General features: G+C 71.8%; 56 protein-coding genes and 1 riboswitch (2 of these 57 only partly in view). Of the genes, 27 read left to right on the forward strand and 29 right to left on the reverse strand.

The features are described from left to right. A protein-coding gene (locus ACFYZ8_RS39915; protein ID WP_359036611.1) for an ABC transporter substrate-binding protein crosses the window boundary here: on the forward strand, nt 1-27 show its final stretch. The gene continues 921 nt to the left of window position 1, outside the view; only the last 27 of its 948 coding nucleotides appear in the window; its start codon lies off the left edge, out of view; it ends in the stop codon at nt 25-27. Between the two features lie 6 nt (nt 28-33). On the opposite strand, the gene ACFYZ8_RS39920 is transcribed toward ACFYZ8_RS39915, so the two are convergent. Genes ACFYZ8_RS39920 through ACFYZ8_RS39930 form a run of 3 tightly spaced genes read right to left on the reverse strand, consistent with a single transcriptional unit; the run spans nt 34 to nt 1,690 of the window. After that, nucleotides 34-756 (reverse strand): isocitrate lyase/phosphoenolpyruvate mutase family protein, encoded by a 723-nt coding sequence (locus ACFYZ8_RS39920; protein ID WP_388541092.1) that lies wholly within the window; start codon nt 754-756, stop codon nt 34-36. After that, nucleotides 753-1,196: a carboxymuconolactone decarboxylase family protein gene (locus ACFYZ8_RS39925; protein WP_388541095.1), complete on the reverse strand. Its 444-nt coding sequence runs from the start codon at nt 1,194-1,196 to the stop codon at nt 753-755. Before ACFYZ8_RS39925 ends, ACFYZ8_RS39920 begins: the two co-directional genes overlap by 4 nt. After that, nucleotides 1,193-1,690, reverse strand: a complete 498-nt coding sequence (locus ACFYZ8_RS39930; protein ID WP_388541096.1) for a carboxymuconolactone decarboxylase family protein — start codon at nt 1,688-1,690, stop codon at nt 1,193-1,195. The genes ACFYZ8_RS39925 and ACFYZ8_RS39930 overlap by 4 nt, the downstream gene beginning before the upstream one ends. A 46-nt stretch (nt 1,691-1,736) precedes the next feature. Here ACFYZ8_RS39930 and ACFYZ8_RS39935 point away from each other — a divergent pair, with 46 nt between their 5' ends. Together ACFYZ8_RS39935 and ACFYZ8_RS39940 are read left to right on the forward strand one after the other, a co-directional pair. Further along, nucleotides 1,737-3,128, forward strand: coding sequence for a PLP-dependent aminotransferase family protein (locus ACFYZ8_RS39935; protein ID WP_388541099.1), 1,392 nt, complete (start codon nt 1,737-1,739; stop codon nt 3,126-3,128). 73 nt (nt 3,129-3,201) lie between these two features. Continuing rightward, a complete protein-coding gene (locus ACFYZ8_RS39940) occupies nt 3,202-3,687 on the forward strand; it encodes a carboxymuconolactone decarboxylase family protein (protein ID WP_359036601.1) in 486 nt (161 codons plus the stop codon). Between the two features lie 52 nt (nt 3,688-3,739). Here the strand turns inward: ACFYZ8_RS39940 and ACFYZ8_RS39945 are convergent, their stop codons facing one another. From ACFYZ8_RS39945 to ACFYZ8_RS39975, 7 genes are all read right to left on the reverse strand, one after another. Continuing rightward, nucleotides 3,740-4,543, reverse strand: a complete 804-nt coding sequence (locus tag ACFYZ8_RS39945) for an aminotransferase class IV (RefSeq protein WP_388541102.1) — start codon at nt 4,541-4,543, stop codon at nt 3,740-3,742. Between the two features lie 13 nt (nt 4,544-4,556). Beyond that, nucleotides 4,557-5,726, reverse strand: a complete 1,170-nt coding sequence (locus ACFYZ8_RS39950; protein ID WP_388541105.1) for an FAD-dependent oxidoreductase — start codon at nt 5,724-5,726, stop codon at nt 4,557-4,559. After that, entirely contained in the window at nt 5,723-7,285 is a 1,563-nt protein-coding gene (locus ACFYZ8_RS39955; RefSeq protein WP_388541108.1) for a class I adenylate-forming enzyme family protein, read from the reverse strand. Before ACFYZ8_RS39955 ends, ACFYZ8_RS39950 begins: the two co-directional genes overlap by 4 nt. A 56-nt stretch (nt 7,286-7,341) precedes the next feature. Further along, nucleotides 7,342-8,871, reverse strand: coding sequence for an AMP-binding protein (locus ACFYZ8_RS39960; RefSeq protein ID WP_388541111.1), 1,530 nt, complete (start codon nt 8,869-8,871; stop codon nt 7,342-7,344). Then, nucleotides 8,868-11,132: an aminodeoxychorismate synthase component I gene (gene pabB / locus ACFYZ8_RS39965; RefSeq protein ID WP_388541112.1), complete on the reverse strand. Its 2,265-nt coding sequence runs from the start codon at nt 11,130-11,132 to the stop codon at nt 8,868-8,870. The genes ACFYZ8_RS39960 and pabB overlap by 4 nt, the downstream gene beginning before the upstream one ends. A 29-nt stretch (nt 11,133-11,161) precedes the next feature. Next, nucleotides 11,162-11,740 (reverse strand): antibiotic biosynthesis monooxygenase, encoded by a 579-nt coding sequence (locus ACFYZ8_RS39970; RefSeq protein ID WP_359036589.1) that lies wholly within the window; start codon nt 11,738-11,740, stop codon nt 11,162-11,164. A gap of 143 nt (nt 11,741-11,883) precedes the next feature. After that, entirely contained in the window at nt 11,884-12,747 is an 864-nt protein-coding gene (locus ACFYZ8_RS39975; RefSeq protein ID WP_388541262.1) for a hypothetical protein, read from the reverse strand. A gap of 261 nt (nt 12,748-13,008) precedes the next feature. Between ACFYZ8_RS39975 and ACFYZ8_RS39980 the strand changes: the two genes are divergently transcribed. Further along, nucleotides 13,009-13,860, forward strand: a complete 852-nt coding sequence (locus ACFYZ8_RS39980; protein WP_388541115.1) for an LLM class flavin-dependent oxidoreductase — start codon at nt 13,009-13,011, stop codon at nt 13,858-13,860. Nucleotides 13,861-13,971: 111 nt separating this feature from the next. Further along, nucleotides 13,972-14,061, forward strand: a riboswitch (ZMP/ZTP riboswitch). A 41-nt stretch (nt 14,062-14,102) separates the two neighbouring features. After that, on the forward strand, nt 14,103-15,554 hold the full coding sequence (locus tag ACFYZ8_RS39985) for a glycine hydroxymethyltransferase (protein ID WP_359036585.1): 1,452 nt from the start codon (nt 14,103-14,105) through the stop codon (nt 15,552-15,554). Nucleotides 15,555-15,592: 38 nt separating this feature from the next. Here ACFYZ8_RS39985 and ACFYZ8_RS39990 read toward each other — a convergent pair whose 3' ends face one another. Then, nucleotides 15,593-16,237, reverse strand: coding sequence for a hypothetical protein (locus ACFYZ8_RS39990; protein ID WP_388541265.1), 645 nt, complete (start codon nt 16,235-16,237; stop codon nt 15,593-15,595). 390 nt (nt 16,238-16,627) lie between these two features. On the opposite strand from ACFYZ8_RS39990, the gene trpS reads away from it, so the two are divergent. Next, nucleotides 16,628-17,641, forward strand: coding sequence for a tryptophan--tRNA ligase (gene trpS / locus ACFYZ8_RS39995; protein WP_359036583.1), 1,014 nt, complete (start codon nt 16,628-16,630; stop codon nt 17,639-17,641). A gap of 187 nt (nt 17,642-17,828) precedes the next feature. Then, entirely contained in the window at nt 17,829-18,413 is a 585-nt protein-coding gene (locus ACFYZ8_RS40000; protein WP_359036581.1) for a 2'-5' RNA ligase family protein, read from the forward strand. A gap of 49 nt (nt 18,414-18,462) precedes the next feature. Here the strand turns inward: ACFYZ8_RS40000 and ACFYZ8_RS40005 are convergent, their stop codons facing one another. Next, nucleotides 18,463-19,218 (reverse strand): decaprenylphospho-beta-D-erythro-pentofuranosid-2-ulose 2-reductase, encoded by a 756-nt coding sequence (locus ACFYZ8_RS40005; RefSeq protein ID WP_359036703.1) that lies wholly within the window; start codon nt 19,216-19,218, stop codon nt 18,463-18,465. A gap of 160 nt (nt 19,219-19,378) precedes the next feature. Here ACFYZ8_RS40005 and ACFYZ8_RS40010 point away from each other — a divergent pair, with 160 nt between their 5' ends. Beyond that, a complete protein-coding gene (locus ACFYZ8_RS40010; RefSeq protein WP_388541118.1) occupies nt 19,379-20,290 on the forward strand; it encodes a YihY/virulence factor BrkB family protein in 912 nt (303 codons plus the stop codon). Here ACFYZ8_RS40010 and ACFYZ8_RS40015 read toward each other — a convergent pair. After that, complete coding sequence (locus tag ACFYZ8_RS40015; RefSeq protein ID WP_359036577.1) at nt 20,235-21,542, reverse strand: D-alanyl-D-alanine carboxypeptidase; 1,308 nt, start codon at nt 21,540-21,542, stop codon at nt 20,235-20,237. The two genes, ACFYZ8_RS40010 and ACFYZ8_RS40015, sit on opposite strands and share 56 nt — an antisense overlap. A 91-nt stretch (nt 21,543-21,633) precedes the next feature. Between ACFYZ8_RS40015 and ACFYZ8_RS40020 the strand changes: the two genes are divergently transcribed. The 4 genes from ACFYZ8_RS40020 to ACFYZ8_RS40035 all read left to right on the forward strand — a co-directional run bounded on the left by ACFYZ8_RS40020 (nt 21,634) and on the right by ACFYZ8_RS40035 (nt 25,570). Next, a complete protein-coding gene (locus ACFYZ8_RS40020; protein ID WP_007384221.1) occupies nt 21,634-21,894 on the forward strand; it encodes an SCO4848 family membrane protein in 261 nt (86 codons plus the stop codon). Between the two features lie 6 nt (nt 21,895-21,900). Beyond that, on the forward strand, nt 21,901-23,298 hold the full coding sequence (locus ACFYZ8_RS40025) for a metallophosphoesterase (RefSeq protein WP_388541122.1): 1,398 nt from the start codon (nt 21,901-21,903) through the stop codon (nt 23,296-23,298). 194 nt (nt 23,299-23,492) lie between these two features. Then, nucleotides 23,493-25,049 (forward strand): ABC transporter substrate-binding protein, encoded by a 1,557-nt coding sequence (locus ACFYZ8_RS40030; protein ID WP_359036573.1) that lies wholly within the window; start codon nt 23,493-23,495, stop codon nt 25,047-25,049. Between the two features lie 122 nt (nt 25,050-25,171). Continuing rightward, the gene (locus tag ACFYZ8_RS40035; protein WP_359036571.1) at nt 25,172-25,570 is read left to right on the forward strand and encodes an ATP-binding protein; all 399 of its coding nucleotides are present in this window, start codon (nt 25,172-25,174) and stop codon (nt 25,568-25,570) included. Between the two features lie 13 nt (nt 25,571-25,583). On the opposite strand, the gene ACFYZ8_RS40040 is transcribed toward ACFYZ8_RS40035, so the two are convergent. Next, the gene (locus ACFYZ8_RS40040; protein ID WP_388541126.1) at nt 25,584-27,044 is read right to left on the reverse strand and encodes an ATP-binding protein; all 1,461 of its coding nucleotides are present in this window, start codon (nt 27,042-27,044) and stop codon (nt 25,584-25,586) included. Next, entirely contained in the window at nt 27,041-27,742 is a 702-nt protein-coding gene (locus ACFYZ8_RS40045; RefSeq protein WP_359036568.1) for a response regulator transcription factor, read from the reverse strand. The genes ACFYZ8_RS40040 and ACFYZ8_RS40045 overlap by 4 nt, the downstream gene beginning before the upstream one ends. Before the next feature lie 166 nt (nt 27,743-27,908). On the opposite strand from ACFYZ8_RS40045, the gene ACFYZ8_RS40050 reads away from it, so the two are divergent. Beyond that, a complete protein-coding gene (locus ACFYZ8_RS40050) occupies nt 27,909-30,320 on the forward strand; it encodes an MMPL family transporter (protein WP_388541268.1) in 2,412 nt (803 codons plus the stop codon). 5 nt (nt 30,321-30,325) lie between these two features. Here ACFYZ8_RS40050 and ACFYZ8_RS40055 read toward each other — a convergent pair whose 3' ends face one another. The 4 genes from ACFYZ8_RS40055 to ACFYZ8_RS40070 form a co-directional block, all read right to left on the reverse strand. Then, on the reverse strand, nt 30,326-31,063 hold the full coding sequence (locus tag ACFYZ8_RS40055) for a TetR family transcriptional regulator (RefSeq protein WP_359036567.1): 738 nt from the start codon (nt 31,061-31,063) through the stop codon (nt 30,326-30,328). A gap of 11 nt (nt 31,064-31,074) precedes the next feature. Beyond that, entirely contained in the window at nt 31,075-31,581 is a 507-nt protein-coding gene (locus tag ACFYZ8_RS40060) for a thiol-disulfide oxidoreductase DCC family protein (protein WP_388541129.1), read from the reverse strand. After that, complete coding sequence (locus ACFYZ8_RS40065; protein WP_359036562.1) at nt 31,578-31,973, reverse strand: hypothetical protein; 396 nt, start codon at nt 31,971-31,973, stop codon at nt 31,578-31,580. The genes ACFYZ8_RS40060 and ACFYZ8_RS40065 overlap by 4 nt, the downstream gene beginning before the upstream one ends. A 115-nt stretch (nt 31,974-32,088) precedes the next feature. Beyond that, nucleotides 32,089-32,499 carry a VOC family protein gene (locus tag ACFYZ8_RS40070; protein WP_359036560.1) on the reverse strand — a complete coding sequence of 137 codons (411 nt, stop codon included), beginning with the start codon at nt 32,497-32,499 and terminating at the stop codon, nt 32,089-32,091. A gap of 126 nt (nt 32,500-32,625) precedes the next feature. On the opposite strand from ACFYZ8_RS40070, the gene ACFYZ8_RS40075 reads away from it, so the two are divergent. Further along, entirely contained in the window at nt 32,626-33,060 is a 435-nt protein-coding gene (locus ACFYZ8_RS40075; protein ID WP_359036558.1) for a TM2 domain-containing protein, read from the forward strand. Between the two features lie 16 nt (nt 33,061-33,076). Continuing rightward, on the forward strand, nt 33,077-33,505 hold the full coding sequence (locus ACFYZ8_RS40080) for a DUF2752 domain-containing protein (protein ID WP_388541134.1): 429 nt from the start codon (nt 33,077-33,079) through the stop codon (nt 33,503-33,505). 29 nt (nt 33,506-33,534) lie between these two features. Here the strand turns inward: ACFYZ8_RS40080 and ACFYZ8_RS40085 are convergent, their stop codons facing one another. The 6 genes from ACFYZ8_RS40085 to ACFYZ8_RS40110 form a co-directional block, all read right to left on the reverse strand. Continuing rightward, entirely contained in the window at nt 33,535-34,314 is a 780-nt protein-coding gene (locus ACFYZ8_RS40085) for a hypothetical protein (protein ID WP_359036554.1), read from the reverse strand. Between the two features lie 147 nt (nt 34,315-34,461). Continuing rightward, a complete protein-coding gene (locus ACFYZ8_RS40090; RefSeq protein WP_359036552.1) occupies nt 34,462-35,241 on the reverse strand; it encodes a succinate dehydrogenase iron-sulfur subunit in 780 nt (259 codons plus the stop codon). Beyond that, nucleotides 35,241-36,995, reverse strand: coding sequence for a succinate dehydrogenase flavoprotein subunit (gene sdhA, locus ACFYZ8_RS40095; protein WP_359036550.1), 1,755 nt, complete (start codon nt 36,993-36,995; stop codon nt 35,241-35,243). The genes ACFYZ8_RS40090 and sdhA overlap by 1 nt, the downstream gene beginning before the upstream one ends. A gap of 19 nt (nt 36,996-37,014) precedes the next feature. Continuing rightward, the gene (locus tag ACFYZ8_RS40100; RefSeq protein WP_359036548.1) at nt 37,015-37,497 is read right to left on the reverse strand and encodes a succinate dehydrogenase hydrophobic membrane anchor subunit; all 483 of its coding nucleotides are present in this window, start codon (nt 37,495-37,497) and stop codon (nt 37,015-37,017) included. Nucleotides 37,498-37,502: 5 nt separating this feature from the next. Then, nucleotides 37,503-37,883, reverse strand: a complete 381-nt coding sequence (gene sdhC / locus ACFYZ8_RS40105; RefSeq protein WP_359036546.1) for a succinate dehydrogenase, cytochrome b556 subunit — start codon at nt 37,881-37,883, stop codon at nt 37,503-37,505. Between the two features lie 255 nt (nt 37,884-38,138). Next, complete coding sequence (locus ACFYZ8_RS40110) at nt 38,139-38,651, reverse strand: 2-oxo-4-hydroxy-4-carboxy-5-ureidoimidazoline decarboxylase (RefSeq protein ID WP_359036544.1); 513 nt, start codon at nt 38,649-38,651, stop codon at nt 38,139-38,141. Between the two features lie 155 nt (nt 38,652-38,806). Between ACFYZ8_RS40110 and ACFYZ8_RS40115 the strand changes: the two genes are divergently transcribed. From ACFYZ8_RS40115 to ACFYZ8_RS40130, 4 genes are all read left to right on the forward strand, one after another. Continuing rightward, nucleotides 38,807-40,468 carry a family 20 glycosylhydrolase gene (locus ACFYZ8_RS40115; RefSeq protein WP_388541140.1) on the forward strand — a complete coding sequence of 554 codons (1,662 nt, stop codon included), beginning with the start codon at nt 38,807-38,809 and terminating at the stop codon, nt 40,466-40,468. Between the two features lie 140 nt (nt 40,469-40,608). Next, nucleotides 40,609-41,361: a DUF4328 domain-containing protein gene (locus tag ACFYZ8_RS40120; RefSeq protein ID WP_388541142.1), complete on the forward strand. Its 753-nt coding sequence runs from the start codon at nt 40,609-40,611 to the stop codon at nt 41,359-41,361. Between the two features lie 87 nt (nt 41,362-41,448). Beyond that, complete coding sequence (locus tag ACFYZ8_RS40125) at nt 41,449-41,952, forward strand: hypothetical protein (protein ID WP_388541145.1); 504 nt, start codon at nt 41,449-41,451, stop codon at nt 41,950-41,952. Between the two features lie 76 nt (nt 41,953-42,028). Next, nucleotides 42,029-42,622 (forward strand): hypothetical protein, encoded by a 594-nt coding sequence (locus tag ACFYZ8_RS40130; protein ID WP_388541148.1) that lies wholly within the window; start codon nt 42,029-42,031, stop codon nt 42,620-42,622. Nucleotides 42,623-42,665: 43 nt separating this feature from the next. On the opposite strand, the gene ACFYZ8_RS40135 is transcribed toward ACFYZ8_RS40130, so the two are convergent. After that, complete coding sequence (locus ACFYZ8_RS40135; protein WP_388541150.1) at nt 42,666-43,127, reverse strand: DUF1877 domain-containing protein; 462 nt, start codon at nt 43,125-43,127, stop codon at nt 42,666-42,668. 200 nt (nt 43,128-43,327) lie between these two features. On the opposite strand from ACFYZ8_RS40135, the gene ACFYZ8_RS40140 reads away from it, so the two are divergent. Together ACFYZ8_RS40140 and ACFYZ8_RS40145 are read left to right on the forward strand one after the other, a co-directional pair. Continuing rightward, nucleotides 43,328-43,756, forward strand: a complete 429-nt coding sequence (locus tag ACFYZ8_RS40140) for a hypothetical protein (protein ID WP_388541271.1) — start codon at nt 43,328-43,330, stop codon at nt 43,754-43,756. 85 nt (nt 43,757-43,841) lie between these two features. Continuing rightward, nucleotides 43,842-45,314 (forward strand): MFS transporter, encoded by a 1,473-nt coding sequence (locus ACFYZ8_RS40145; RefSeq protein WP_388541153.1) that lies wholly within the window; start codon nt 43,842-43,844, stop codon nt 45,312-45,314. A gap of 4 nt (nt 45,315-45,318) precedes the next feature. Here the strand turns inward: ACFYZ8_RS40145 and ACFYZ8_RS40150 are convergent, their stop codons facing one another. Next, complete coding sequence (locus ACFYZ8_RS40150) at nt 45,319-47,439, reverse strand: peptidoglycan recognition protein (RefSeq protein ID WP_388541156.1); 2,121 nt, start codon at nt 47,437-47,439, stop codon at nt 45,319-45,321. Between the two features lie 269 nt (nt 47,440-47,708). Between ACFYZ8_RS40150 and ACFYZ8_RS40155 the strand changes: the two genes are divergently transcribed. The 4 genes from ACFYZ8_RS40155 (at nt 47,709) to ACFYZ8_RS40170 (ending at nt 51,305) form a co-directional block, all read left to right on the forward strand. Continuing rightward, on the forward strand, nt 47,709-48,326 hold the full coding sequence (locus ACFYZ8_RS40155) for an RNA polymerase sigma factor (RefSeq protein WP_359036527.1): 618 nt from the start codon (nt 47,709-47,711) through the stop codon (nt 48,324-48,326). After that, on the forward strand, nt 48,323-49,204 hold the full coding sequence (locus ACFYZ8_RS40160; RefSeq protein ID WP_388541159.1) for a hypothetical protein: 882 nt from the start codon (nt 48,323-48,325) through the stop codon (nt 49,202-49,204). Before ACFYZ8_RS40155 ends, ACFYZ8_RS40160 begins: the two co-directional genes overlap by 4 nt. Before the next feature lie 323 nt (nt 49,205-49,527). Further along, a complete protein-coding gene (locus ACFYZ8_RS40165; protein WP_359036523.1) occupies nt 49,528-50,190 on the forward strand; it encodes an RNA polymerase sigma factor in 663 nt (220 codons plus the stop codon). Next, nucleotides 50,190-51,305 carry a hypothetical protein gene (locus ACFYZ8_RS40170; protein ID WP_388541162.1) on the forward strand — a complete coding sequence of 372 codons (1,116 nt, stop codon included), beginning with the start codon at nt 50,190-50,192 and terminating at the stop codon, nt 51,303-51,305. Before ACFYZ8_RS40165 ends, ACFYZ8_RS40170 begins: the two co-directional genes overlap by 1 nt. Nucleotides 51,306-51,560: 255 nt before the next feature. Here the strand turns inward: ACFYZ8_RS40170 and ACFYZ8_RS40175 are convergent, their stop codons facing one another. Continuing rightward, nucleotides 51,561-52,379 carry a L,D-transpeptidase family protein gene (locus ACFYZ8_RS40175; RefSeq protein ID WP_359036520.1) on the reverse strand — a complete coding sequence of 273 codons (819 nt, stop codon included), beginning with the start codon at nt 52,377-52,379 and terminating at the stop codon, nt 51,561-51,563. A gap of 123 nt (nt 52,380-52,502) precedes the next feature. Between ACFYZ8_RS40175 and ACFYZ8_RS40180 the strand changes: the two genes are divergently transcribed. Continuing rightward, complete coding sequence (locus ACFYZ8_RS40180; protein ID WP_388541165.1) at nt 52,503-54,083, forward strand: methylmalonyl-CoA mutase; 1,581 nt, start codon at nt 52,503-52,505, stop codon at nt 54,081-54,083. A gap of 24 nt (nt 54,084-54,107) precedes the next feature. On the opposite strand, the gene ACFYZ8_RS40185 is transcribed toward ACFYZ8_RS40180, so the two are convergent. Beyond that, the gene (locus ACFYZ8_RS40185) at nt 54,108-55,508 is read right to left on the reverse strand and encodes an FAD-dependent oxidoreductase (RefSeq protein WP_388541168.1); all 1,401 of its coding nucleotides are present in this window, start codon (nt 55,506-55,508) and stop codon (nt 54,108-54,110) included. A 71-nt stretch (nt 55,509-55,579) separates the two neighbouring features. Between ACFYZ8_RS40185 and ACFYZ8_RS40190 the strand changes: the two genes are divergently transcribed. Then, nucleotides 55,580-55,873 carry the 5' end (the start) of a TetR/AcrR family transcriptional regulator gene (locus ACFYZ8_RS40190; RefSeq protein ID WP_388541171.1) on the forward strand. The gene runs 360 nt beyond the window's last position, so 294 of the gene's 654 nt are visible here — the first part of the coding sequence; it begins with the start codon at nt 55,580-55,582; its stop codon lies beyond the right edge, outside the window.

Raw genomic sequence — 55,873 nt, forward strand, 5'->3', positions numbered from 1 at the left:
TCCACCTGGAAGGCGTGGCTGTCCTGAACACCGCTAGGCGCGGAGGCTCTTGGCGGCCTCCCGCAGCTGCCGGGCCGCCCTCCGCTGGAGTCCCGGCCCGAACGTGACGCGAGTGGCCCCGAGTTCACCGAGTTCGGTGGGCGAGGGGCCCTCGCCGTCCAGCCGCCCGAACACGTTGAGCGGCCCCTGGATCCCGGACCGCAGCAACGGCAGGACGTCCACCGGGGCGCCGATCGGATAGATACAGTCGGCGCCCGCGGCGACGTACAGCGCGGCCCGCTCGATGGCCTGCTCGGGATCGCCGTGGCCGTAGGCGAACGTGTCCACCCGGGCGTTGACGAACAGCTGGTCCCCGGCGGCGTACCGCACCTCGGCGAGCCACTCGGCGTGCTCGCGCGGGTCCTTGAGGACCCCGTGCTCGGAGTCCTCCAGGTTGCAGCCCACGGCCCCCGCCTCCAGCAGCCGCTCCACCAGCTCCTTCGGCGCCAGCCCGTACCCGCCCTCGACGTCCGCCGACACAGGGATGTCCACCGCCTTCGCGATGCGCGCCACCGCGGCGAACATCTCGTCGGCAGGCGTGGACCCGTCCTCGTGCCCGAGGCAGGCCGCGATCCCCGCGCTGGGCGTGGCGAGCGCCGGGAACCCGGCCTCCTCGCACACCCGGGCACTGACCGCGTCCCAGGGGCCCGGCAGGACGAGGGGGTCGCCCGGCAGGCGGCCCCGGTGCAGGGCACGGAAGACGTCCACCTTCCTCACGGCCGGTGACCCCCCGGCGGGATCCTGCGGGCGACCATCACCCGGTTCCAGTTGTTGATGGCGACGATCAGCCCGATGAGATGGGCCAGCGGGCCCTCGTCGAAGTACTGGGCGGCGATGGCGTACACGTCGTCCGGCACGAACCCCTCCGTGAGCACCGTCACCGCCTCCGTCAGCGCCAGCGCCGCCCGCTCCCGCTCGTCGAAGACGCCCTCGGCCTCCTCCCACGCGGCGAGCAGGTCCAGCTGCTTCTCGCTCACCCCGTGCTTGCGGGCGATCGCGAGATGCATGTCCAGGCAGAACGCGCAGTGGTTGAGCTGCGAGGCCCGGATGACGACCAGTTCGGCGAGGGCCGGGTCGCCGAGTCCCTGTTTCGCGGTGGCGCTGAGCGCCGACAGGGCCTGGCCGACCTCGCGGTCGAGGACGTCCGTACGGCTCACTGGTGCCGGCCCGCCTCGTAGTGGCCCGGGACCATCCGGCAGGTCACCCCGAACCGGTTCCACGCGTTGATCACCGTGATCGCCGCGATCAGCTGGGCCAGCTCGGCCTCCTCGAAGTGCTTGGCGGCCCGCTCGTACACCTCGTCCGGCACGAAACCGTCGGTCAGGACGGTGACGGCGTCGGTCAGTTCGAGGGCCGCGACCTCCTTCTCCGTGTAGAAGTGCCGTGACTCCTCCCACGCGCCGAGCTGGATGATCCGCTCCACACTCTCACCGGCCGCGAGGGCGTCCTTGGAGTGCATGTCGAGGCAGAACGCGCAGTGGTTCAACTGCGAGGCGCGGATCTTCACCAGTTCCAGCAGCCGCGGTTCGAGACCCCGGCGGGCGGCCGTGTCCAGGCGGAGCATCGCCTTGTAGACCTCGGGGGCGTGCTGGGCCCAGGACAGACGGGGCGTGTGCTCGGGGGCGTGGCGGGCGGTTTCCTCTGTGGTCATGCCTCGACCCTAGGAGCCGGGCAGCCCAAGGGTATGGTCCACTTCCATGGCGAAACCGTGGGCCACTTTCGGCGTCGACCTGCATCTGGAACCCACCGGAGGAGGCGTCCGGCGGGGCCTCACCGATGCCCTGCGCGAGGCCGTCCGCACCGGCCGCCTGGCCCCCGGCACCCGGCTGCCCTCCTCCCGCGCCCTCGCCGCCGACCTGGGCGTCGCCCGCAACACCGTCGCCGACGCCTACGCCCACCTGGTCGCCGAGGGCTGGCTCACCGCCCGCCAGGGCTCGGGCACACGCGTCTCGGACCGTACGGTCGTCCTGCCCGCCGGGACCGCCGCACCCCGGCCCCGCGAACCCGGGCGCCCCACCCACAACCTCGTCCCCGGCACCCCCGACCTCGCCTCCTTCCCCCGCGCCCAGTGGCTCAAGGCCGCCCGCCGCGCCCTCGCCACCGCCCCCTACCAGGCCCTCGACTACGGCGACCCGCGCGGCCGCGTCGAACTGCGCACCGCCCTCGCCGAATACCTCTCCCGCGCCCGCGGGGTCCGCGCCGACCCCGAGCACATCCTGGTCTGCGCCGGCTTCGCGCACGGCCTGCGCCTGCTCGGCGCGGTCCTGCGGGCCCGGGGAGCCCGCACGGTCGCCGTGGAGTCGTACGGACTCGACGTGCACTGGAACCTGCTCGCGGCCGCCGGCCTGCGGACCGTCCCCCTGCCGTTCGACGAACACGGCACGGACCCGCGCGAGTTGACCGACCAGGACGCGGTACTGCTCACCCCCGCCCATCAGTTCCCGATGGGCGGCACCCTGCACCGCGACCGCCGGTCGGCCGTCGTCGAGTGGGCGCGCCGCACCGGCGGCCTGGTCGTCGAGGACGACTACGACGGCGAGTTCCGCTACGACCGCCAGCCCGTCGGCGCCCTCCAGGGCCTGGACCCCGACCACGTCGTCCACGCGGGCACGGCCAGCAAGTCCCTCGCCCCCGGGCTCCGGCTGGGCTGGCTGGTGCTGCCGCCCGGCCTCATGGAGGAGGTGCTCGCGGTCAAGGGCGGCATCGACGTCTGCGGCTCCCTCGACCAGCTGACCCTCGCCGAGTTCCTGAACTCCGGTGCCTACGACCGTCATGTGCGCGCCGCCCGGCTGCGCTACCGGCGCCGCCGCGACGCCCTCGTCGCCGAACTCGCCCGGCGGGCCCCGCGGGTCCACGCCACCGGTATCGCGGCCGGCCTGCACGTGGTGCTGCGGCTCCCGCCGGGCACCGAGCAGCCGACACTGCGGGCGGCGGCCTGGCAGGGCCTCGCCGTCCACGGGCTGCATCGCTACCAGCACCCCGAAGCCGTCGTCGAACGGCGTGACGCGCTCGTCGTGGGCTACGGGACCCCGCCGGACCACGCCTGGTCGGGGGCGCTGGAGGCACTGTGCGCGGTACTGCCCGAATGACGCGGTTCTCTTCAGCTCTTCGCCCTTCCTGAATCCGGGCACGCGAATTGTGTCGCGCGGATAGAGTCGCCGTATGAACAACAGTGCAGCCATATCCCGTGTGGCCCTGAAGAAAATCACCCCCGACGTGTCCGCGGCGATGGGTTCCCTGCATGCCGCCGCCGTTTCCGCGGCCCAGGACGCCAAGGTCGAACCTGAACTCCTCGAACTGATCCGGATCCGCGCCTCGCAGATCAACGGCTGTGCCTTCTGCATCGACATGCACACCAAGGACGCCCGCGCGGCCGGCGAGACCGAGCAGCGCGTGTACGCCCTGAACGCCTGGCGGGAGACCCCCTTCTTCACCCGACGCGAGCGCGCGGCACTGGCGTTGGCCGAGGCCGTGACCCTGGTGCACGACGGCCGGGTACCGGACGCGGTCTACGCCGAGGCGGCCGAGGTCTTCGAGGAGCCCCAGATCGCGGCACTGATCTGGGCGGCGACCGTCATCAACGCCTACAACCGGATCGCCATCGCCACGCGGATGGTTCCGGGGGGTTATCAGCCGGCCAAGAAATAACGCCGAATACGGGTATCGGCATGAAGTGCCGATACCCGTCCGGTTCGCTGCTCTAATTATCCGGCAGTGGCTCCATAATGTTGTCCAGCCAAGCTCGCCATTCCGGTGCGCGGTCCGCCGGCGCCGCTTTCTGCGACCCGCCGCCCGTCCACCCCGTCACCGGCCGGATTCCGTGCAGGGCGTTCACCAGCCACACCTCACGGCCCTCCAATTCCGCCACGGTCCGCTCGCGGTGGGCCACGGGGACCCCCTCGCGCCCGGCCCGCTCCCGGACGAGGGCGACGGTGACGCCGGGCAGCACCGGCAGCCTGGGCGGGGGGAGGCACAGGGTGTCCTCCTCCCACCACAGCACGCTGGCGGTGGCCGCCTCCAGCACGCAGCCGGAGGTCGCGACCAGCACCGCCTCCTCCGCGCCCGCGCCGCACGCCCGCTCCCGCACCCGGGCGAGCGCGGCGAGGTCGGGTCCCTTGCGGCGGGGCACGGTCCGAGGGTCGGACTGCCCCGCCGCCCAGACCCGCACGCCCGTCCCGAGCGGGGGAGCGTGCCGCAGCAGCAGCCGCAACTCCTTCGCGCCGGCCCCGAGTTCGACACGCGGGAACCATTCGCCCGTGCGGGGCAGCGCGTCGGTCATGTCCCGCCAGAACTCCAGCAGTCTGCGCAGCGGTGGTCCGCCCGCCTCGCCGCAGGCCCGCAGGAACCGCTCCCGGTGCCGTTCGAGCCCCCGCACCCTGCCGTCCCGCACCAGCCAGGAGTCCGCGACGAGGAGAGGTGCCGTCACCTCCGCGGCCGGGGCCAGCCCACGGGCCGGTGACCACACCGACAGCCCCTCCACGCCGACCGGTCGTGTCGCCGTCACAGCCACTGCCTCCTCAGTACTTCAGACCGGCGTTCACCGGCGCTCCGTGCCGCGGCCCGTACGGCGCGTGCTCCAGCCACGCGCCGCACCACGGCAGCACCGGCGCGAGCGCGGCCGCCGCACGCTGCCGGGCCCGGACGATCCGGCGCCGGGGCCGCAGATGGTCCAGCGCGGCACCGGCCGCCGCACTGTTGAACAGCGCCGCGGACCGCCGTACCTCCGCGAAGTCCTCGACCGTCCCACCGACGACGGCGTCCGCGGCGGCCGCGGCGTCCGCGATGCCGCTGTTCATGCCCCGCGCCCCGAACGGCGGGAAGAGATGCGCCGCCTCCCCGACCAGCAGCACCCGCCGGTGCGGATCGGTGAAGGAGACGGCCACCTTGCGCAGGAACCGGTACGTCGACACCCACAGGACGCGATCCCCGTACCCCTCGCCCGCGACCGCCGGCAGCCAGCGCCGTACGGCCTCCTCCGTCCCGAACTCCTCCTCCAGGTCGTCGTCCCGGCACTGCAGGTCGACCTGGAAGCCCCCGGTGAACGGCACCCGCATCACACTGCGGCCGCCGGCGCCGGGATGCTCGTAGTGGAAGATCCGCTCGGGCGGCGGCTCGGCACCCGGGGCATGGGCCACGTCGACGACCACATGGAAGCCCTCGCCCCGCTCGCCCTCCATGGCGATGCCCAGGGCGCCCCGTACGGCGGACCGGGCGCCGTCGGCGGCCACGGCGTACTCGCAGCTCCACTCCCGGCCGTCGGCGCAGCCCAGCCACACCCCGCTCGCGCTCGTGCGGACGCCCAGCACCCGTGCCTCCCACGCGAACTCCACGCCCGCCCGCTCGCACGCGGCCCGCAGGAAGCGCTCGGTGTCCACCTGGCGCAGGCTGGTGAAGGGCGGCGGGCCCTCCCTCGGCGGATAGGTGCGGGAGTACACCTCGCGCCCCCGGTACAGGGTCCTTCTGGTCCGCCAGGTCTGCCCGTAGGCGGTGATCTCGCCGGCCAGTCCCGGCTGCATCCCGTCCAGCAGGGCGAGCGTCTCGCGGTGCACGAACAGGGCCCGGCTGCCCGGCCGTTCACGGTCCTTCGGATCCGCCTCCAGCAGTACGACCTCCCGGCCGCGCGCCCGCAGCGCGAGCGCCGCCGACAGGCCCACGGGCCCGGCGCCGACCACCACGACCGGTGTCACGCGCGCGCACCCTCCGCCAGCATCCGGGTGATCTCGACCCGCTTCACCTTCCAGGTCGCGGTCATCGGCAGCTCCTCGAACCGCCACTGCCGCGGCTCGGCCATCGCCGGCAGATCCGCCGTCGCCTCCCGCCAGCGCTCCGGGTCCAGCGGCCGGTCCCCGCGCACGCACACCACCGGCACCGGCTCCCGGTCCGCACCCGGCACGATCACGACCTCCCGCAACTCCTCCAGACGCTCCATCAGGGCGTCCTCGACCTCCAGACTGCTGGGCACGGAGTCGATCCGGTCGATCTCCCGGTCGATCAGATGCAGGGTGCCCAGGCGACTGCGGTAGCCCATGTCGCCCATCTCCCACCAGCCGTCGTGGAGTTGGCGGTCGTAGCGGTCCTGCGAGCCGAGATAGGTGAGGATGCGGCCCCTGGTCCGGGCCTCGATGCGGCCGCTCGTCCCGGCGGCCACCCGCTCACCGCCCGGACCCGTCACCCGCACACGCGTGAAGCCGGGTATGCCGATCCCGACCCGCCGCCCGTCCGCGCGCGCAGCGCTGCGCCGGGTGAACCACTGGAAGGCCACCGGTCCCGTCTCGCTCTGCCCGTACAGCTGGATCAGCCAGGGCGTACGGCGCTTCGAGGCGTTCAGCAGCCGCCGCACCGTACGCGGATGGATCGCGTCGAACGTCGAGCCGTACGACCGCACCCGCGACAGCGGAGCGCCGGGCGCGTCGGCCAGCTCCTCCCACAGCACGAAGGTGTTGGGATGCGTCTCCACGATGCCGGGCCGGTGCCGGGTGAACAGCGGCCCCACGGCGGCCGGGTCCGGGTCGGTGATCAGCACCAGGGGGCTGCCGAAGTGCAGCAGGACGCCGAGCAGATGGTAGAAGCGCGAGTGCACGAACGACATGTGCAGCGCCGCGGTCTCCCCGCGCGTCGGCCATCCCATCGCCTTCTGCGGCACGAGCCGGTTCCACATGGTGTTCGCGCAGTGCACGGCGAGCTTGGGCAGACCGGTCGTGCCCGAACTGTGGGTGATCAGCGCCGGTTCGCGCGGGTGCAGGCGCACCGGAGGCGGGGGCTCGCTGCCCGCGTACCTCTCCAGCGGCTCGGCCCCCGGCGCCTCGTCCACGGCGAGGACCTGCCGCACCCGCAGGCCGACACCCTTCAGCGGCCCTTCCAGCTTGGCCCGGTCGGTGACCAGCCACGGCTGCCTGAGCCGTTCGATCAACTCCCCGACCACCTCACCGGCCAGGCCGGGGGAGAGCAGCACGGGCACCGCGCCGATCCGGGAGACCGCGCAGGTCAGCAGCACGATGTCGACGTTGTCCGACTTGTGCACGACCACCTGCTCCGAGGGCCGCACGCCTGCCTCCCAGAGGCGTCCGGACAGCTCCTCGACGACCTCCGCCAGCGCCGGGTAGGTCAGATCGACACCGAGGGCGGGGTGGGTGTCCAGCGGCCGGTCCAGGGTGACGAAGACGGCACCGTGCCGGTCGGCCGCCCGGCGGAACACCGGGCCCAGGTAGAACCCCCGGTCGGCGAAGGGGGGTTGCTGTTCTTGCATGGGGCCGTTCCTCTCTGCGGTGCCTCTACGCTGCTTGTGCGGTGCTCTCGATGGGGTCACCAGGCGCCCCGGCGGACCAGATGCCGGCGGAGCTTGCCGGTGGGGGTGCGGGGGAGCGAGGGGACGAGGCTCACGCTTCTGGGCACCTTGAAGGCGGCCAGCTCCGCGCGGGCCAGCCGGAGCAGGTCCTCCTGGAGGCTCCCGTCCGGGGCCGGGGCGACGGGCACCACGAAGGCCCGCAGCCGGCTCACCCCCCGCCCGTCGGTGACGGCCACGACGGCGACCTCCCGCACCGCCGGGTGGGTGCGCAGTACGGCCTCCACCTCCAGCGGCGAGACGGTGATGCCGCCGACCATCTCCATGTCGTCGGCGCGGCCCAGGTGCCGGAAGGTGCCGTCGGGTTCGCGGACCGCCCGGTCACGGGTGGCCAGCCAGCCGCGGACCAGGGTGCGCCCGGTCTCCTCGGGCCGGTTGAGATAGCCGGGCGTCACCGTGGGGCCACGCACCCACAGTTCGCCCTCCGTGCCGTCCGGGACCGGGTGGCCCGCGCGGTCGCGCAGCTCCACCTCGAAGCCCGGCACGGGGCGGCCCACGGTGCCCGGGTGGTGGTGGTCGAAGCTGTTGGCGCAGAAGGCGTGACCGGCCTCGGTGGAGCCGATCTGCTCAAGCACCGGCGCGCCGAGCAGGTCCTCGACCCGCCTGCCCAGCTCCTCCGGAAGCCCCTCACCGGCCGACACCGCGGCCCGTACCGAGGCGAAGCACCCCTCGTGCCCGCTGCCCCGGTCGGCCACCAGCGCGGCGTACGCCGACGGGACCGAGTACAGCAGTGTCACCCGGTGCCGGACCACCAGCTCGTCCACGGCCGCCGGGGTCGGGCGCCGGTCCACCAGGACGGCGGAGGAACCGGAGAACAGCGGGAAGACGAACGCGTTCCCGAAGCCGTAGGCGAAGTACAGCCTCGACACCGAGAGCGTCACGTCGTCCGCGGTCACCCTGAGCAGCCGCCGCCCGATCAGGTCGTGGTACGCCTTCGGGTCGCCGTGCGTGTGCACGACCCCCTTGGGACGGCCCGTGGTGCCCGACGTGTACTGGACGTACAACGGCGTGTGCGCGTCGACCGGGTGGGCGGGCGCCGGCCCGGCGGAGGCGGTGAGCGCCAGCAGCTGGTCGGCGCCGAGCCGGGGCCGCCCGGCGAACCGGTCCTCGAGACCCGGCCCCGTCACACACAGCGCGGCTTCGGCGTCCGCGGCCATGAACGCGTGGTCCGCCGCGGGGAGCTCCGGGTTGACGAGGACGGCGACCGCTCCGAGACGCGCGACGGCGAGGAAGGCCGCCACCCAGGCGATCCCGTCCGGCAACGCCAGCACCACCCGGTCACCCGCCCCGACGCCGTGACCGGCGAGCACGGTGGCCGCCCGGGCCGCGAGCGCGTGCACCTCACCGTGGGTCCAGGCCCGGTGGCCCTGGTGGAAGGCGGGCCGGTCCACCCAGCCGCGCCGCTCGGCGAGATCGGCGAGCTGGGCGGCGAGGTTGCCGGGGGCGGCGTCGAAACCGGCCGGGGACAGCACGGACTGCGCAGTCGTCATCGGACGGTCTCCTCGGTGGCCGTGGCCGGATGTCCGCCGCGGGCATCCGCGCGGACCGCCGTGTGCCGCCGCTGCTCCGCCGTCCGCTCCGCGGTGTGCAGGTGCAGGGCTGTCATCTGGGCCGCGGTCTTCAGCAGCATCTCGTCGTACTCGGCGACCGGATCGGAGTCGAGGACGATGGCGCCCCCGGCACCCAGCTGCATCAGCCCGTCGGCGAACACCGCCGTACGGATCACGATGCTGAGATCCGCGCCCCCACCGCACCCGAGATAACCCAGGGCGCCGGAGTAGACCCCACGGGCCTCGGTCTCCAGGGAGTCGATGATCTCCATCGTGCGCAGCTTCGGCGCCCCGGTCATCGAGCCGCCGGGGAAACACGCCCGCACGCACTTCACCGCGTCGATCCCCTCCCGCAGCCGCCCCTCCACGGTGGACACGAGCTGGTGCACGGTCGCGTACGTCTCCGTGGCCATCAGCCGGGTCACCCGCACCGACCCGGTCCGGCACACCTTGCCCAGGTCGTTGCGGAGCAGGTCGACGATCATCAGGTTCTCGGCGCGCGTCTTGGCGTCGGCCGCCAGCGCGTCCCGCAGCCGGGCGTCCTCCTCCGGCCCGGCCCCGCGCGGCGCGGTGCCCTTGATGGGCCGGGCCTCGGCGACCCCGTCCGGGGTGATCCGCAGGAACCGCTCGGGCGAGGAACCGGCCACGTCGACCTCCCCGAACCTCAGGAACGCCGCGTAGGGGGCCGGGTTGACCCGGCGCAGCACCCGGTAGAACTCGTACGCGTCCGGCGGGGCGGGTAACCGGGCCGCGTTCGTCAGACAGACCTCGTAACTGGTGCCCGCGCGCAGCTCACGTCCACAGGCCTCGATGTCGGCGAGATAGCCCGCCCGGTCCCGCGCCAGCCAGGGCTCGGCGGCCTCGAGACCGGCGCCGGTCTCCGTGGCGGGGCCGGTGGGTGTGGTGGCCGCGCCGGGTGTGCCGGGCGCCGACAGAGCCGGTGCCGCCGCCCGGTCCGGCTCGGTGGCGACGAAGGTCAGCTGGGCCAGCGCGCTCTCCAGCCAGTCCTCGGCCTCCCGCGCGGCCTGCGGGGTGTCCTCGGCCAGGCAGACCGCGTAGGTGAACCTCCTCAGATGGTCCACGGCGATCAGCCGGTCGGCGAACAGCCAGCAGGCGTCCGGGACATCGGAGGTGTGCCGGTTCGGTGACCCGCAGTCGGCCTTCGTCTCGTAGCCGAAGTACCCGACATAGCCGCCGGTGAAGTCGAAGGGCAGTCCGGCGCCGTCCACCCGGCGGCTCGTCAACTGCCGCCCGAGATAGTCGAACACGCTCGCCGCGACCTTCCGCGTCGGCCGCCCGGCCCGCTCGATCTCGCACCGGCCGCTCTCGACGTCGTAGCGGACGAACTCCGCGAGCGGACCGCTGTCGTCCCCGAAGAACGAGAACCGTGCACGCCCCTCCTCGACCAGCGCGCTGTCCAGCCAGAACGCCCGCCGCGACGCCGCGTACATCCGGGTGAAGGCGGCCTCCGTGTCGACCGCGCCGGCTATGCGACGCGTGTGCAGCCGATACGCGGGAGCGGCCTGCCGGGGCCGCGGGACGATCCGCGAGGGCCGGGGGACGACCGCCTCGGGCGGGGGCACGGCGGTGTTCTTCGTGCGCGGTCTGCGGGCCCGTTCCGCCGTGAGGTTGCGGAAGTTGACCAGCATGCGGTGGCCGTACTCGGTGAGCACGGACTCCGGATGGAACTGCACACCCCACACCGGCCGGCTGCGATGCCTGAGCCCCATCAGGACACCGTCCTCGGCCCAGGCGGTTGGCTCCAGCGTCGGCGGAAGCGGCTCGGGCACGGCCAGGGAGTGGTAGCGGACCGCGGTGAAGTCCTGCGGCAGCCCCCGGAACAGGTCCCGCCCGTCGTGCCGGACCACGGACAGATGTCCGTGCCGCGGCTCCGGGGCGGGCTCCACCCGGCCCCCTTCCCCGAGCGCGATGCCCTGGTGCCCCAGACAGACGCCCAGCACGGGGATCGACGACTCGGCGAGCACGGCGCCGCTCAGTCCGAAGTCACGTGAGGCGGCCGGGTGCCCGGGTCCGGGCGAGATCACGACATTGTCGAACCGCCCGAGGTATTCCCCGAGCTCGGAAAGACCGCCGACCTCGTCGTTCAGGACGACGACCGGTTCCTCACCGTTGACCTCGGCGACCAGCTGGAACAGGTTGTACGTGTACGAGTCGTAATTGTCGATGAGCAGGGTCTTCACCCGCCCACCTCCCTCAGTTCGTTCCGGACCTATGCGGTCCGTCTTTTGTGCCGTCCGCGAAGGGCCTGAAGCGGCGGATACAGCCATTTCCTGAAGAAACGCTGGAGCCGAGGCATGAGAATCCAGGTGACGAGAGCCGTCACACACAGGCACAACAGCAGTGTGCGGACCAGCGGATTGAGTCCGCCGAGATAAGGAAGAACAATCAGATTGAACAGGAGCACCGGCGGAAAAACCGCGCTCATGTTCACGAACCACAGTTTCCATTTCGCCGGCGGCACGGGCGCTTTCGGTGTGGCGGTCTGGGACTCGAACCACATCTTGGAGCCCCGCACACTCCTGCGCTCCGTCTCCCGGGCGAAGCCCACCGCCCGGGCGTCCCACTGGGTCCGGGCGGCCGAATCCTCCCAGGCCCGAGCCGCTCCCTCGCTGACGAAGCGATAGACCACATGCCACTCCGCCTCTCGGTCGACAAGAACGCCACCCCCCAGGAAGCCCGGCTGCTGCGAACTCGCGGCCAGCATGGCCCACCCCCACGAATGGAAGTCGGCCTCACGGCCCGGCACCACGTGAAAGGCCACGGTGACGGTGACGGGATTACTGCTCACCCCGTCGTATACGCAAGACCTTCACCGTACGTTCAAATATTCAACGAGAGTCTTTTCGGGTGTCCGGATCGTGACTCTTTATCGGCCTTTCGGTCGCCATGACTCACTCTGCCGAGTTGTTCCGAAAGCAACTCGCCCGGCCCTCACGGAATTCGGGCGGGAGATTGCGGAGCGCTATTCGCCGGGGCCTCTCCGAACCTGGCCAGCGCCAACGCCCCCACGACGGCCACCGCGAAACCCAGCACCGCGGCCCACGCCAGCCCCTCCCGGGTACGGTCCCCGAGCCACACCACGCCCACCAGCGCGGGCCCGATCGTCTCCCCGATCACCATCCCGGCGGTCGCCGTCGTCACCGACCCCTGCCGCAGCGCCGAGGTCAGCGACAGAAAGGCCGCGGCACCGCCGACGAGAAGCGCGTACGTCGCCGGATCGGCCACCAGTGCGGACGGCGCGAGCGAGTCGATCAGCCGCACCGCCACCTCGACCACCCCGAACCCGAAACCCGCCCCCAGTCCGAGCGCCAGCGCCCGCCCCCGCTCCGGCAGCCGCCCACCCAGCAGCGCGAGCGCCAGCACGGTCAGGGCCGTTGCGAGCATCGCGTACGCCAAGGCCGCGGGACCGCCTTGGTCGCCCTCCGTGCCGGACGCGATCCCCAGCAGCGCCATCCCCGCGCACACCACCCCGACCGCGCCCCACTCGCCGCCGCTCAGCCGAACCCGCAGCAGCCGAGCCGACACCACCGCGGTCACCGCGAGACTCGACGCGAGCGCCGCGCCGACCGCGTAGATCGGGACCGACCGCAGCGCCGCGATCTGCAACAGGAACCCGACCCCGTCCAGGGCCAGCCCCGCCAGATACCGCCACTGCCTGACCGCCCGCAGGAACAGCGTCACCGCGAACGCCGTCCCCGCGCCGTCACCGCCGCCCGCGTCCGCCGTCCGCGCCGCCATCGCCTGCAGCACGGTGGCCGTTCCGAAGCAGACCGCGGCACCGAGAGCGCACACCATTCCAAAGAGCACGAAGTGACCTTAGGGGAGGGGGACAGGCGCGGCTGCCCCCGGTCGGGCTCCCCGATCCGCGAGCCCGGTGAAAACGCGTTGCCGCTCCTCGTCCCACCGCGTTACCGTCGGCCCACTCTGACGCACACGCTCTCTGGAACCATCGCCGCAGAACGGGAGCAGGTCCACGCACAGCGCGTGGCACCACGGAGGGGCGGCACCGGATCCGGCCGACCGGCGGATCCTGTACGCCCTCCGGAGGACTCTCTCGTGAACATCGGCCTCGGCCTTCCCATCGACGACCCCGCCCAGCTGCTCACCTGGGCCCGGCGCGCCGACGCGGGCCCCTTCAGCACCCTCGGCCTGCTCGACCGGCTCGTCTACGACAACCCCGAGCCCCTCGTCACCCTGGCGACCCTGGCCGGCGCCACCTCCCGCATCCGTGTCCAGACCGAGGTGCTGATCGCGCCCCTGCACAGCACCGCCCTCCTCGCCAAGCAGACCGCGACCCTCGACCGCCTCTCCGGCGGCCGCTTCACACTCGGCATCGGCGTCGGAGGCCGCGAGGACGACTGCCTGGCCGCCGGTGTCGACCTCCACCGCCGGGGCCGCCGCCTCGACGAACAGCTGACCCTGCTGCGCCGCGCCTGGTCCGGCGAGCCCTACGGCGAAGGCGTCGGCCCCATCGGCCCCGCCCCCACCACCCCCGGCGGCCCCGAGGTCCTGTTCGGCGGCTTCGCCCCCGCCGCCCTGGACCGCGTCGGCCGCTTCGGCGACGGCTTCCTCGGCGCCGCTCTGCCGCCCTCCTTCATGTCCGACCTGTTCCGCGCCGCCGAAGCGTCCTGGCAGAAACACGACCGCCCCGGCCGCCCCCGCCTGGTCGCGCAGGCGAACATCGCTCTGGGCCCGGACACCACCCTGGAAGTCGCCCGCCGCAACCTCCGCGACTACTACGCCTTCAGCGGCCACGTCGAGTACATGGAGGCCGGCCTTCTCACCACCGCTCGGCAGATCCGCGAGGCCGTCGACGCCTACGTCGGCATCGGCGCCGACGAGGTGATGCTCTACTGCTGGGCCTCGGACCCCGACCAGATCGACCGCCTCGCCGACACGCTGTTCTGACGTCCACCGCACGCCACGGCTTCGGGGCCCGGAGACCCCGGCCCGGCCTCGAAGCCGTCGCTCGCATGGTGGACGCCGCACAGGTGCCCTTCGACGCGGCCGGTAGGCTGGCCGACAGGCCGTGACTGGCGCGCTGGGATGGGACGGACCATCGGGGAGCGGCCTGTGAGTGACCAAGTGCCGTGCGCCTGGGCCGAACCGTGATCCGTGACCGCTTCAAGCCACGCAGCCCGGAGGCCGCCATGTCAGAGCAGCAGCCCCTGTCCACCGAGTCCACGGCCTTCCGCGCCGCCCTCGACGTGATCCGCGCCGTCGAGCCGCGCGTCGCCGACGCCATCGGCCAGGAGGTCCACGACCAGCGCGAGATGCTCAAGCTGATCGCCTCCGAGAACTACGCCTCCCCGGCCACCCTCCTCGCGATGGGCAACTGGTTCAGCGACAAGTACGCCGAGGGCACGGTCGGCCGCCGCTTCTACGCCGGCTGCCGCAACGTCGACACCGTCGAGTCCCTGGCCGCCGAGCACGCCAAGGAGCTCTTCGGCGCCCGCCACGCCTATGTCCAGCCGCACTCCGGCATCGACGCCAACCTCGTCGCCTTCTGGTCCGTCCTCGCCCAGCGCATCGAGGTCCCCGCGCTGGAGAAGGCCGGCGTCCGCCAGGTCAACGACCTCTCCGACGCCGACTGGGCCGAGCTCCGCCAGGCCTTCGGCAACCAGCGCATGCTCGGCATGTCCCTGGACGCCGGCGGCCACCTCACCCACGGCTTCCGCCCGAACATCTCCGGCAAGATGTTCGACCAGCGCTCCTACGGCACCGACCCCGCCACCGGCCTCGTCGACTACGACGCCCTGCGCGCCTCGGCCCGCGAGTTCAAGCCGCTGATCATCGTCGCCGGCTACTCGGCCTACCCCCGCCTGGTGAACTTCCGGATCATGCGCGAGATCGCCGACGAGGTCGGCGCCACGCTCATGGTCGACATGGCCCACTTCGCCGGTCTCGTCGCCGGCAAGGTCCTCACCGGCGACTTCGACCCGGTCCCGCACGCCCAGATCGTCACCACGACCACCCACAAGTCCCTGCGCGGCCCGCGCGGCGGCATGGTGCTGTGCGACGACTCCCTCAAGGACCAGGTCGACCGCGGCTGCCCGATGGTCCTCGGCGGCCCGCTCCCGCACGTCATGGCCGCCAAGGCCGTCGCCCTGGCCGAGGCCAGGCAGCCCTCCTTCCAGGACTACGCCCAGCGGATCGTCGACAACTCCCGCGCCCTGGCCGAGGGCCTGATGCGCCGCGGCGCCACCCTGGTCACCGGCGGCACCGACAACCACCTCAACCTGATCGACGTGGCCTCCTCCTACGGCCTCACCGGCCGCCAGGCCGAGGCCGCCCTGCTCGAGTCGGGCATCGTCACCAACCGCAACGCCATCCCGGCCGACCCCAACGGCGCCTGGTACACCTCCGGCATCCGCATCGGCACCCCCGCCCTGACCACCCGTGGTCTCGGCACCGCCGAGATGGACGAGGTCGCCGGTCTCATCGACCGCGTCCTCACCACCACGGAGCCGGGCACCACCAAGTCGGGCGCCCCCTCCAAGGCCCAGCACATCCTGGACCCGAAGGTCGCGGACGAGATCTCCCGCCGGGCCACCGACCTCGTGGCCGGCTTCCCGCTCTACCCGGAGATCGACCTCGGCTGACCCACGTCCTCTCTTGAGTTGTCACAGACCGGTGACTCCTAGAGATCGATGAGTTCCTGGCGTGGCTCCTCCCGCGGCGGCCCGGCTCCCGGCCCGGCCGCCGCGCGGCGTATCAGACGCGTGCCACCGACTCCGGCCGCGAAGCCCACGACCAGCCCCGGCACCGCCCACCACACACCGCGCTCCGGGCCCGCCGCACCCTTGGAACCCTCGTCCTGCCCCTCCCCGGCACCGCCCGCGAGGCCCACCCGGTCCAACTGATCGAAGACCGCCCGCGGAGCCCGGTGCCAACGGATGTCGTCGTCCTCCCGCTCCGGCGCCGGATCCGAGCGCACCCACGGTGTGCCGTCCCCCGCCAGGAACAGCTGGTCCTGGCGCGCCATCGCCACATCACCACCCGGCGCCGAATCCGTCCGAGGCCGGCCGCCGACCCCGGTCAGCCCCCACAGCACGGTGAACCGCACCGCCGGATACCGGCCCTTCTCCCAGGCGTCCGAGACCCGCTCGGTGGCGGTGTACGTCGGCTCCAGGAGCTGCCACAGGCGAGTGAAGTACGGTTCGTCGGCACGCACGGCCCGCGTGCGGCCGGAGCCGCCGGTGACGACCATCGCCAGGTCAGGCCTGTCCAGGCCCGCCTCCCGCGTCGGCGGTGTCGCCGCGTCGGCCGCGGGTGCGGTGAGCACGGTCACCACCGCGGCCAATGGCGCGAGTGCCGCGAGCGCCCTGCGCGGCCCGGGCCGCGGTTCTCCGAGTCTGTTCCGCACTGCCATCCCCCTCGATCGACTCAGCCTCGCTTCCTCAAGCTCGCGAGCACGTCCTTTCGTCACACATCGCGTAAATCCCAGCGCCCGTCCGCGAGCCGCGTGTCACTTCTGGTACACCGGGCGGCACGCCGGGTTTCCCACTTCGCGGGCACTGATCCAAGGGCCGTCGGCCCGGCGGTCCGCTGCCGGCCCCCCTCCCGCGTCCTCACACGATGGGTGCACCGCCCGGACCGAATCGGTTCCCACCCGTGGCACATCTGTTTCCGACCGGTTCCGGATCGGCCCCCCACACCTGAGAGAATGGTGGGCATGGCCTCTGATCGTCCCCGCGTGCTCTCCGGAATCCAGCCCACCGCAGGCTCGTTCCACCTCGGCAACTACCTCGGCGCCGTGCGCCAGTGGGTGGCCCTCCAGGAGTCCCACGACGCGTTCTACATGGTCGTCGACCTGCACGCGATCACGGTTCCGCAGGACCCGAAGGAGCTCACGGCCAACACCCGCCTGGCCGCCGCCCAGCTCCTCGCCGCGGGTCTCGACCCCGAGCGCTGCACGCTCTTCGTCCAGAGCCACGTCCCCGAGCACGCCCAGCTCGCCTGGGTCATGAACTGCCTCACCGGCTTCGGCGAGGCCTCCCGCATGACCCAGTTCAAGGACAAGTCCGCCCGGCAGGGCGCCGACAGCGCGAGCGTCGGCCTGTTCACGTACCCGATCCTCCAGGTCGCGGACATCCTGCTCTACCAGGCCAACGAGGTCCCGGTGGGCGAGGACCAGCGTCAGCACGTCGAGCTGACCCGCGACCTCGCCACCCGCTTCAACGGCCGCTTCGGCGAGACCTTCACGATCCCGAAGCCGTACATCCTCAAGGAGACGGCGAAGATCTACGACCTCCAGGACCCGTCGATCAAGATGAGCAAGTCGGCGTCCACGCCGAAGGGCCTCATCAACCTCCTCGACGAGCCGAAGGCCACCGCCAAGAAGGTCAAGAGCGCGGTCACGGACACCGACACCGTCATCCGCTACGACGCCGAGAACAAGCCGGGCGTCAGCAACCTCCTCACCATCTACTCGACCCTGACCGGCACCGGCATCCCCGAGCTGGAGCGGCAGTACGAGGGCAAGCTCTACGGCGCGCTCAAGACGGACCTCGCCGAGGTCGTCGTCGAGTTCGTGACGCCGTTCCGGGAGCGCACCCAGCAGTACCTGGACGACCCGGAGACGCTGGACTCGCTCCTGGCCAAGGGCGCCGAGAAGGCCCGCGCGGTCGCCGCCGAGACCCTCTCGCAGACGTACGAGAAGGTGGGTTTCCTGCCCGCCAAACACTGATCGCCGGGACAGCCCGTCGGCACCGGCCGCCGGGCACCGGGCGTACCACCGCACACCAGCACCACCGGGCAGAGCGCTGCACATCACTATGCCTGCGCCTGCCCACAGCACAGCCGTGGCCGTACAGTCGATAGCCGGACGGCTGGGAACGAATCCGACAGGACGACAGGGACGAACAGGAGACGACGTGGGGACCGTAACGATCGGTGTGTCGATCGCGGTCCCGGAGCCTCACGGCAGCCTGCTCCAGGAGCGGCGCGCGGGCTTCGGCGACGCCGCGGCTCACGGCATCCCCACCCATGTCACCCTGCTGCCGCCCACAGAAGTCGCGGACACCGCGCTGACCGCCATCGAGGCGCACCTCACCGAGGTCGCCGCCGCGGGCCGGCCGTTCCCGATGAAGCTGGCCGGCACCGGCACCTTCCGGCCGCTGTCACCGGTCGTGTTCGTCCAGGTCGCCCAGGGCGCCGAGGCCTGCACCTGGCTCCAGAAGCAGGTCCGTGACGCCTCGGGGCCGGTCGCGCGGGAACTCCAGTTCCCGTACCACCCGCACGTCACGGTGGCCCACGGCATCGACGAGGCGGCCATGGACCGCGCCTTCGAGGAGCTGGCCGACTTCGAGGCCGAGTGGCCGTGCACCGGCTTCGCGCTCTACGAGCAGGGCGCCGACGGGGTGTGGCGCAAGCTGCGCGAGTTCACCTTCGGGGGGTCGGTCGTGCCGCCCCAGGCCGGCCACGTGGAGCGCGGCTCCCTGCCCACGAGCCAGCTGTAACTCCCGATACAGCCGCTGTGACGGCAGTTCCACCAGCCCATACCTGTCGTCACACCGGCAGGCGGCGGAGCACCGCCCGCGGCAGATGCCGCACCGCCGACATCACCACCCGAAGCACCCCCGGTACCCACACCGTCTCCGAACGGCGCCGCAGCCCCAGCTCGATCGCCGTCGCCACGGCCTCCGGGGTGGTCGTGAGGGGCCCTCGCTCCGGACCGGCCGTCGTCCTCGACCGCACGAACCCGGGGCGTACGACCATGACGTGCACGCCCGTGCCGTGGAGTGCGTCGCCCAGACCCTGGGCGAAGACGTCGAGGCCGGCCTTGCTGGAGCCGTAGATGAAGGTGTCGCGGCGGGCCCGCTCCGCGGCGACGGAGGAGAGCACGACGAGCGAGCCGTGCCCCTGGGCCTGCAACGCGCGCGCGGACACCAGGCCGGCCGAGACGGCACCCGTGTAGTTGGTCTGCGCGACCCGTACCGCCGCGATCGGGTCCCGCTCGTCGTGGGCCTGGTCGCCGAGGATCCCGAAGGCGAGCAGCACCATGCCGATGTCGCCCTCGGCGAACACCTTGCCGAGCACCGCCTCGTGGGAGGCGGGATCCAGCGCGTCGAAGGCGACGGTGTGGACCTCGGCCCCCAGGGACCGCAGTCCCGCGGCGGCCGACTCCAGGGCGGGGGAGGGGCGCCCCGCCAGCCACACCGTGCGGGTGCCGCGGACGACGAGACGGCGGACGGTGGCCAGCGCGATCTCGGACGTACCGCCGAGGACGAGCAGGGACTGGGGAAGGCCGAAGGCGTCCTTCACGAACAGATCCTTGGGAGACATGCCGGTGACCGTATCGCCGCTTCAGCGCCGATTCGATCTCGAACCTCACTACTCTCCCCGAAATGGGTGAGCGCGCCGCCCTGCCGTGTTCTCGGGGTACTCACACATCGGTCTTCCACCGGGAGGGCAGGATCCGATCATGGACTGGCTGAAGAAACTCCCCGTCGTCGGGCCGCTCTGGGTGCGTCTGACGGCCACGCACGCGTGGCGGTCGTACGAACGGCTGGACCGGGTGAAGTGGACCCGGCTGGCCGCGGCGATGACGTTCACCAGCTTCGTCGCACTGTTCCCGGTGCTCACGGTGGCCGCCGCGATCGCCGCCGCCACGCTCAGCACGGAGCAGCAGAACGACCTCCAGGACAAGATCGCCGACCAGGTGCCCGGCATCTCCGACCAGCTGAACATCGGCGACCTGGTGCAGAACGCCGGCACCGTCGGCCTCATCGCCGCGGCCGCGCTGCTGTTCACCGGCATCGGCTGGGCCGGCTCGATGCGCGAGTGCCTGCGCGCGGTGTGGGAGCTGCCCGACGAGGACGAGAACGCGATCCTGCGCAAGGGCAAGGACCTGGGCATCCTGGTCGGGCTCGGCGGCGCCGTCCTGGTCACGCTCGCCATCTCCACGGTCGCCTCCGCGCTGGTCGACCGGCTCGGCGGGGAACTCGGCCTCCAGGAGGGCGGCGCGGGCCGGCTCCTGCTGCGGATCGCCGCGTTCGTCATCGCCGTGCTCGCGGACTTCCTGCTCCTGCTGTACGTCCTGACCCTGCTGCCCGGGGTCGAGCCGGGGCGCCGCCGGCTCTTCGTCGCCGCGCTGACCGGAGCGGTCGGCTTCGAGCTGCTCAAGCTGCTGCTGAGCGGCTATATGCAGGGGGTGGCGACGAAGAGCATGTACGGCGCGTTCGGCGTCCCCGTCGCCCTGCTGCTGTGGATCAACTTCACGGCGAAACTGGTGCTGTTCTGCGCCGCGTGGACGGCGACGGGGAGCAAGGAGCAGGAGGTCACGGACGAGAGGAGCGACGACGTACCAGATCCGGCAGCGGCCAGCGGCGGTTGACGAGGAACGCGGCGCCCGCGAGCAGCACCAGGAGGCCGCCGGCGATCCCGAGGGCGGTCCCGACGCCTCCGGAGCGGCCGCCCGCCGTGGCGGACGTGACCGGCTTCGCGGAGGCCCCTGAGCCCGCGGAGTCCCCGGAGCCGCCCGAGCCGCCCCCGGCCTCACCGGAACCCTCCGACCGGCCGCTGGACCCCGTGGCGCCCTTCGGGGGCACCAGTTCACCCACCGGCTGCACCTTGCCGGCAGCCTTGAAGCCCCAGTCGAAGAGCTTCGCGGTCTCCTTGTAGACCTCGTTGTGCTCCTCCTTGGACGGGTTCATGACCGTGACGAGCAGCACCCGGCCGTTGCGCTCGGCGACCCCGGTGAAGGTGGCGCCGGCGTTGGTGGTGTTGCCGTTCTTCACACCTGCGATGCCCTGGTACTGCGCGATGTCGTAGTCGCCGCTCAGCAGCCGGTTGGTGTTCTGGATCGCGAAGGGCTTGCGGACGGTCTTGCCCTTCTTGTCCTTCTTCGTCTCGCCCGGGAACTGCGCGGTGACCGTCGAGCAGTACTCGCGGAAGTCCTTCTTCTGCAGCCCCGAGCGGGCGAACAGGGTCAGGTCGTAGGCGGAGGAGACCTGGCCCGGCGCGTCGTAGCCGTCGGGGCTGACCACGTGCGTGTCGAGGGCCTGGAGCTCCTCGGCGTGCTCGTTCATCTCCGTGACGGTCTTGGCGACGCCCTTGTTCATCGCGGACAGGACGTGCACCGCGTCGTTGCCGGAGCGAAGGAAGACACCGAGCCACAGGTCGTGGACCGTGTACGTCTCGCCCTCCTTTATGCCGACCAGGCTGGAGCCGGCGCCCATGCCCGCGAGGTCGGCGGGGACGACCTTGTGCTTCTCCGTCCTGGCGAACTTCGGCAGCACGGTGTCCGCGAAGAGCATCTTCATGGTGCTCGCCGGGGGCAGCCGCCAGTGCGCGTTGTGCGCGGCGAGCACGTCGCCGGACTCGGCGTCCGTGACGATCCAGGACCGCGCGGTGATGTCCTTCGGCAGCACCGGGACCCCGCTCGCGAGATTGACCTGGGTACCCGCCAGGCCGAGCCGCGTGCCGCCCACGGTCGACATCTTCGCCGGGGGAGTCGCGCTCGGGGAGGCGCTCGGTGACGGAGCGGGCGCCGCGAGCGCGAGAGGCGCGGTCAGCGCGAGGGACGACAGGGCGGCGGAGGTGACCAGCAGGGATCGCCCGGCGGTCTTCTTCAGGGGAGCGGACACGCTCAGGAACGTACATGCCGCGGACGGTGAAGTCCCGTCGCCCTCCCCACCCCGGCCGCCGGACCGGGCGGCGGACCGCGATACTGGACCCATGAAGCTCAGCCGCCCCGTCTCCTGGTTCCTGCTCGCCTTCGGGGTGTGGAGCTGGATCATCTGGATCACTTTCGTCAAGAACCTCGTCAAGGACGCCAGCGGGCTCGCGTTCGACGACGCGGGCGACCCGACGGGGTACTTCTGGGTGCACCTGCTGCTGGCCGTCGTCTCCTTCGTACTGGGGACGGTCGTCGGGCTCATCGGGTTGCGTGGAGTGCGCGCACTGCGCCGGAACTCACAGCCGACCCCCGAGAGTTAGCCCACCGTGGTCATCGTCTTCGCACTGCTCGCCCTGGCCGTCCTCGTGACGGCCAACTGGTACCTGTGGCGCCGTCTGTTCCGCGACACCACCAGCGGCCCGGGGCGGGCCCGCCGGGTGGGCGCGGTGCTCATCGGCGGTGGCTGGCTGCTGGCGATCGGTGCCCTGGTCGCGGAGCGCACCGGCGCCCCCTTCTGGTTCCAGCGCGTGCTCGCGTGGCCCGGCTTCCTGTGGCTTGCGCTGTCGATCTACCTGCTGCTCGCGGTCGTGGCGGGAGAGGTCGTACGGCCCCTGCTGCGACGTCTCCTCGAACGCCGGAGCGGGCGCGCGGAGCCGGTGGCGGCCGCCGTACCGCATCCGGAGCGGGTGCCGGCGGGAGCGCCCGCCGAGACGCCGCAGGAGGCCACCGGCGCGCCCCGGGAAACGGGCAGGGGCGGACCGGCGGCCGAGGAGCGGGGAAGGGGCGCGTCGGCGTCCGAGAAGCCGGGTGACGGCGAGCAGGCCTCCCCCGAGCCGGGCAGCGGCGGAGCGGCGTCCGAGAAGTCTCAGGAGCCCGGCTCGGCCGCCCTCGCCGCCGCACCCTCCCGCCGCCTCTTCGTCTCCCGGGTCGTCGCCGGAGCCGCGGCCGCGGCCGCCGTGGGGACCGTCGGCCACGGCACCTACGGCGTCCTGCGCGGCCCCGGCGTCAAGCGGGTCACCGTGCCGCTGGCGAAGCTCCCGCGCGCGGCACACGGTTACCGGATCGCGGTGGTCAGCGACATCCACCTGAGCCCGGTGCTCGGCCGCGGTTTCGCCCAGAAGGTCGTCGACACCATCAACTCCACCCGGCCCGACCTGATCGCGGTCGTCGGAGACCTGGTCGACGGCAGCGTGAAGGACCTCGGCCCGGCCGCCGCCCCCCTGGCCCGGCTCGACGCGCGGCACGGTTCGTACTTCGTCACCGGCAACCACGAGTACTTCTCCGGCGCCGAGCAGTGGGTCGAAGAGGTACGGCGGCTCGGGCTGACCCCGCTGGAGAACGACCGTACGGAACTGGCGTGGTTCGACCTCGCCGGCGTCAACGACATCGCGGGCGAGAGCGAGGGCCAGGGCCCCGACTTCGCCAAGGCCCTCGGCGACCGGGACACGGCACGCGCGTGCGTGCTCCTCGCCCACCAGCCGGTGCAGATCCATGACGCGGTCGACCACGGCGTCGACCTCCAGCTCTCCGGCCACACCCACGGCGGCCAGCTCTGGCCCGGCAATTTCCTCGCCGAGGCCGCGAACCCGACGGTCGCGGGCCTGGAGCGCTACGGCGACACCCAGCTCTACGTCAGCCGCGGCGCCGGCGCCTGGGGCCCGCCCACGCGCGTGGGCGCCCCGTCGGACATCACGGTGATCGAACTGGCGTCGAAACAGGCCTGAGCGGCGGCCGGAGGTTCTGTGCAGGAAGGGGCTGTGAGAGCCCTGTGAAATATGGCTGAAACCCCTTGCGGTAACGTCTTGCCCAACTCGACAAATCCCTCTTCCCCCAGGTGAAACACCTGTGATTAGGTGATCGGCGCCACTAGGGGTGGCATGTGCACTGGGACCCACAGGGGTCCGGGGAGGGCAAACCGATGCGGTCGGTTCGCATGCGGATTCTCGCGACGCTACTCGTTCTGGGGGCTGTGGGAGTCGGCGGCTGGCAGTTGCTTCCGTCCGAGGGGACCACGGGCAGGACGATCAAGGTGGGGACGACGGACGAAGTCACCTCACTCGATCCGGCCGGTGCCTATGACGCCGGTTCGTGGGCGCTGTTCAACAATGTTTTCCAGTCACTGCTGGCCTTCGAGCCGGGCAGTGCCACACCCGTGCCCGACGCGGCCGAGAGCTGTGCGTTCGAGGGCCATGACCTGCTCACGTACCGCTGTGTCCTGCGCGAGGGCCTGAAGTTCCCGAGCGGCCGCGAGATGACCGCCAAGGACGTCAAGTACTCCTTCGACCGGGTCAAGAAGATCAACTCGGATGTCGGTCCGGCCGCCCTGCTGGACACGTTGGAGTCGGTCGGCGCCAGCGGCCGGACCGTCACCTTCCGGCTGTCCTCGCCCGACGCCACCTTCCCGTTCAAGGTGGCCACGGGAGCCGGGGCCATCGTCGACAGCACCAAGTACCCCGCCGCCTCCCTGCGCACCGGCAGCGCTGTCGACGGCACCGGCCCGTACGAGCTGACGTCGTACACGAAGGGCAAGAAGGCGGTCCTCACGCCCAACGGCAGCTACCGGGGCGAGATCAAGAGCACCGGCCACCCGGTGGAAGTCGACTACTACGGCGACTCGGCCAAGCTGAACAGCGCCTGGAAGGCCAAGCAGCTCGACGTCGCCTACCGGCAGCTGCCGCCGAACGTCCTCGCCGGACTCAACCCGAGCGACCCGGGCCAGCGTGTCTCGGAGGCCGACAGCTCCGAGATCCGCAACCTCTACCTCAACACCCGCGCGGGCAGGCCCCTGCACAGCGTCAAGGTGCGCCAGGCCATGGCCTGGCTGATCAACCGCGAGCAGCTGGCCGCCTCGGTGTACGAGGGGACCGTCGACCCGCTCTACTCGCTGATCCCGGTCGGCATCACCGGCCACACCACGTCGTTCTTCGACGCCTACCCGGAGCCGAGCGTCAAGAAGGCGCGCGCCCTGCTCACCGAGGCCGGTGTGACCACCCCGGTCAGCTTCACCTACGGCTACGGCCTGACCAGCGGTTCCGCCGCGGCGGAGGCCAAGGAGCTCAAGAAGCAGCTGGAGGCAAGCGGCCTGTTCAAGGTGACGCTCAAGGGCTACCAGTGGACCGATTTCCAGAAGCGCTGGGCGAGCGGGAAGCTGGACGCCTACGCGGTCGGCTGGGTGGCCGACTATCCCGACCCGGACACCTACGGCTCCCCGCTGGTCGGCTCCGACGGCACCATGAACACCGGCTACAGGAGCAACGAGGTCGACCATCTGATTCAGGACAGCCGGCGCTACGCCGACCGCAACGAGGCCGAGCAGGACTTCCGTGACCTCCAGGCCGCGGTCGCCCACGACGTCCCGGTCATCCCGCTGTGGCAGGCCAAGGACTACGTCGTGACCAGCGAGGACGTCGGTGGCGGTCAGTACCTCTCGGACGGCACCGGAGTCTTCCGGCTCTGGAGCCTGAACTGGATCTGACCCCGACGCCATCGCGCCGTGTCCGACGCGTTTTCGTGGAACCGGCATTCGCCCGCGTGACGCCGGGCAGCCACTCAACGCAGCACCATGCGACGCAGGTGTGCGCGGGGTGAGGAGCAAACGTGTTGAGACGCCACTCCTTCCGGCTGCCCCGGCATCCGGCCTCCGTCGGTCTCGCCCGGCGCCGGGTCCGGGACCATCTGGCCGACTGGGGGCACGCTCCGGATGATCCGGCGCTGGCCGACGCGGTGCTGCTGGTGTCGGAGCTGGCCACCAACGTGGTGCGCCACGGGCCGCTCCTGGAGCGCGAGTTCGAGGTCGCGGTGACCGCCCTCGCGGACGGCTCCTGTCTCATAGAGGTCTCCGACGAGGGCCGGCTGGAACCCCGGCTGCGGGTGGTCGGCCAGCTCGACGAGGCCGGCCGGGGACTGCATCTGGTGGAGAACGTCGCCGCCGCGTGGGGAGTGTGGAGCCGGGGCCGGCACGGCAAGACGGTGTGGGCGCTGGTGATGGCCGACTGAGCGGACGTGTACGTCAGGACACTGCCCCCTCGCACTCCCGCACCGGCAGGGTGACCGTCACCGCCAGCCCCTCGCCCGGGGCCGTGCGCACCGCCACCTCACCGCCGTGGGCCCGGACCACGCCCTGCACGATCGCGAGGCCCAGGCCGCTGCCCGCGCCGCCGCCGACCCGGAAGAACCGGTCGAAGACACGGGCCGCGTCAGCCGCGGAGAGCCCCGGCCCCTCGTCCGCGACACACAGCCGTACGACCCCGCCCGCCCGCTCCACCCCCAGCCGCACCGGCACGTCGGCGGGCGTGTGCGTGCGCACGTTGCCCACCAGGTTGCCCAGGACCTGTCTGAGCCCCGACTCGTCGGCCCGCACCAGCAGGGAACCCCCGGCGGCCACCTCGACGGGCCGGTCCGGCTGCTGCACCCGCAGATCCTCGGCCGATTCCCGCACCAGCCGGCTCAGGTCGACGTTCCTGAACCGCAGTTCGGGCTGCTGGTCGAGGCGGGCGAGGGTGAGCAGCTCGTCGACGAGCCGCCCCATCCGGTCGGTCTCCGCCAGGACCCGCGCCCAGGCACGCTTGCGCTCGTCCGGGTCGGAGAGCATGCCCTTGTCGTACAGCTGGAGATAGCCGCGTATGGCCGACAGCGGGGTGCGCAGCTCGTGCGAGGCGTCGGCGACGAAGCTGCGCAGCTGGGCCGCGCTGCGCTCGCGCGTGCGGTACGCCGACTCGACCTGGTGGAGCATGGAGTTCAGGGCGAGCCGCAGCTGCTCGACCTCCAGGGTGGCGTCGCAGCTGGAGGGGATGCGCCGGGTCAGATCACCCTCGGCGATCGCCGACGAGGTCTCCACCATGTCCTCCAGCGGCCGCATCCGGCGCCGGACGCTGAACATCGTCAGACAGGCCAGCAGGGCGAGCAGCAGGCTGCCGATCGCGAGGTCGAGCCGGACGGCCTTGGCGACGCCCTCGTGCAGGACGTCGGTGGGCGCGGCGAGCAGGACATAGCTGCCGTCGCCGAGCCGGGCCGCGGTGGCACGGTAGGCGGAGCCGTCCATGGTGACGTCGTGCGGCTCGGAGTCGGCGGCGAGGGCGCGCGGATCGCCCACGGCCTTCACCAGGCCCCGCTGGGACTCGGTCGGATCGAAGCCGAGGACCCCGACCGGCTCGCCCCGGGCGTCGACGGCCGCGAACACCGTCTCCGCCGAGCGCCCCTCGTCCTCCTGGGCGGGCATGAGCCGGTCGCGGACGAACCCCAGCATGCCCAGCGAGTCGATCTGCCGCAGGGTGAGCTGCGAACCGCCCAGGGAGTCCCGGGTCTTGACGAGCTCGGTGTCGATCTGGTCGAGCAGGTAGTACCGCATGCCCATCACGCTCACGGCGGTCGCCGCGACGATGCCGATCGCGAGCAGCGCCACATTGGCCAGCGTCAGTTTGCCGCGCAGGGAGTGGACGCCGTGCCGGCGACGGGACGCGCGGATCCTCATGCGAGTCCGTATCCGACACCCCGCCGGGTGGTGATCACCGGCGGTCCCAGGGTGTCCAGTTTGCGCCGCAGATAGCTGATGTAGGTCTCGACGACGGTCGACTCGGGCGGGGTGTGCTCGTACTGCCAGACGTGGCGCAGGAGTTGCTCCTTGGGGACGATCCGGCCGCCGTTGCGCACCAGGAAGCGCAGCAGCGCGTACTCGGTGGGGGTGAGCTGGACCGTACGGCCGTCGCGGTGCACCGAGTACGTCGTCTCGTCCAGCTCCAGGTCGCCGTAGCGCAGCGGCGGGCGCTGCGGCAGGACGTCGGCCGGGCGGGTGCGGCGCAGGACGGCGGTGATCCTGGCGACGACCTCGTCGATGTTGAACGGCTTGGTGATGTAGTCGTCGCCGAAGCCGAGGGCGCCGACGATCTCGGCGGGGGAGTCCCGCGCGGTCAGGAAGACCAGCGCCAGGTCGGGCCGCCGCTCGCGCAGTTCACGGCCGAGGGCGCGGCCGTCGCCGTCGGGCAGCATCACGTCGAGCAGGGCCGCGTCCGGGCGGGTGCGGTCGGTGAGCGCGAGCGCCTCGCGGACGGAGCCCGCGACCATCACCTCGAACCGGTGGTAGCGCAGCGCGATGGCGAGGACGTCGGCGATGCTCTCCTCGTCCTCCACCACCAGCACGGTCCCCGGATTCTCCGTCTCTCCCCCAGCCATGCCCCCAGTATCGGGCGGGCCACTGACAGTCGGACCGGTTCGCCCTTTGGAGTTCCTTGAGAGTCATGGGCCTCTCATGTCCACGCGCGCGTGCCGCCGCCAATCCTGTTGCCAGGACCTGGGGGACCGACCGACGACCGACAGGGGAGTGTGGAGCGTGGCGGTATTGGCACGCTGGTGCTATCGGCACCGGCTGGTGGTCCTGTTGCTGTGGGTGGGGGCGTTGTTCGGGCTCGGCTTCTCGGCCTCGGCGGCGGGCACGAACTACGCGAACGTGTTCTCCCTGCCCGACACGGACTCCAAGAGCGCGTACGACCTGATGGAGAAGGCCTTCCCGGACACCTCGGGCGACACCGACACGGTGGTCTGGAAGGTCGACGACGGATCGGTGCGGGACCAGGCGGTCCAGGACCGGATCCGGCCCGCGCTGGACGAGATCGCGAAGATGCCGGGCGTCGGGGCGGTGACCAGTCCCTACGGCGCCCAGGGAGCCGCGCAGGTCAGCCGGGACGGCACGATCGCGTACGCCCAGGTGACCTTCGTCGAGCGCGCCAACGAGGTGCCCAAGGAACTCGTCCAGGACGTCGTCGACACCGCGCAGGGCGCCGAACGGGCCGGTCTGCGGGTGGAACTGGGCGGCCAGGCGATCCAGCGGGTGCAGGAGCCGCCCCAGGGACTGTCGGAGACCGTCGGGATCGTCGCGGCGGCGGTCGTGCTGTTCCTGGCCTTCGGCTCGTTCTTCGCCATGATGCTGCCGATCGCGATCGCCGTCTTCGGCGTCGGAATGGGCCTGTTCGCCACCCAGCTGCTCAGCCACACCACCGACGTCCCCGACATCGCCCCGCTGCTCGCCTCCCTGATCGGCCTGGGCGTCGGCATCGACTACGCCCTGTTCATCGTCACCCGGCACCGGCGCGGCATCCTGCGGGGCCTGGACCCCGAGGAGTCCGCGGTCACCGCCCTCAACACCTCGGGCCGGGCGGTGCTGTTCGCGGGCGGCACGGTCTGCATCGCGCTCGCCGGCATGCTGGTGACCCGGCTGCGCTTCCTGGACGGCGTGGTCGTCGGCACGTCCCTGACCGTGGTGCTGAGCGTCCTGGCCGCCACGACCCTCCTGCCGGCCCTGCTCGGCTTCCTCGGCCCGCGCGTGCTCAGCCGCCGCCAGCGGCGCCGTCTGGCCGCCGAGGGGCCCGAGCCGGAGCACGCCTCCGGTCTCGCCGCCCGCTGGTCGGCGGGCGTGCAGAAGCGCCCCCGCAGGACCGCCGCGCTCGCCCTGGTCCTCATGGCCGTCCTGGCCGTTCCGGTGCTGTCGCTCCGCCTCGGCGCCACCGACCAGGGCAACGACGACGCCTCCACGACCACCAGGAAGGCCTACGACCTGCTCGCCGAGGGCTTCGGTCCCGGCTTCAACGGACCGCTCCAGGTGGTCACCGAGGGCGGCGGGACGGGCACCCTGGTCACGAGCCTCAAGGACACGCCCGGGGTGGCACAGGTCGCCGCGCTGCCGCCCGCGCGGGGCGTGACGGTGATCCAGGTCGTGCCGACGACGTCACCGCAGTCCGAGGAGACGGACCGGCTGATCGACCGGCTGCGTGACGACGTCCTCCCCGAGGCCGGGGTGACGGCACACGTGGGCGGGGTGACGGCCGTCTCCAAGGACTTCGCGTCCGTCACGGGCGACCGCCTCCCGCTGTTCATCGCGACGATCATCGGGCTCGGCTTCCTGCTCCTGCTGGTCGCCTTCCGCTCGCTGGTGGTGCCCCTGACGGCGGCCCTGATGAACCTCATCGCCGCCGCGGCCTCCTTCGGTGTCCTGGTCGCGGTCTTCCAGTGGGGCTGGGGCCTGGACCTGCTCGGTCTCGGCAAGGAGGGCCCGATCAACGCCTTCCTGCCGGTCATCATGCTGTCCCTGCTCTTCGGGCTCTCGATGGACTACCAGGTCTTCCTGGTGAGCCGGATGCACGAGGAGTGGGTGCACACCCGCGACAACGCTCGCGCGGTACGCGTCGGCCTCGCGGAGACCAGCCGGGTCATCAACTCCGCCGCCCTGATCATGGTCTGCGTCTTCATGGCGTTCGTCCTCAGCGGCGACTCGGGCGCGGCCATGGCGGGCGTGGGATTGGCGGCCGCCGTCGCCCTGGACGCCTTCATCCTGCGCACGGCCCTGGTACCGGCCGCGATGCATCTGCTCGGCGACTCCAACTGGTGGCTGCCCAAGGGGCTGGAGAAGCGGCTGCCGCACCTGGCGGTGGAGCCGAAGGAGGAGCCCGCACCTTCGCCCGTGGCCCGCGCGGACGGCGGTCCGGCATCGGCCGTCCACGGCTTCGTCCGTACGGCGGAGGGGGAGCCCATAGCGGGAGCGGCCGTCACGCTCCTGTCGGGCGGAGGCCGTCAGCTGGACCGGGTGGAGTCGCTGGCCGACGGCTCGTACATCGTCTCGGTCCCGGCGCCGGGGACGTACCTGCTGGCGGCCACGGCCGCGTCGTACGGCTCGCGCGCGCGACACGTCGTCGTGGGGGAGGGGCCACTGGTGTACGACGTCGAACTGGCCGAAGGGGAGGTCGACGCCGTCAACTGACCCGACTACGCCTTCCTGCCGGGGTCCGGCATCACCTTCGTCATCCCCGGCAGGAAGTCCGTGAACAGCTCGTGCACCTCCCGCACGAGCGGCCTGAGCACCCGGAACCGGGCCAGCGACACGCCCCTCGCGGTGAGCCGGGCACCGCGCTCCGCGAGCCGGTAGCTGCGCTCGCGGCCCTCCGTGCGGTCGAAGATCCAGTACAGGACGAGCCCCATCTGGGAGAGCCACATCAACTCGGGGAGGATGTCCCGGAGTTCCTCGGGCACCTTGGTCCTCGTCGCGCCCCGCAGCACCTCGCGGTGCACGGCGATCGCCTCCACGCGCGCGTGCTCCGACTCGGGCGAGAAGGGACTGAGCGGGCTGTCGGGGTCGGCGGCGTTCTTGAAGAACTGCACCGCGAACTCGTGGTACGGCTGCGCGATGTCCAGCCAGACCTTCAGGACCCCCGCGAGCCGCGCCTCCAGGTCGCTCTCCCGGGCCAGGACCTCCCGGACCGCCACCTGGTGCTCGGCGGCGATCCGGTCGTAGAAGCCCTGGATCAGGTGCTCCTTGCCGGCGAAGTAGTAGTACGCGTTGCCGACGGAGACCCCGGCCTCCTGGGCGATGGCCCGCATGGTGGTCTTGTCGTACCCCCGCTCCTGGAACAGCCGCATGGCCGTCTCCAGGATCAGCGCGCGAGTCTGCTCGGACTTGGTGGACGGCGCGGAGCCCTCTTCGGGGCCTTCGTTCTTGGCGGGCACAACAGGAGAGCCTAGCCAGTGGCGCAGGTGCCGCTGCCGCACCCCGGTGCGGTGTGGACCCAGCCCCGGCTGCTGTCGTACGACCAGCCGTCCGCGCGGCGGTACACCTTCCCGCCCCACTGACCTCCCTGCCACTGCGCGCCCCGCCACTTGGCGGCGGTGAGCACCGCGCCCCTCGCGAGCCGGGCCCCGGCCGGGGTGCTGAGCCGGTGGGCCAGCGGCCGGTACTCGCGCAGGGCCCACAGGGTCACGATCCAGGCGGCGGTGTCGCGGTAGACCTGCCCGCCGTCACCGACGACGGTGATCTCCTCCAGGGTCGCGGCGTGATCGAGCTCCGGGTACCTGTGCCGGGCCTCCTGCGACCCGGCCGGCACCAGCTCCAGCGGCACCAGCTGCGGCTGCCGTACGAGCCAGTCGCGCACGAAGGCGCACAGCGCGCACTCGGCGTCGTAGAGGACGGTGAGCCGGCGGACCGGAGCCCGGTCCGTCCGGTCCGCCGTCGTGTCGTTCGCCGTCACGCCCGGACCCAGTCCTGCGGCGGGACCGGCGGCACCTGCTCGCGCTCCATGGCGCCCCGCCGGCGGATCCGGTTGAGGAGATAGACATTGGCCAGGTGCATCACCCCGAGCACCAGCAGCACCACGCCCAGCTTGGTCGACAGGGCCTCGAAGACACCGCGCGTGTCCTCGATCGTCCCGTCGCCGCTGAGGTAGAGCGCGACGAAGCCGAGGTTCACGAGGTAGAAGCCGACCACCAGGAGGTGGTTGACGGCCTCGGCGAGCTTCTCGTTCCCGCGCAGCACGTCGGCGAGGAAGACCCGTCCGTTCCTGCTGAGCGTGCGGGCCACCCAGACGGTCAGGGCGATGCTGACGACCAGGTAGATGACGTAGGCGACGACCGTGCGGTCCATGCGCCTCCCCCTTCTTGAACGCGTTCAAAACGCTGACGAGGAAGACTCTAGACCTGCTTTTGAACGTGTTCAACTCGGGAGGAGGGAGGTCTGTGTCACACGGGACCCGCCCGCCTCAGGCCCGCCGGCCGAGCTCCGGACGCTTGGTGTAGTCGGTGAACCCGAGGACGTTCCCCCACGGGTCGGCGGCCTCGACGGTCCAGCCGGTGACCCCGGAGAAGGGTTCGTCGAGCAGTTCCACGCCGGCCGCGCGCAGCTCCCGGGCGGCGGCCTTGGCGTCCGGTACCTCCAGCCACACGCGCGTGGCGGGCCACGGCGGTGTCCGGTGCCCCAGCGCCTCCTCCTGCCGGAGCAGGATCCCGGGTGTCTCGCCGCCGACCTTCAGCAGTACGATCCCGGCCTCGTCGAGCCGGAAGCCCACGGTGAAGCCCGCGCGTTCGTAGAAGGAGACGGCCTCGCCGAGGTTCCCGACGGGCAGCAGGACGTTGTCGAAACCGAGCAGTTCGTAAGACTGGTCATCTGACATGTCGTCAGATTAAGCCGGGGATGGCGGAACGGGCTTCTGCGACGCGGTGTCCGTCGGGCATGATGACCGGGCGCATTGTCGTCTTTTCGCGGGTCCTCCCGCTTCGGTCCCCAGGAGCAGTCCCCCTTGAGCGAACAGCAGGGTCACGAACAGCAGGACCCCCAGAAGGGCCCCCACCCGGGCTACCAGCAGGGTCCCCCGCCGGGACACCAGCAGCCGGGCTACCAGCAGGGCCCTCAGCCGGGCTACCCGCCTCCCGGTTTTCCGCCGCCGGGCTACTACCCGCCGCCCCCGGGGACGTACACCGGAGACCCCAACGCCCCCTACGGCTACGACCCGTACGGGCGGCCCTACTCCGACAAGTCGAAGGTGATCGCGGGCATCCTCCAGCTCACCCTCGGCGGTTTCGGCGTCGGCCGCTTCTACCTGGGCAACGTCGGCATGGGACTCGCGCAGCTGTTCACCTGCGGCGGCCTGGGCATCTGGTCACTGGTCGACGGCATCCTGCTGCTCACGGGCAACGACCACACCGATGAACATGGCCGGATTCTCCGGAGCTAGGGCGGCCAAGACACCAGTGGTCCCTGGCCCCTCACCGGACGGCGCCGGCTCCTCCGTACGGCGCTCCCCGCTCCGGCACCCCGCGACGGCACCCTCGGCGGTGCTCGTCGCGGGCGCCGTGGGTGCCGGCTACCTCTACCGGACCGACCCGCACGAGCCCGGCCACGTCCTGCCGCAGTGCCCGTTCCGCATGCTCACCGGCCTGCTCTGTCCGGCCTGCGGCGGCACCCGCATGGTGTACGACCTGATGCACGGCCACCTCGCCGAGGCCTGGCTGGACAACCGGGCCCTGCTGCTCGCCTCGCCGTACGCCCTCGTCCTGCTGGGCCGCTGGGCGTGGGCGGGCCTGCACGGCCGCCGCTGGAGGCCCACGCTGAGTCCCCGGGGGCAGGTGGCCGTCCTCACCGTCGCCCTGGCCTGGACGGTGGCCCGCAACCTCGTCTAGCGCTCACCGTTCCGCACGTGATCCCCGCTTCAGCTCCCGTTCCCGCAGCCGCCCAGGCGCCGGGTGCCGAGGGCGATGTCGTCCATGCGGATGTCGTACGACGACGGAGTCGGGTCGGCCTGGTAGAGCTGCCAGCCGAGCTTCAGCCTGTCGAAGGCCGGGAAGACGAAGTCGTCGGCCGTCCCCCCGTGCACCTTCGTGGACACGGTCAGGTCGGACTGCCGCACGCCGTCCAGGTACACGCTGACGCGATTGTCGCGGGCGTCGAGATGGAACTCGACGCACTGCCACGCCCCGGCGACGGCAGGCGAGGAGGTCTTCCACGAGGTCCAGTCCCCGGTGGGCCCGAGATCGGAGCCGACGCCCCAGAAGTTGCCCCCGTCGGTGGGCGCGTACTGCCCGCCGAGCGGCCGCACGAGCGTGGGGGAGTCCGCCCCCGACGCCTCGGCGATGGTCCAGTGCGCCCAGTCGGGAGCGGTGGGGAAGGCCCCGACCCGCAGCCGCACCCGCCCCCAGAAGCTGTTGCCGGGCGGGGAGAGTTCGTCGAACACGAGGAAGGCCCGGCCGTTGCCCTCGGTACGGATCCGCAGCTCACGGCCGTGCCCGGTGCTGCTGGGCACGACGGTCAGCGTGCCGTCGGCGGTGTCGGTGGTCCAGCCGCGTCCCTCGGTGACCGGACCGAGGGGCAGCCGGTCGAAGGTCTCCCGGACCGGCGTTCCGTAGGGGGCGGCGGAGGCAGTGGGGGGTGTCGCGAGCAGTACCGCCGCGGCGGCGCACAGCGCGGCGGCGGATTTCCTCAGGAGTGCCATGAGGCCAGTCTGCAACGTCGGTCCCACAAGTCACAGTCCAGGGAGCCGAGTTGGCGGCGATGCAGCCGGGCGTGCGAGCAATGAGCAAGGGCCCCGCCCCGGCGCGAACCGGGGAACGGGGCCCAACTCACCGTAGGAGAACGGAGATCAGAAGCGGCGCGTGATCAGCGCCCGCTTCACCTCCTGGATCGCCTTCGTGACCTCGATCCCGCGCGGGCAGGCGTCCGTGCAGTTGAAGGTCGTGCGGCAGCGCCAGACGCCGTCGCGGTCGTTGAGGATCTCCAGGCGCTGTTCGCCCGCCTCGTCACGCGAGTCGAAGATGAAGCGGTGGGCGTTGACGATCGCCGCCGGGCCGAAGTACTGGCCGTCGTTCCAGAACACCGGGCACGAGGAGGTGCAGGCCGCGCACAGGATGCACTTCGTCGTGTCGTCGAAGCGCTCGCGGTCCTCGGCCGTCTGGAGACGCTCGCGGGTCGGCTCGTTGGTGTCCTTCGTGATCAGGAAGGGCATCACGTCGCGGTACGCCTGGAAGAACGGCTCCATGTCGACCACGAGGTCCTTCAGGACCGTCAGGCCCTTGATGGGCTCGACCGTGATCGGCTTCGACGGGTTGAGGTCCTTGATCAGCGTCTTGCACGCCAGCCGGTTCTTGCCGTTGATCCGCATCGCGTCCGAACCGCAGATGCCGTGCGCGCAGGAACGGCGGAAGGTCAGGGTGCCGTCCTGGTCCCACTTGATCTTGTGGAGGGCGTCGAGGACACGCTCCTTGGGGTCGATCTCCAGCTGGAAGTCTTCCCAGGTCGCTTCCGCCGAGACCTCGGAGTTGAAGCGGCGGATGCGGAAGGTCGCCGTGATGTACGGGGAGTCGGCGAAGCCGGGCTCGGGAGTGCCGGCCGCGTCCGCCTTGTCCAGGGTCGGGGTTGCCATCAGTACTTACGCTCCATCGGCTGGTAGCGGGTCTGGACGACCGGCTTGTAGTCGAGACGGATGGACTCGGTGCCGTCGTCGCCCACCTCGCGGTACGCCATGGTGTGGCGCATGAAGTTGACGTCGTCCCGGTTCGGGTAGTCCTCGCGGTAGTGACCGCCGCGGGACTCCTTGCGGGCCAGCGCGGAGACCGCCATGACCTCGGCGAGGTCCAGCAGGTTGCCGAGCTCGATCGCTTCCAGCAGGTCGGTGTTGAAACGCCGGCCCTTGTCCTGGATCGAGACGTTCTTGTAGCGCTCGCGCAGCTCCGCGATCTTCTCGACCGCCGTCTTGATCGTCTGCTCGGTGCGGAACACCATGACGTTCGCGTCCATGGTCTCCTGCAGCTCGCGGCGCAGCACCGACACCCGCTCGGTGCCGGTGGCGTCGCGCAGCCGCTCGACCTGGTCGAGCACCAGGCGCGCCGGGTCCTCGGGCAGCTCGACGAAGTCGGCCTTCTGGGAGTACTCGGCGGCGGCGATGCCCGCCCGCTTGCCGAACACGTTGATGTCCAGCAGCGAGTTCGTGCCCAGACGGTTCGCGCCGTGCACCGAGACACAGGCGACCTCGCCGGCCGCGTACAGGCCGGGGACCACGGTGGTGTTGTCGGCGAGCACCTCACCCTCGACGTTCGTCGGGATGCCGCCCATGGCGTAGTGCGCGGTGGGCTGGATCGGGATCGGGTCCGTGTACGGCTCGATACCGAGGTAGGTGCGCGCGAACTCCGTGATGTCGGGCAGCTTGGCGTCCAGCTGCTCCGGCGGGAGGTGGGTGAGGTCGAGGTAGACATGGTCGCCCTCGGGACCGCAGCCGCGGCCCTCACGGATCTCCGTGTAGATGGAGCGGGACACGACGTCACGGGACGCGAGGTCCTTCATGACCGGCGCGTACTTCTCCATGAAGCGCTCGCCGTCCTTGTTGCGCAGGATGCCGCCCTCACCGCGGGCGCCCTCCGTCAGCAGGATGCCCATGCGCCAGATACCGGTCGGGTGGAACTGGAAGAACTCCATGTCCTCCAGCGGCAGCCCGCGACGGTAGACCGCGGCCTGGCCGTCACCGGTCAGGGTGTGGGCGTTCGACGTCACCTTGAAGAACTTGCCGCAGCCGCCGGACGCGTAGATCACGGCCTTCGCCTGGAAGACGTGGATCTCGCCGGTGGCCAGCTCGTACGCCACCACACCGGCCGACTTCTTGACGCCGTCGACCTCGGTGATCAGCTGGTCCAGGACGTAGAACTCGTTGAAGAACTCCACGCCCTCCTTCACGCAGTTCTGGTACAGCGTCTGAAGGATCATGTGGCCGGTGCGGTCGGCCGCGTAGCAGGACCGGCGGACCGGGGCCTCGCCGTGGTTGCGGCTGTGACCGCCGAAGCGGCGCTGGTCGATCGTGCCGTTCGGCGTGCGGTTGAACGGCAGGCCCATCTTCTCCAGGTCGAGGACCGAGTCGATGGCCTCCTTCGCCAGGATCTCGGCGGCGTCCTGGTCGACCAGGTAGTCACCGCCCTTGACCGTGTCGAAGGTGTGCCACTCCCAGTTGTCCTCCTCCACGTTGGCGAGCGCGGCGGCCATACCGCCCTGCGCGGCGCCCGTGTGGGAGCGGGTGGGGTAGAGCTTGGTCAGGACCGCGGTGCGGCTGCGCTTCGTCGACTCGATGGCCGCGCGCATGCCCGCGCCGCCGGCGCCGACGATGACGGTGTCGTACTTGTGGATCTTCATGATTCTCGCAGCCCCGTGCCTAGCGGATGTTCGGGTCGAAGGTGAAGATCACCAGCGTGCCCAGCAGGATGGTGAACACCGTGGCGGTGTAGAGCAGGCCCTTGAGCCACAGCCGGGTGTTCGGGCGCTCCGCGTAGTCGTTGATGATCGTGCGCAGGCCGTTGGCGCCGTGCAGCATCGCGAGCCACAGCATCATCAGGTCCCAGACCTGCCAGAACGGGGACGCCCAGCGGCCGGCCACGAAGGCGAAGCCGATCTTGGAGACGCCGCCGTCGAGCACCAGCTGGATCAGCAGGTGGCCGATGACCAGGACGACCAGCACGACACCCGACAGGCGCATGAACAGCCACGCGGCCATCTCGAAGTTGCCACGGGTCGAGCGAGGGGTCTTCTTGGTGCGCTTGCGCGGGGCCTCGATGAGGGGCGCCGGGTTGTCGACGCCGTAGCCCGAGGCGCCCTCGACGGGGCCGATGCCGGAAGCGGTGGTTTCAGTGGTCGCCATCGGTATCAGCTCCCGAACAGTTCACGAGCGGCGTGGCCGAGGACGGGGTAGATCGCCCCGATCATGAGCACGACCCACACGCCGACGACGGACCAGAGCATCTGCTTCTGGTAGCGCGGGCCCTTCGACCAGAAGTCGACGGCGATGACGCGCAGGCCGTTGAGCGCGTGGAAGAGGATGGCGGCCACGAGGCCGTACTCCAGGCACGCGACGAGCGGGGTCTTGTACGTGGCTACGACCTTGTCGTAGTCCTCGGGTGAGACACGGACGAGAGCGGTGTCCAGCACGTGAACGAACAGGAAGAAGAAGATGAGGACGCCGGTGACTCGGTGAGCCACCCAGGACCACATTCCTTCCCGGCCGCGGTACAGCGTTCCAGCCGGCACGGAAGTCCCTCCGGGAGCGGGGTATCGGGGCCAGCCGGCTTGTGCTGTCGGTCGGGCCCGGCCGGGTACGGTCCACCGGCCCCCAGCATCGTAGCGATGCGCTCGCGCTGGGCTTACGCCGGGCCTACCGGTGTGATCAAAGTGGCACGCGTATGGGTGAGCGGAGGCGGCATCTGGGGTGGTCTGAGCTGTTATGTGCCAGGTGCGGCGCGGTAGTGGCTGGTCGCGCCCGCGCGGCGGGTAGCCGCATATCGACTACAGCCCCGCGCCCCTGAGGGAAGACACCAGTCGGCCCCTTGCGAGGCGGCGGAGTTCCTCCGCTGCCACCACCCGTTCGTCTTCGGGATCGTTTGTCAATCGTGACCGGATGCCTGCCAGGACGTGGTCGAGGGCCTCGGCCGGCGGCAGGCCGTCCAGGCAGATCACGAACGCGTGTCCGAAGCGGGCCTCGTAGGCCGCGTGGGCCGCGCCCATGGCCATGTGGGCCGCCGAATACGCCCCCTCCGGCAGGACGGGGAGCGTCTCGGCCGCCAGGGCCTCGGAGAGATCCGACGCGGTCAGGTCGTACGCCGCCTCGTCCGCGGCCGCGAGCAGCGCGTCCACGGTCGGGTAGGGGCGGTGGGCCACCACCCGTTCGGCCCAGCGGAGGCTGCGCAGGCAGTCCAGAAGGAGGCCCCGGGCCTCGTCGGCGGGGGCGGAGTTGAAGGCGTCCAGCACCAGGGGCAGGGACGGTATGGCCAGTCGGCCGGGAGAATGTGTGGGCGTCACGTGTGTTTCGGCAGAGGAAGCTGTGAGCGGTGTGACATCACGCTATCGAGAGTGGACATGACCTGTCCGACGGATGCCCGAATTTCACCCTCACGGGAGAGTTTCGGAATGTGTGGTGGACGCGGCTGTTCCGCCGAGGGCCTAGCGTTGACGTTGTGAGCCAGCACAGGAAGCGACCGGAGAAACAGGAGAAGCGGACGCGCGGGCTGATCGCCGGAGCGGTCGCCGTCACCGTCGCGGCCGGGGTGGGTATCGGCCTGTGGGCGGGCGGCGACAGCGAGCCGGCCGGGTCGGCCCGGCCCCAGGCCCAGTCGCCCTCGGCCGGCGGAACGGAACACTCCGCGACCCCGTCGAAGGCCCCGAGCCCGGCCCCCAGCCCCACCCGGTCCTACCCCCTGTCCACCCCGCCCCGCACCATCCCCGCCGTCCGCGCCCACACCCCTGCGCGCGGCCCCGGCTGGCGTCCCGCCCCCGGCCGGCGCGTGGTCGTGGACGACGCCCGCCTCGCCGACGAGGGGCGGCTGCTCGCCGGTGAACTGGGACTGACGTACGCCGGGCGGAAGGGCGACGTGCGCGCCGGGGAGGTACGCCTCTCGCTCGACGGCGGCAAGGGCGCGGGCCCGGAGTCGTACCGCATGACCGTGCGCGGCGGGCGGGTCGCGATCAGCGGGCCGAGCGACGCGGGCGTGTTCTACGGCACCCGCACGCTCAAGCAGGAGGTGCACGGCGGCGGTACGGCGCCGGAGGGCGTCGTGCGCGACGAGCCCGCCAAGCCGGTGCGCGGGCTCATGCTGGACATCGCGCGCAAGCCCTTCACGGCCGGGTGGATCGAGGACCGGGTGCGCGAACTCGGTGATCTGAAGTACAACGAGCTCGGGCTGCACTTCTCCGACGACCAGGGCTTCCGGATCGAGTCCGACTCGCACCCGGAGATCGTGTCCCGGACCCACCTGACCAAGGCGCAGGTCAGGAAGATCATCGCGCTCGCGGCGCAGCGGCACATCACCGTCGTACCGGAGATCGACTCGCCCGGGCACCTGGGCGCGGTCATCGCCGCGCACCCCGAGCTCCAGCTGCGCAGTGCTGCGGGGAACGCGCCGCAGGGGACCGTCGACATCTCCAAGCCCGCGGCCGCCGAGATCGTGGACGACCTGCTGAACGAGTACGCGAAGCTGTTCCCCGGCGCCGACTGGCACCTCGGCGGCGACGAGTACCGCGCGCTGATGGTGTCGAGCCCGGCCGCGACCTACCCCCAGCTCGGCGCCGCCGCCCGGAAGGCCTACGGCCCCGGCGGCACCGTCGCCGACCTGACCACCGGCTGGCTCAACGACCGCGCCCGCACCGTCCGCGCCCACGGCAGGACACCGCGCGCGTGGAACGACGGCTTCTTCCGGGGCACGTCCGTCCAGCCGGACAAGGACATCCAGGTCGGGTACTGGACCGGCAAGGAGATCGGCGCCCGGCCGCCCGAGGCGTACCTGAGCACGGGCCGCAAGGTCGTCAACTACAACGACAAGCTGCTCTACTACGTCCTCGGCCAGCCCAACCAGTTCTACTACCCGACCGGACAGCGGATCTACGAGGAGTGGACCCCCCGCGTCCTGCGCGGCACGACGGCCGTCCCCGCGAAGTACGACGACCAGATCCTCGGCGGGTCCTTCGCGGTGTGGGGCGACTTCCCGAACGCGCAGACGCAGGACCAGGTCGCCGCGGGCATCCGGATGCCGCTGCGGGCGACCGCGCAGAAGCTGTGGGACCCGGGGAGGCCCGCCCTGACCTGGACGCGCTTCAAGGCGCTGGCGGACCGGCTGAGCTGAGGAACCGGGGATTCCTGTGGACGTACGGGGTCGCCGAACCGTATGTTCCGCATGCCGCGCGTGAGGCTCTGGGGAGAACCCGCGCGGCCTGTGGAACATCCACGGCTCGCTGATCATCCACGTCTCGGGGGGACCTCACCATGCTCTGCACGCGCTGCCATCACTTCGAAGCGGCACCGGACGGCGCCCTGTGCACGGCCTGCGGCGCACAGGCCGGCTACCAGGCCCCGCCGGCCGGGGCCGCGCCGAACGCCTGGCTCCGCTCACCGGTCGGGCTCGGGTGGGCGGTCGTCGCGCTGCTCGGACTGGTCGCGCTGGCGGACGTGTTCGCTCTCGGGGCGGACGTCTTCCAGTACGTCGTCACGGGCGACCTCGACGGCGGTGCGTCGGACCGGGCCGACCTCGCCGACCTGTTCACCGGGGTGGCCCAAGCCGCCCAGGGGCTCTCGCTGCTCGCCTGTGCCGTCGTCTTCGTGATCTGGTTCTGGCGGGTGCGCGTGAACGCCGAGGTCTTCAGTCCGAACGGGCACCGCAAGGCCCGCGGCTGGGTCATCGGCGGCTGGATCGCGCCGTTCGTGAACCTCTGGTACCCGCGCCGGGTCATGCTCGACGTCTGGGACGCGAGCCGTCCCGCCGACCGGACCGCCGGACACGCGCCGGTCAACGCCTGGTGGACGCTGTGGCTCCTGTCGAGCGTCGGCGGCGAACTCCTCTACGGCATCGCCGACAGCGCCGACACCCCCCAGCGGGTCCACGACTGGACATACCTGGTGATGCTCGCCGACGGTCTCGACCTCGCGGCCGCCGTGCTCGCCGCCCTGCTCGTGCTGAAGGTGACCCGGATGCAGGACGAGAAGGCACGCCGGGGACCCGCGGCACCCGTCGGCGTGTGACGGATTTGGTCCGTCCTGCTGCGAACTGCCGTACGAATGTGGTGTATTCGGGCCCGAACCGTACCGAGCAGCCGGGGGGAACCGGGGATGGGCTACTGGGGTTACTTCGTCGTGGGCCGCGGGGAGCGGCCGCTCGCCGAGCTGGACGCGCTGGCCGGCGCCGAGGGCATGGTCCTGCGTGAGTCGGCGCCCGGCGGGTGGCAGGTCTGGGAGTACGCGAGCGGCGAGGGCGATGTCGGGAACATGAACGCCCTCGCCCTGGAGACCGGTTCGCCCGCGCTCTTCGGATACGTCATGGACAGCGCCTCGGTGGTGGTGGAGGCGGCCGGGCCGGAGAGCGGGGGCTGGACGACCTGTCTGGCGCGGACCGCCATGGCCGGATACATCGAGGGCGGCGAGGAGGGGCTGACCCTGGAGGACTACTTCCTCGAACCCCGGGACGCGGCCGCGCGGGCCGTCGCCTGGGCCGCGGAGGCGGGGCACGAGGTGGCCGAGGAGCCGCTGCTCGACGTACTGACGGCCGAACCCGACCTGTTGGCCGAAAACCTCTTCTTCCGTATGCTCGACCGGCTCGGCGTGGTGCCCCTGTGACACTCCCGGGCCATCGCGCGCAGTAAGGGGAAGTGCGGGTTCCGTTAGGGAATACCGCTCGGCGAGGGAGGCGTGGATGAGTCTGGTGGAGCTGATCGGCCAGGCCGACGAACGCGGACTGGCCGCCAGCGGGTTGGCTTGTTTGGATCGGTGCGTACCGCTGCTCGGCGGCGACGACGAGGTCCTCCGGCCCCTGTGGGCGGGGCTCGCGGACGACGCCGGGGCCGAGGAGTGGGGCGAACGGCTGGAGCAGGTGCGGGGGAAGCTGGGCGGGGACGGGGAGTTCGGGACGGACGACGCGGAGTCGGGGGAGGACGAGGCCGTGCTGCTGGCCCGCCGGATGCTCGCCGCCGCGCCGGCCGAGCGGTCCGCCGCCGAGGTACGGGTGTGGGCCGACGCCTGCTCGGTCGCCGCGCTGCGGATCCACCGGCTGCTCGATCCCCTCAAGGACGCCGACGCCGACGCCGGTGACTCGGTCGACGCCCGCCGCGAGGGCCGTACGGAGGGCATGTCGCCCCTGGTCGCCGCCGAACTGCGCCGCCAGGTCACCGTCCTGGAACTCCTCGCCGGTCACGGCCCGGCGGGCCTGCGCCCGGCCCTGGAGGTCTCGACGGAGGGCCGCCGGGTGCTGCGCGCGGTGGTGTCCCGCAGGAGCCGGCGCCGGGGGTGAGGGCCGCTGGTTCACTGGCGGAGTGGCTGAGAGGCATAGCGGCTCAGTGGATGAGCCACTTGACCACCGCGTCCCCGTACTGCGCCGTCTGCCCGTAGAACGCCGTCAGATCCCGGTGCGCCGCCGCGAACACCCCCCGCGCCTCCCGTTCCGCGGCCGTCCCGCCGTGTCTCGGAAGCAGTACCTCGCGAGCGGTCCGCCACAGGGCCTCGAAGTCGGCCGAACCCAGGTACGCCGAGACGCGGTTGGCCCGGGCCGCGGTCAGGAGCAGGAAGGGCGGCTTGTCGCGGTCGCCCGGGTAGACCGGCAGTCCGCCGAGGACCACCTCGGCGCCGGCGTAGAGGAGTTCGTGGTCCAGGTAGGACTTGTCCAGCACCTCCTCCCGGTGTCGTCCGATGCGTTCGCGCACGGCGTCCCAGTCGTCCTCGAACAGCCGTTGCATCCAGTGGACGCTGTTGCGCAGGGCCGAGGGCGGCACCGCGCGGAGATGGAAGTAGTCGCTCATCAGAGACAGGAGCGCAGGGGAGCGGGGAATCGTCACACCGGCGTCAACCTCGCTACCGCAAGGGTCCTGTGACCGTCCGGGGAGGGATACGGCGAAGGTGCGTCGGTCCTGCGCCGGTCCGGCGGAAGGTCCCCGATCCGGGTGACGAAACACCCCGCCCGGACGCTTACCCCCCTGTGACGACTGATGTGACGACTGACGTGACGGCTCGTACGACGGCTGATGTGACGACCCGCCAGGCATCCGCACCCGCCTTTCGGCCCGCCGCCGCGGCCAAGCCCGTGCGCTGGGCCGCCGACGCGGTCTCGGCCCTGCGCGAGGGCGCCCGCGTCCGGCTCGACTACTCGGCGCAGAGCCTGTGGCGGGTCGACCGGCTGATCGAGGAGATACGGCGGGAGGGGGCGCCGTACGCCGCCGTGGAGACCGTGCTGCGCGGGCTCGGCGCCTACGCCGGTGAGGTCGTCGTGCGCCAGACCGGTGCCGAGTGGTGGACGAGCGGCGGCGAGCACTGGGTCCGTACGCCCGACGGACGGCTGTGGGACCCGGTGGACGAGGCCCGCCGCTGCTTCGCCGGGGACGGTTCGCTGCGGCTGCTGTGCCGGGACGCGACGGGTGGCGGGCGGCACTGACCGCGCAGCGGCGGCTGAGGCAAAATCGACGTAATAAGAGACGCTACCGTTCCCAACAGGGTGGCGGCGGGCGCACGATGGGGACATGGCCGACAACCGTCGTTGGTGGGCTCTGGTAGTCATCGCGCTCGCCCAGTTGATGGTCGTGCTGGACATGACCATCGTCAACATCGCCCTGCCGTCCGCCCAGGCCGACCTGAACATGTCGGACGGGAACCGGCAGTGGGTCATCACCGCCTACACCCTCGCCTTCGGCGGGCTCCTGCTGCTCGGCGGCCGGATCTCCGACCTGGCGGGACGCAGGACCACGTTCATGATCGGCCTCGTCGGCTTCGCCGCCGCCTCCGCGCTCGGCGGGGCCGCGACGGGCCAGGGAATGCTCTTCGGGGCGCGGGCCCTGCAGGGCGTGTTCGCCGCGCTGCTCGCGCCGTCCGCGCTGTCGCTGCTCGCGACGACGTTCACCGAACCGAAGGAGCGCGCCAAGGCCTTCGGGGTGTTCGGGGCGATCGTCGGTGCGGGCGCCGCGATCGGGCTGCTCGCGGGCGGTCTGCTCACCCAGTACCTGGACTGGCGTTGGTGCCTGTACGTCAACGTGCCCATCGCGCTGGTGGCGTTCGCGGGCGCGTGGGCGATCCTCGCGCCCGGTGGCCGGCATCCCGACGCCCACCTCGACGTGCCGGGTGCGCTGCTCGGCTCGGCCGGCATGCTCTCGCTGGTGTACGGCTTCTCCGAGGCGGAGTCCCGGGGTTGGGGCGACGGGCTCGTGGTGGGCCTGCTGGCCGCGGGAGTTGTCCTGCTCGCCGTCTTCGCGGTGTGGCAGACCCGGGCCCGGGTGCCGCTGCTGCCGATGTCGGTGATCAGGGACAGGCAGCGCGTCGGCGCCTTCCTGACCGTGCTGTTCGTCACCGTCGGCATGTTCGGCGTGTTCCTCTTCCTGACCTACTACCTCCAGGGCGTCCTCGGCTGGTCGCCGCTGAAGACCGGGCTCGCGTACCTGCCGATGACGGCCGCGATGATCGTCGGCTCGACGCAGATCGCCGCCCGGCTGCTCGGGAAGGTGCCGCCGCGCTTCCTGATCGTGCCCGGACTGCTGCTCGCCGCGGGCGGGTTGGCGATCATCGCCCAGGTCGGCGTGGAACCGGCGTACGTCTCCCACGTCCTGCCCGGGATGCTGATGCTGGGCCTCGGTATGAGCACGGCGATGATGACCTCCATCTCGCTGGCCACCGGAAGCGTCGCGCCGCGCGACTCGGGGGCGGCGTCGGCGACCTTCAACACCGCGCAACAGGTGGGCGGTTCCATCGGTACCGCCCTGCTGAACACGATCGCCGCGAGCGTGACCGCGGACTACCTCACCGCGCACGCCGGACCCGGCGTCGACCGGGGGCTGCTCCAGGCCGAGGCCACGGTGCACGGCTTCAACGTGGCCACCTGGTGGGCGTTCGGCGCGCTGCTGCTGGCCGCGCTGACCGCGGGCGTCGTCGTGAACGCGGAACGGGCGCCCACTCCCCAGGGTGCGGGGGAGCGGACGCCCGAGCCGGTGGACACGCTGGGCTGAGGCCCTACTTGATGTAGACCAGGCCGTCCGTCGTGATCGTCGGGCGGCCGCTGGTGCCGACCACCACGATCTTCACCGTGTGCTTGGCGCTGCTGGACCACGACTTGGTCCAGATCGCCTGGCGGTAGGCGGTGGCCGAGGACTTCAGGTCCACGGTCGCGACCTTCGCGCCGTCCACGTACACGTACGCCTGCCCGGAGGTGGACGCCCGCGAGACCACCCACGCGGCCGACCGGCCGGTGAACGTCCAGGTCAGGCTCGCGCCCTTGGAGCCGCTGGAGTACGACTTCCCGCCGAGGTAGCTGGTGGACGAACGGCTCGTCCAGCTGCCGGACTTCGTCGCCGAGGTCTCCTGGAGGATCATCGGCGTGTAGGCGGGCGAGGAGGTGCGGGTGTTGCCCGCGACGTCGTACGCCTTCATCGACCAGGTGCTCGCGGTACCGGGCTTGGCGGTACGGCTGGAGCTGGTGGTGGTCGGGCCGAAGGTGGCCGTCGTCGGGGACAGCAGGCCGACCGACTTCAGGGCCTGGGAGTCGGTGGCCTTCCAGCCGAGGGTGACCGGGACGGCGGTGGTGCTGACCGTGCCGGTGCGCAGGGTGATCTTCGGGGTGGTCGAGAAGACCGGCGCGGTGGTGTCGGTGACGACGGTCAGCGCGGTGGTCGCGGGCGAGGTCTTGCCGGACTGGTGCACGGCCCGTACGGCGACCTTGTGGCTGCCCGCGGCCAGGGTGGTGCTCGCCGAGGTGGCCGTACCGGGCGCGGTGGCGACGACCTTGCCGTCGACCAGCAGCTCGAACTTCGAGATCAGCGAAGCCGGCGTGGTGGCCGACCACTTGGCCGTGATCGCGCCCTTGGTCCAGTACGTCGTGCCGGACAGGGTCGCACCGGTCAGCGAGGTGAGCTTCAGACCCTGCACCGGGCCGGAGGCCCAGGCGCGGATGGTCGGCAGCTGGGCGTAGAGGGAGTTGCCCGGGCACTCGGTGGCGTAGCCGTCGCGGTGGCCGGAGACCCGGTCGAAGGTGTAGGACTCACCGGAGGTGAAGCTGGTGCCGGCGAGGTTCTTCTGGGTCGCGCCCGCCTTCAGCTGGACGGTGGAGTTGGGGTCGACGCCGTACTGGCCGAGCTTCCAGGCCGCGATGCGGGCGACCGAGGTGAGGGCGGCGTTCGAGGCGCCCGTCGCGGTGTACTCGCCGATGACCGCGATGCCGGTGGACTCACGGTTCCAGCCGTAGGTGTGGGCGCCCAGGACCGGCTGGTCGACGCCGCCCTTGCGGCCCTCGAAGATCGTGCCGCACTTGTCGACGAGGAAGTTGTAGCCGAGGTCGTTCCAGCCGTTGCCGCTGGGGGCCGGGGCGGTGTGATACGCGTAGATGGCCCGCACGATCGACGCCGATTCGGCGCAGGTGTAGTCGTTCGACCCGGCCGTGTGATGGACGAAGACGGCCTTCACGTCCGCGTTGTACTCCGACGGGTCGGGGCTCAGCGACTCGTCGGCTCCCCAGTCGGCGCGCGAGACGATCGGCGGCTCCGGAACCGTGGACGCCGGGGCGGTGGGCGTGGTGGGTGCGGTGGCCGTGGGGCTCGGGGTCACGTCCTCCGCGTAGGCCGCCGGATCGGGCGCGGCGTCGGCCGCCTCGGCGGCGGTCACGCCCGGGTCGACCAGGTTGACCTTGAGCCCCGAGGGCAGTCCGGCGCTGGTGGTGCCGTCCTCGTGGACCACCTGCACCTCGACACCGTCCGAGGGGCCCACCCACAGCGGTTCGGACGCGCCGCGTGCCCCGGCCCGCTCGTCGGCGTCCTCCACCGGGTCCGCGTCCGTCTCCAGGTCCTGCCAGGACGTCCACGCGCCGGTGTCGATGCTCCGGGTGCGTACCTGCGCCTTGCCGTCGAGCTGCTTGGTCGCCCCCGTCCAGGAGATACCGAGCAGCGAGAACTGCTTGGTCTCGGTGCGCGGCAGTTCGCGCTCGCCGGTCTCGGGAGCCTTCAGCGCGAGGTTGTAGACCTTCACCGGTCGCTCGGTCTGAAGATCCCCCGCCTCGGTGGACGGACTGGCGGCGGCGTAGGTCGCGATGCCGCCGCCCCCCAGAACCACCGCGCCGAGTGTCAGCCACGCCCTCCGCTTCATGCTGAGCGGTCTGTACGCACGGCTTTTACGACTCACTGCCCCACCCCTGGATTTGGTCACAGAAACACCACCTGTCACACAGGTGGCGCTTACAACAGCGTATGAACGATGCCAGGTGTCACTGGTGTTCGAAGCGCGGTGCCCGGGATGTCCCCCCGGCTGTGACACTTCTGTGAAGTCCGGCGCTGTTGACCGTGGGGGACATGGGCAAGGGCGGGCCGGGCCGGACGGTGCGGAACCGCCACGAACCGGCACGGACAGGAAAGTTCTTGGGCCAGGGAGGGGAACCCCGCCGCGTGCAGGCGTACGACGGGGAACTGGGCGCGGCCGTCGCGCGGGCCCAGGAGGGCGACGAGGCCGCGTTCGCGGTCGCCTACCGGCTGGTGCAGCCCGGACTGCTGGGGTATCTGCGCGGGCTCGTCGGGGAGGACGCGGAGGACGTGGCCTCGGACGCCTGGCTGGAGATCGCCCGGGACCTGGGCCGGTTCAGGGGGGACGGGGCCGGCTTCCGCGGCTGGACCGCGACCATCGCCCGGCACCGGGCCCTGGACCATCTGCGCCGGCAGAAGGTGCGGCCCCGGTCGGCGGCGCTGGAGCAGGACATGCTGGACCTGGCAGGGCCGCACAGCACCCACGACCAGGCACTGGAGTCCCTGTCCACCGAGTACGCCCTGGAACTGGTCCGGGGCCTGCCACGGGATCAGGCAGAGGCGGTGCTGCTGCGGGTGGTGGTCGGCCTGGACGGCCCCGCCGCCGCCCGCGTCCTCGGCAAGCGCCCCGGCGCGGTGCGCACCGCGGCGTACCGGGGACTGAAGCGGCTGGCGCAGCAACTGGGCGTCGAGAGTGTGACGGATGACGGCCCCCGGACGCTGGGGGAGTCGACATGACAGGCGAGGACGCCACGGCGGACAGGGACGGACACGGCATGGGTGACGAGCGGAGCGGCAATGCCCCCGGCCACCGGCCTGCCCACCCGGAGGAGACCCGTGGCGCGCCCGCGCCGGACCGACGGCCGCGGTACGACGACACCGCCCCGGCCGACACCGCCCCCGCCGACACCGCCGCCCCGAGGCCGCCGTACGACGACACCACCCCCGTGCGGAAGCAGCCGCAGGACGGCGGCCCCCTGGAGACGCTGCTCGCCGCGGCGATCCGTGAGGGGAAGTGCGACGGCGAGGCGGAGCAGCGGGCCGTGGCCGCCTTCCGGGTCGCGCGGGACGCCGGGGCGCACCGGGCGCGGACGCGGCGGCGGGACGACTGGCGGCCCCGCCCGCAGCGGCGCCGGGCGCGTTCGCTGAGGGCGACGCTCTCCGTGCTCCTCGCGAGCCTCACCCTCGGCGGTGTCGCCTACGCGGCGATCGGCTCGGCGGGCGGCGGTCGGGACGAGGGCGCGGCCGGGGACAGGGCCGTACGGCCGAGCGTCTCGGCGAGCACCCCGGCCGAGTCGCACAGCAGCGCACGCCCCTCCGCGTCCGCCGCCCCCGCCGACCGCCCGCCCACCGCGAAGGACACCCTGGCCCACTGCCGTGCCTACGAGAAACTCCGCGGCCGGGGCAAGGCGCTGGACTCCACGGCGTTCCGGCAGCTCGTGACGGAGGCGGGCGGCGAGGCGAATGTGAGCGCCTACTGCGCCGCCCTGACGGGCACGGCGGAGGCGAACGGCGCGGGCAGCGCCGGTGACGTCGGCGGTGCGAACCCGGACAAGCAGAAGGGCAAGGCGGCCGGCCGGCAGAACGCGGACGGGAACAAGTCCGACAAGCGGTGACCCGGCGCCGCCGCGGCAACGGCCGGGGCCGCCACCCCCCACAGGAGAGGCCCCGGCCGTCGCGCGGCACGGGCCGCGCGGCGGCCCGTACTTTCTTCAGCGTCATGAGTGCGGTTTCTGTCACACCCCGCCGGACCGGCTCCGGATCACGAGGTAGTTGCATTTTGTACGGACATGGACGAGCAGCGGTTTCAGGTCGTAACGTGCCTTTCGCGCCGGGCGCGGAAGGTGAATGATCAACGCGAGTCTCGAACGATCACCACAACCCCTCGACGGCTCGAAGCGGCGACCATCGATCGCGACCACGTATTGAGGATTCACGGGTGCTGGGGGACGACGCGGAGTTGACTGCCGCGGTGCTTGCGGCACAGGACGGGGACGAGACCGCGTTCCGGACTGTGTACCGCGCGGTGCACCCGCGGCTGCTCGGATACGTCCGGACACTGGTCGGCGATCCGGACGCCGAGGACGTGGCCTCCGAGGCCTGGCTCCAGATAGCCCGTGACCTGGACCGCTTCGACGGGGACGCGGACCGCTTCCGCGGCTGGGCCGCCCGGATAGCCCGCAACCGCGCCCTCGACCACATCCGGATGCGCGGCCGCCGCCCCGCCATCGGCGGCGACGAGACCGAACTGACCGGCAAGCCCGCCGAGTCCGACACCGCGGGCGAGGCCATCGAGGCGCTGGCCACCGACACCACCCTCTCCCTCATAGCCCGGCTGCCCCAGGACCAGGCCGAGGCCGTGGTGCTGCGCGTGGTGGTCGGCCTGGACGCCAAGACCGCGGCCGAGACTCTCGGCAAGCGTCCCGGCGCCGTACGGACCGCCGCGCACCGGGGTCTGAAACGCCTCGCCGAGCTCCTCGGCGAGGATCCGGAATCGGCCGGTGTGCTCGATGCCCTGCCGCCGCAGCGAGAACCGCAGGGCACTGCGGTGACGTCCGCGAGTGTGACGCATATGCGTCCGCGGACGCAGAAGGACATGTGATGGCCGACGAGAGCTACGGGTGGCTGGACCCCGAGACAGCGGAGCGGTTGCTGCGCGGTGAGTCACTGGAAGCTGTCGACGGACCCGCCCGCGACCAGGCCGAACGGCTCGCGAAGACACTGGACGCGCTGACCGTCGAACCCGCCCCGACCAGCGGCGGACTCCCCGGTGAGGAGGCCGCGCTGGCCGCGTTCCGCAAGGTGCGCGCGGACCGTGCGGACGACTGGGTGAGCGCTCCGGTCCGGGGCCGGCACCGCGGCGGAGCCGGTTCGTCCGACGCCGGTCTCGTGCGGATCGGGACCTCGGACAAGGGAGCGGGCCGCCCCCGTCGGAGCCGTCCCGCGCACCTCGGCCTCGCCGCCGTACTGGCCGCGGGGATGGTGGGCGGAGTGGCCGCCGCGGCCGGAATCGGAGTCCTGCCGCACCTCGGGAAGGGCGAACCGGAACCCGCGGTGTCGGTGTCGGCCGCCGCCAGCCCGGACAGCCAGGACAGCCCGCTCGTCTCGCCGTCGCCCCAGGCTCCCGGGGTGGTCCCCTCGCCCGAGGGCTCCCCGTCCGGTGGCTCCGGGTCCCGGGACACGGCACGCGGAGGCACCGGCGCGGCGCCCGACACCGGCTCCGGAGGGCTGGGGGTGCGACCCCGCGACGACCGGAACGGCGCCGCCTCGGCCTGCCGGGACCTGCGCGAGGGCAAGAAGCTCGACTCGGCCCGCAGGCGTGCCCTGGAGGGCGCGGCGGGCGGCAGCGCGCGGGTGTGGAAGTACTGCCAGGGCGTCCTGTCCGGCGCCGGCACCCAGGGCAACCCCCAGTCCGGCCCCGACGACCGCAAGGGCGACGGCAAGGGCGACGGCAGGGCCGAGGACACAGGCGACCACGAGGACCGCGACAACAACGACCGCGACAACAACGACCGCGGCGGCCACGACGGCCGGGGCGGAAAGAACGGCCGGGGCGGCGAGGACGGTCACCACGGGGGCGAGTTCACCGCCCCCCGCAAGAACCACCACGGCCCCGACGGCGGCCCCTCCGGCACCGCCTCCGACGCCCCGCCCACCCTCACCCGGGCAACGATGTCACCGGACCCGCGGCCGAGCCCGTCGTACAGCGCGCTCTGACCGCTCCCGCCCCGCTCCGACGTCTTACCGCCCCGCTGACCTGCACACTGACCTGCACTTTTCTCACCCGCCTCGAATTCTTTCGCGGCGGGTGTGACGTTTTCGGCCGCTGCGGCGCAGTACTGAGTGAGCCGACTGGTCATCGGCCGTCGCACAGAGCCGGGGTTCCCCCCGTACCTACGGCTCGTGCACCTCGGCGCGGGCGGGACACGTTCCCCCGGTCCCGTCCGCGCCCCTAAAACCTCCGCGCGGCACTCACCAGTGGACGACGACCTTGTCGCCGTTCCTCACCTGCGCGAACAGGTCCGCGATCGCCGCCTCGTCCCGCACGTTGACGCAGCCGTGCGAGCCGCCCGCGTATCCGTTGGCGGCGAAGTCGGCCGAGTAGTGCACCGCCTGGCCGCCGCTGAAGAACATCGCGTACGGCATCGGGGAGTCGTAGAGCGTCGACACATGGTGCCGTGACTTCCAGTAGATGCTGAACACGCCCTCACGGGTCGGGGTGCCCACCGAGCCGAAGCGCACCGGCACGGTCATGACCGTCCGCCCGTCGATCATCCAGCGCAGGGTCCGGCTCGTTTTGCTGATGCACAGCACCCGCCCGGTCAGACAGCGCGGGTCCGGCGCGTCGGCCGGCTGCCCGCCCATCAGGTACAGCTCCCACTTGCCCGGCTCGCGCGTCATGCCCTTCAGCCGCTTCCAGGTGACCGTGTCGGTCTTCCCGGTCCTCGGCAGCCCCCGCTTGCCCTGGAACCCCTTCACCGCGCGCTCGGTGAGGTCGTCGTACGACCCCGTCGGCCCGTCGTAGAGCCAGGCCACCTGACGCAGCCGGGCCTGCAACTCCCGTACCCCCCGCCCAGAGTCGCCCCGCGACCACAGCACGGCGGGCGCGGCGGCCTCGCGGGACGGTGTCGCACTCGGCTTCGGGGCGTCGTCCGCCGGCGGCGTACTGCGCTTCGGCACCTCGATCCGCACCGGCAGATGCCGCTTGCCGTCGCCGTCCCCGTCGGCGCCCCGCACCGTGCAGCCGCAGGCCATCGCCAGAACCAGCAGCGCGGCGAACGATCTCCCCATGCCCGTACTACGCATCCGGACCCCCTGTCGTCTCACCGGCATCCCCTGAGATGTCTCCCCCCGCTCGGCCGGTTGCGAACGACCCGGCGGCGCTTCGCCCGGGACCGCAATACGGTGGTGGGCATGACGCGTGAGTCGGAGTCCGGACTGCCCATCGAACCCGTCTACGGTCCCGGCGCCCAGGAGGGCTGGGACCCGGCCGAGAAGCTCGGCGAGCCCGGCGGGTACCCGTTCACGCGGGGCGTGTACCTGTCGATGTACACCGGGCGACCGTGGACGATGCGGCAGTACGCCGGTTTCGGTACGGCGACGGAGTCCAACGCCCGCTACCGGCAGCTGATCGCCCACGGCACGACGGGACTGTCGGTCGCCTTCGACCTGCCCACCCAGATGGGCCACGACTCCGACGCGCCGATCGCGTCGGGTGAGGTCGGCAAGGTGGGGGTGGCGATCGACTCGGTCGACGACATGCGGGTGCTGTTCGGCGGGATCCCGCTGGACCAGGTCTCCACGTCGATGACGATCAACGCCCCGGCCGCCGTGCTGCTGCTCCTGTACCAACTGGTCGCCGAGGAGCAGGGGGTGGGTGCCGACCGGCTCACCGGCACGATCCAGAACGACGTGCTGAAGGAGTACATCGCGCGGGGCACGTACATCTTCCCGCCCAAGCCCTCGTTGCGGCTGACCGCCGACATCTTCAAGTACTGCAAGGCGGAGATCCCGAGGTGGAACACGATCTCGATCTCCGGCTACCACATGGCGGAGGCGGGGGCCTCGCCCGCGCAGGAGATCGCGTTCACCCTCGCGGACGGCATCGAGTACGTGCGTACGGCGGTCGCGGCCGGCATGGACGTCGACGACTTCGCCCCGCGCCTGTCGTTCTTCTTCGTCGCGCGCACGACGATCCTGGAGGAGGTCGCCAAGTTCCGCGCGGCCAGGCGCGTCTGGGCGCGGGTGATGCGGGAGGAGTTCGGCGCGCGGAACCCCAAGTCGCTGATGCTGCGCTTCCACACGCAGACGGCCGGGGTGCAGCTGACGGCCCAGCAGCCGGAGGTCAACCTGGTCCGGGTCGCCGTCCAGGGCCTGGCCGCCGTCCTCGGCGGCACCCAGTCGCTGCACACCAACTCCTTCGACGAGGCCATCGCCCTGCCCACCGACAAGTCCGCGCGTCTGGCGCTGCGCACCCAGCAGGTGCTGGCCCACGAGACCGACGTGACGGCCACCGTGGATCCCTTCGCCGGCTCGTACGCCGTCGAGCAGATGACCGACGACGTCGAGGCGGCCGCGCTGGACCTGATGCGCAAGGTCGAGGACCTGGGCGGCGCGGTCGCCGCCATCGAGCACGGCTTCCAGAAGAACGAGATCGAGCGCAACGCCTACCGCATCGCCCAGGAGACCGACTCCGGGGAGCGGGTCGTCGTCGGCGTCAACCGCTTCCGGCTCGACGAGGAGGAGCCGTACGAGCCGTTGCGTGTCGACCCGGCCATCGAGGCCCAGCAGGCCCAGCGCCTGGCCCGGCTCCGCGCCGAGCGCGACCGGCCCGCGGTGGACGCGGCCCTCGCCGCCCTGAAGAAGGCGGCCGAGGGCGAGGACAACGTCCTCTACCCGATGAAGGACGCGTTGCGGGCCCGGGCCACGGTGGGCGAGGTCTGCAACGCGCTGCGCGAGGTGTGGGGCACGTACGTCCCCTCGGACGCGTTCTGAGGGCGCCGCCGAGGTAGTCCTCGGCTAGCGCGTGATCCCTCGCCCGGCATAGGCCACCAGCTTCGAGGCGTCCTCGCCCGCCCAGCCCACATAGCCGTCCGGACGCACCAGGAACAGTCCCTTGCCGTACGACGGCTGCTCGTCACCGGTGACCACCCGCACCGGCTCCGGCAGCTCCGGAGCCTCGACACCGACCGCGACCAGCGTCCAGTGCGGGCCCCGGAAGGCGTCGAAGAGGCGGACGCCGGCCAGCTTCCCGTCGGGGGCTCGGTCGCCCGCGCGGAGTCCGCCCGGTGCCGTGCGAGTCTCCTGAGTGAGGGACGAGTCCCGGTATCCCAGGCCCAGTTGGCGGGTCGCCCCGCCCCGGCGGATCTCGCCCCGGTGCACACCTGTCGAGATGCCGAGCATCTGCGCGGCGATGGGGCGGCGCTCCTCCTCGTAGGTGTCCAGGAGCGCGGCCGGGGCGCCGCCCCGCAGCACCGCGCCCAGCTTCCAGCCCAGGTTGTAGGCGTCCTGGACGCTGGTGTTGAGGCCCTGGCCGCCCGCGGGGGAGTGCACATGGGCCGCGTCACCGGCGAGGAAGACCCGGCCGGAGCGGAAGCTGTCCGCGAGGGCCGCGCGGGGCCGGAAGTCGGAGGCCCAGCGGATCTCCGTCACCGACTCGGGGGCGAGGTGGGAGCGGGCCGCGACGACCTCGCGGACGGCGTCGGGGGACAGGTCGACCCGCGTGCCCTCCGGGAACTGGGCCACGACCTGGAAGTCCTCCGTGCCGGCGAGCGGGCAGATCGAGAGGTAGCCGGCGTCCTCGCCGCGGGGCGGGAAGATGTGCCAGTTGTCCCGGTCGAGGCCGGTGATGCGGGCGTCCGCGACGAGCAGCGGGTTGGGGTCGACGGTCTCGCCGGTCATGCCGATGCCGAGGGCCCGGCGGACGGCCGAGCGGCCGCCGTCGGCGGCGACGACGTACCGGGCACGGATGTCCGGGCCCGCGGCGAAGCGCACGGCCACCCCGTCGGCGTCCTGCTCGAACCCCACGGCCTCCCGGCCGAAGGCCACCCGGCCGCCGAGCTCCTCCAGCCGCGCGAACAGCACTTCCTGGGTGCGCCACTGCGGCACCATCCACGGCGCGTCGTACGGGGAGTCCTCCGTCGGCTCGGCCGGTTCGAACATCCGGTGCTCGCCGACCCGCTCGCCGTCCTGCCAGACCATGCCGACGGGGTAGGTCCCGCCGGCCTCGAGGATCGCGTCGAGCACGCCGAGGTCGTCGAAGACCTCCATCGTGCGCGGCTGGAGCCCCTTGCCGCGCGAGCCCGGGAAGAGCCGGTCCGCCTTCTCCACGACGAGCGCGTCCACACCGCGCCGGGCGAGGTCGATACCGAGGGCGAGTCCGGTGGGTCCCGCTCCGACGACCAGTACGTCCGTGTTCATGCCACATCTCCTTAACGCTGTTAAGTGCCGCTGGCTCCGAGAGTGCCCTTAACGCTGTTAAGCTGTCAAGCGTGAGTACGGAGAAACGCCCGCCCCTCGACCGCGCGAGGGTCGCCGACACCGCCCTGAAGCTCCTGAACGAGGTGGGCCTTGACGGCCTCTCCCTGCGGGCCATCGCCAAGGAACTCGACGTCAAGGCCCCCGCCCTGTACTGGCACTTCAAGGACAAGCAGGCGCTGCTGGACGAGATGGCGACGGAGATGTACCGGCGCATGGTCGCCGGAACCGACCTCGACCCGTCCGACACCTGGCGGGAACGGCTCCTCAAGTCCAACCGCGGCCTGCGCGCCGCCCTGCTCGGCTAC

It is taken from the genome of Streptomyces sp. NPDC001668, assembly GCF_042893155.1.
Taxonomy (GTDB): domain Bacteria; phylum Actinomycetota; class Actinomycetes; order Streptomycetales; family Streptomycetaceae; genus Streptomyces.

Coding starts and splice junctions, on each gene's coding strand:
- ACFYZ8_RS39930 (WP_388541096.1), bottom strand. CDS start 1,690: ATGACCACAGAGGAAACCGCCCGCCACGCCCCCGAGCACACGCCCCGT.
- ACFYZ8_RS39935 (WP_388541099.1), top strand. CDS start 1,737: ATGGCGAAACCGTGGGCCACTTTCGGCGTCGACCTGCATCTGGAACCC.
- ACFYZ8_RS39940 (WP_359036601.1), top strand. CDS start 3,202: ATGAACAACAGTGCAGCCATATCCCGTGTGGCCCTGAAGAAAATCACC.
- ACFYZ8_RS39955 (WP_388541108.1), bottom strand. CDS start 7,285: ATGCAAGAACAGCAACCCCCCTTCGCCGACCGGGGGTTCTACCTGGGC.
- ACFYZ8_RS39960 (WP_388541111.1), bottom strand. CDS start 8,871: ATGACGACTGCGCAGTCCGTGCTGTCCCCGGCCGGTTTCGACGCCGCC.
- ACFYZ8_RS39975 (WP_388541262.1), bottom strand. CDS start 12,747: ATGGTGTGCGCTCTCGGTGCCGCGGTCTGCTTCGGAACGGCCACCGTG.
- ACFYZ8_RS39985 (WP_359036585.1), top strand. CDS start 14,103: ATGTCAGAGCAGCAGCCCCTGTCCACCGAGTCCACGGCCTTCCGCGCC.
- trpS (WP_359036583.1), top strand. CDS start 16,628: ATGGCCTCTGATCGTCCCCGCGTGCTCTCCGGAATCCAGCCCACCGCA.
- ACFYZ8_RS40010 (WP_388541118.1), top strand. CDS start 19,379: ATGGACTGGCTGAAGAAACTCCCCGTCGTCGGGCCGCTCTGGGTGCGT.
- ACFYZ8_RS40020 (WP_007384221.1), top strand. CDS start 21,634: ATGAAGCTCAGCCGCCCCGTCTCCTGGTTCCTGCTCGCCTTCGGGGTG.
- ACFYZ8_RS40030 (WP_359036573.1), top strand. CDS start 23,493: ATGCGGTCGGTTCGCATGCGGATTCTCGCGACGCTACTCGTTCTGGGG.
- ACFYZ8_RS40040 (WP_388541126.1), bottom strand. CDS start 27,044: ATGAGGATCCGCGCGTCCCGTCGCCGGCACGGCGTCCACTCCCTGCGC.
- ACFYZ8_RS40045 (WP_359036568.1), bottom strand. CDS start 27,742: ATGGCTGGGGGAGAGACGGAGAATCCGGGGACCGTGCTGGTGGTGGAG.
- ACFYZ8_RS40065 (WP_359036562.1), bottom strand. CDS start 31,973: ATGGACCGCACGGTCGTCGCCTACGTCATCTACCTGGTCGTCAGCATC.
- ACFYZ8_RS40070 (WP_359036560.1), bottom strand. CDS start 32,499: ATGTCAGATGACCAGTCTTACGAACTGCTCGGTTTCGACAACGTCCTG.
- ACFYZ8_RS40085 (WP_359036554.1), bottom strand. CDS start 34,314: ATGGCACTCCTGAGGAAATCCGCCGCCGCGCTGTGCGCCGCCGCGGCG.
- ACFYZ8_RS40090 (WP_359036552.1), bottom strand. CDS start 35,241: ATGGCAACCCCGACCCTGGACAAGGCGGACGCGGCCGGCACTCCCGAG.
- sdhA (WP_359036550.1), bottom strand. CDS start 36,995: ATGAAGATCCACAAGTACGACACCGTCATCGTCGGCGCCGGCGGCGCG.
- ACFYZ8_RS40100 (WP_359036548.1), bottom strand. CDS start 37,497: ATGGCGACCACTGAAACCACCGCTTCCGGCATCGGCCCCGTCGAGGGC.
- ACFYZ8_RS40120 (WP_388541142.1), top strand. CDS start 40,609: ATGCTCTGCACGCGCTGCCATCACTTCGAAGCGGCACCGGACGGCGCC.
- ACFYZ8_RS40125 (WP_388541145.1), top strand. CDS start 41,449: ATGGGCTACTGGGGTTACTTCGTCGTGGGCCGCGGGGAGCGGCCGCTC.
- ACFYZ8_RS40130 (WP_388541148.1), top strand. CDS start 42,029: ATGAGTCTGGTGGAGCTGATCGGCCAGGCCGACGAACGCGGACTGGCC.
- ACFYZ8_RS40135 (WP_388541150.1), bottom strand. CDS start 43,127: ATGAGCGACTACTTCCATCTCCGCGCGGTGCCGCCCTCGGCCCTGCGC.
- ACFYZ8_RS40145 (WP_388541153.1), top strand. CDS start 43,842: ATGGCCGACAACCGTCGTTGGTGGGCTCTGGTAGTCATCGCGCTCGCC.
- ACFYZ8_RS40150 (WP_388541156.1), bottom strand. CDS start 47,439: ATGAAGCGGAGGGCGTGGCTGACACTCGGCGCGGTGGTTCTGGGGGGC.
- ACFYZ8_RS40160 (WP_388541159.1), top strand. CDS start 48,323: ATGACAGGCGAGGACGCCACGGCGGACAGGGACGGACACGGCATGGGT.
- ACFYZ8_RS40170 (WP_388541162.1), top strand. CDS start 50,190: ATGGCCGACGAGAGCTACGGGTGGCTGGACCCCGAGACAGCGGAGCGG.
- ACFYZ8_RS40175 (WP_359036520.1), bottom strand. CDS start 52,379: ATGGGGAGATCGTTCGCCGCGCTGCTGGTTCTGGCGATGGCCTGCGGC.
- ACFYZ8_RS40180 (WP_388541165.1), top strand. CDS start 52,503: ATGACGCGTGAGTCGGAGTCCGGACTGCCCATCGAACCCGTCTACGGT.
- ACFYZ8_RS40185 (WP_388541168.1), bottom strand. CDS start 55,508: ATGAACACGGACGTACTGGTCGTCGGAGCGGGACCCACCGGACTCGCC.